This window comes from Phocaeicola dorei (assembly GCF_013009555.1).
GTDB classification, from domain to species: Bacteria; Bacteroidota; Bacteroidia; order Bacteroidales; family Bacteroidaceae; genus Phocaeicola; species Phocaeicola dorei.
In genome coordinates this window covers 1,506,606-1,564,276 of record NZ_CP046176.1, presented here as the reverse complement: position 1 = coordinate 1,564,276, position 57,671 = coordinate 1,506,606, and the positions used below count along the sequence as shown (strand labels likewise).

The 57,671-nt window shown below is 41.7% G+C and carries 42 protein-coding genes, 1 tRNA gene and 1 CRISPR repeat array (2 of these 44 cut by a window edge); of the genes, 21 read left to right on the top strand and 22 right to left on the bottom strand.

The features are described from left to right. The 6 genes from GKD17_RS06310 to GKD17_RS06285 all read left to right on the top strand — a co-directional run. A protein-coding gene (locus GKD17_RS06310; RefSeq protein WP_007837602.1) for a FecR family protein crosses the window boundary here: on the top strand, positions 1 to 1,036 show its 3' portion. It extends 134 nt beyond the left edge of the window; the window shows 1,036 of its 1,170 coding nt (coding positions 135–1,170); its start codon lies off the left edge, out of view; it ends in the stop codon at positions 1,034 to 1,036. A gap of 15 nt (positions 1,037 to 1,051) precedes the next feature. After that, positions 1,052 to 4,441, top strand: a complete 3,390-nt coding sequence (locus tag GKD17_RS06305; protein WP_007837601.1) for a TonB-dependent receptor — start codon at positions 1,052 to 1,054, stop codon at positions 4,439 to 4,441. 18 nt (positions 4,442 to 4,459) lie between these two features. Next, positions 4,460 to 5,974 carry a RagB/SusD family nutrient uptake outer membrane protein gene (locus GKD17_RS06300; protein ID WP_032936501.1) on the top strand — a complete coding sequence of 505 codons (1,515 nt, stop codon included), beginning with the start codon at positions 4,460 to 4,462 and terminating at the stop codon, positions 5,972 to 5,974. Between the two features lie 111 nt (positions 5,975 to 6,085). Then, positions 6,086 to 7,771 (top strand): hypothetical protein, encoded by a 1,686-nt coding sequence (locus GKD17_RS06295; protein WP_007842577.1) that lies wholly within the window; start codon positions 6,086 to 6,088, stop codon positions 7,769 to 7,771. 46 nt (positions 7,772 to 7,817) lie between these two features. Beyond that, positions 7,818 to 8,981 carry a metallophosphoesterase gene (locus GKD17_RS06290; RefSeq protein WP_007837594.1) on the top strand — a complete coding sequence of 388 codons (1,164 nt, stop codon included), beginning with the start codon at positions 7,818 to 7,820 and terminating at the stop codon, positions 8,979 to 8,981. 149 nt (positions 8,982 to 9,130) lie between these two features. Further along, positions 9,131 to 10,339: an L-serine ammonia-lyase gene (locus GKD17_RS06285; protein WP_007842574.1), complete on the top strand. Its 1,209-nt coding sequence runs from the start codon at positions 9,131 to 9,133 to the stop codon at positions 10,337 to 10,339. A gap of 179 nt (positions 10,340 to 10,518) precedes the next feature. Here GKD17_RS06285 and GKD17_RS06280 read toward each other — a convergent pair whose 3' ends face one another. From GKD17_RS06280 to GKD17_RS06265, 4 genes are all read right to left on the bottom strand, one after another. Next, a complete protein-coding gene (locus GKD17_RS06280) occupies positions 10,519 to 10,959 on the bottom strand; it encodes a PepSY-like domain-containing protein (RefSeq protein ID WP_007837589.1) in 441 nt (146 codons plus the stop codon). Positions 10,960 to 11,051: 92 nt separating this feature from the next. Continuing rightward, a complete protein-coding gene (locus GKD17_RS06275; RefSeq protein WP_007837585.1) occupies positions 11,052 to 11,621 on the bottom strand; it encodes a DUF4738 domain-containing protein in 570 nt (189 codons plus the stop codon). A gap of 215 nt (positions 11,622 to 11,836) precedes the next feature. Beyond that, positions 11,837 to 12,523, bottom strand: a complete 687-nt coding sequence (locus tag GKD17_RS06270) for a potassium channel family protein (RefSeq protein WP_007837583.1) — start codon at positions 12,521 to 12,523, stop codon at positions 11,837 to 11,839. Positions 12,524 to 12,525: 2 nt separating this feature from the next. Then, positions 12,526 to 14,355, bottom strand: coding sequence for a TrkH family potassium uptake protein (locus GKD17_RS06265; RefSeq protein WP_008652720.1), 1,830 nt, complete (start codon positions 14,353 to 14,355; stop codon positions 12,526 to 12,528). Positions 14,356 to 14,550: 195 nt separating this feature from the next. Here GKD17_RS06265 and GKD17_RS06260 point away from each other — a divergent pair, with 195 nt between their 5' ends. Beyond that, positions 14,551 to 15,915: a TrpB-like pyridoxal phosphate-dependent enzyme gene (locus tag GKD17_RS06260; protein WP_007837579.1), complete on the top strand. Its 1,365-nt coding sequence runs from the start codon at positions 14,551 to 14,553 to the stop codon at positions 15,913 to 15,915. 323 nt (positions 15,916 to 16,238) lie between these two features. Here the strand turns inward: GKD17_RS06260 and nfo are convergent, their stop codons facing one another. Together nfo and GKD17_RS06250 are read right to left on the bottom strand one after the other, a co-directional pair. Further along, a complete protein-coding gene (nfo, locus tag GKD17_RS06255; RefSeq protein ID WP_007837578.1) occupies positions 16,239 to 17,075 on the bottom strand; it encodes a deoxyribonuclease IV in 837 nt (278 codons plus the stop codon). A 42-nt stretch (positions 17,076 to 17,117) separates the two neighbouring features. Further along, the gene (locus GKD17_RS06250) at positions 17,118 to 18,407 is read right to left on the bottom strand and encodes a DcaP family trimeric outer membrane transporter (RefSeq protein WP_007837577.1); all 1,290 of its coding nucleotides are present in this window, start codon (positions 18,405 to 18,407) and stop codon (positions 17,118 to 17,120) included. A 142-nt stretch (positions 18,408 to 18,549) separates the two neighbouring features. Here GKD17_RS06250 and GKD17_RS06245 point away from each other — a divergent pair. After that, positions 18,550 to 18,624 (top strand) — tRNA-Glu (locus tag GKD17_RS06245). 346 nt (positions 18,625 to 18,970) lie between these two features. Here GKD17_RS06245 and GKD17_RS06240 read toward each other — a convergent pair. The 5 genes from GKD17_RS06240 to GKD17_RS06220 form a co-directional block, all read right to left on the bottom strand. After that, entirely contained in the window at positions 18,971 to 20,152 is a 1,182-nt protein-coding gene (locus GKD17_RS06240; protein WP_007837576.1) for a TlpA disulfide reductase family protein, read from the bottom strand. A gap of 18 nt (positions 20,153 to 20,170) precedes the next feature. Then, positions 20,171 to 21,592 (bottom strand): RagB/SusD family nutrient uptake outer membrane protein, encoded by a 1,422-nt coding sequence (locus GKD17_RS06235; protein WP_007837575.1) that lies wholly within the window; start codon positions 21,590 to 21,592, stop codon positions 20,171 to 20,173. A gap of 11 nt (positions 21,593 to 21,603) precedes the next feature. After that, the gene (locus GKD17_RS06230) at positions 21,604 to 24,855 is read right to left on the bottom strand and encodes a SusC/RagA family TonB-linked outer membrane protein (protein ID WP_032936679.1); all 3,252 of its coding nucleotides are present in this window, start codon (positions 24,853 to 24,855) and stop codon (positions 21,604 to 21,606) included. Between the two features lie 192 nt (positions 24,856 to 25,047). Further along, a complete protein-coding gene (locus GKD17_RS06225; protein WP_007837573.1) occupies positions 25,048 to 26,865 on the bottom strand; it encodes a helix-turn-helix domain-containing protein in 1,818 nt (605 codons plus the stop codon). Beyond that, the gene (locus GKD17_RS06220) at positions 26,862 to 27,452 is read right to left on the bottom strand and encodes an epoxyqueuosine reductase QueH (protein ID WP_007837572.1); all 591 of its coding nucleotides are present in this window, start codon (positions 27,450 to 27,452) and stop codon (positions 26,862 to 26,864) included. The genes GKD17_RS06225 and GKD17_RS06220 overlap by 4 nt, the downstream gene beginning before the upstream one ends. A gap of 415 nt (positions 27,453 to 27,867) precedes the next feature. Here GKD17_RS06220 and GKD17_RS06215 point away from each other — a divergent pair, with 415 nt between their 5' ends. Beyond that, the gene (locus GKD17_RS06215) at positions 27,868 to 28,053 is read left to right on the top strand and encodes a KTSC domain-containing protein (RefSeq protein ID WP_005848345.1); all 186 of its coding nucleotides are present in this window, start codon (positions 27,868 to 27,870) and stop codon (positions 28,051 to 28,053) included. A 64-nt stretch (positions 28,054 to 28,117) separates the two neighbouring features. Continuing rightward, positions 28,118 to 28,699 (top strand): hypothetical protein, encoded by a 582-nt coding sequence (locus tag GKD17_RS06210; protein ID WP_005848347.1) that lies wholly within the window; start codon positions 28,118 to 28,120, stop codon positions 28,697 to 28,699. Positions 28,700 to 28,716: 17 nt separating this feature from the next. Next, positions 28,717 to 29,913: a CRISPR direct-repeat array (repeat unit 47 nt; unit sequence GTTGTGATTTGCTTTCAAATTAGTATCTTTGAACCATTGGAAACAAC). Between the two features lie 108 nt (positions 29,914 to 30,021). Here GKD17_RS06210 and cas2 read toward each other — a convergent pair. From cas2 to GKD17_RS06175, 7 genes are all read right to left on the bottom strand, one after another. Then, complete coding sequence (gene cas2, locus GKD17_RS06205; protein ID WP_005848349.1) at positions 30,022 to 30,354, bottom strand: CRISPR-associated endonuclease Cas2; 333 nt, start codon at positions 30,352 to 30,354, stop codon at positions 30,022 to 30,024. Further along, positions 30,354 to 31,286: a type II CRISPR-associated endonuclease Cas1 gene (cas1, locus tag GKD17_RS06200; RefSeq protein ID WP_007837565.1), complete on the bottom strand. Its 933-nt coding sequence runs from the start codon at positions 31,284 to 31,286 to the stop codon at positions 30,354 to 30,356. Before cas1 ends, cas2 begins: the two co-directional genes overlap by 1 nt. Before the next feature lie 26 nt (positions 31,287 to 31,312). Further along, positions 31,313 to 32,311, bottom strand: coding sequence for a virulence RhuM family protein (locus GKD17_RS06195; RefSeq protein ID WP_007837562.1), 999 nt, complete (start codon positions 32,309 to 32,311; stop codon positions 31,313 to 31,315). 14 nt (positions 32,312 to 32,325) lie between these two features. Further along, the gene (gene cas9 / locus GKD17_RS06190) at positions 32,326 to 36,840 is read right to left on the bottom strand and encodes a type II CRISPR RNA-guided endonuclease Cas9 (protein WP_007837560.1); all 4,515 of its coding nucleotides are present in this window, start codon (positions 36,838 to 36,840) and stop codon (positions 32,326 to 32,328) included. A gap of 184 nt (positions 36,841 to 37,024) precedes the next feature. Further along, positions 37,025 to 38,623 (bottom strand): ClC family H(+)/Cl(-) exchange transporter, encoded by a 1,599-nt coding sequence (locus GKD17_RS06185; RefSeq protein WP_007837558.1) that lies wholly within the window; start codon positions 38,621 to 38,623, stop codon positions 37,025 to 37,027. A 32-nt stretch (positions 38,624 to 38,655) separates the two neighbouring features. Continuing rightward, positions 38,656 to 38,985, bottom strand: a complete 330-nt coding sequence (locus GKD17_RS06180; protein ID WP_007842555.1) for a helix-turn-helix domain-containing protein — start codon at positions 38,983 to 38,985, stop codon at positions 38,656 to 38,658. 33 nt (positions 38,986 to 39,018) lie between these two features. Continuing rightward, a complete protein-coding gene (locus GKD17_RS06175) occupies positions 39,019 to 41,520 on the bottom strand; it encodes an FAD-dependent oxidoreductase (protein ID WP_007837553.1) in 2,502 nt (833 codons plus the stop codon). Between the two features lie 236 nt (positions 41,521 to 41,756). Here GKD17_RS06175 and GKD17_RS06170 point away from each other — a divergent pair, with 236 nt between their 5' ends. Then, positions 41,757 to 43,112, top strand: a complete 1,356-nt coding sequence (locus GKD17_RS06170) for an MATE family efflux transporter (RefSeq protein WP_007837552.1) — start codon at positions 41,757 to 41,759, stop codon at positions 43,110 to 43,112. Here GKD17_RS06170 and GKD17_RS06165 read toward each other — a convergent pair. Then, positions 43,075 to 44,937 carry an SLC13 family permease gene (locus tag GKD17_RS06165; RefSeq protein WP_007837551.1) on the bottom strand — a complete coding sequence of 621 codons (1,863 nt, stop codon included), beginning with the start codon at positions 44,935 to 44,937 and terminating at the stop codon, positions 43,075 to 43,077. The two genes, GKD17_RS06170 and GKD17_RS06165, sit on opposite strands and share 38 nt — an antisense overlap. Positions 44,938 to 45,125: 188 nt before the next feature. Between GKD17_RS06165 and GKD17_RS06160 the strand changes: the two genes are divergently transcribed. The 8 genes from GKD17_RS06160 to GKD17_RS06125 all read left to right on the top strand — a co-directional run bounded on the left by GKD17_RS06160 (position 45,126) and on the right by GKD17_RS06125 (position 52,856). Further along, on the top strand, positions 45,126 to 45,533 hold the full coding sequence (locus GKD17_RS06160) for a PaaI family thioesterase (protein WP_007837550.1): 408 nt from the start codon (positions 45,126 to 45,128) through the stop codon (positions 45,531 to 45,533). After that, positions 45,530 to 46,699, top strand: coding sequence for an isochorismate synthase (locus GKD17_RS06155; RefSeq protein ID WP_007837549.1), 1,170 nt, complete (start codon positions 45,530 to 45,532; stop codon positions 46,697 to 46,699). Before GKD17_RS06160 ends, GKD17_RS06155 begins: the two co-directional genes overlap by 4 nt. Then, entirely contained in the window at positions 46,699 to 48,372 is a 1,674-nt protein-coding gene (gene menD, locus GKD17_RS06150) for a 2-succinyl-5-enolpyruvyl-6-hydroxy-3-cyclohexene-1-carboxylic-acid synthase (RefSeq protein WP_007837548.1), read from the top strand. The genes GKD17_RS06155 and menD overlap by 1 nt, the downstream gene beginning before the upstream one ends. Continuing rightward, complete coding sequence (menB, locus tag GKD17_RS06145; RefSeq protein WP_007837547.1) at positions 48,372 to 49,193, top strand: 1,4-dihydroxy-2-naphthoyl-CoA synthase; 822 nt, start codon at positions 48,372 to 48,374, stop codon at positions 49,191 to 49,193. The genes menD and menB overlap by 1 nt, the downstream gene beginning before the upstream one ends. A 20-nt stretch (positions 49,194 to 49,213) precedes the next feature. Next, complete coding sequence (locus tag GKD17_RS06140; protein ID WP_007837546.1) at positions 49,214 to 49,597, top strand: MmcQ/YjbR family DNA-binding protein; 384 nt, start codon at positions 49,214 to 49,216, stop codon at positions 49,595 to 49,597. Then, entirely contained in the window at positions 49,576 to 50,631 is a 1,056-nt protein-coding gene (locus tag GKD17_RS06135; protein WP_007837545.1) for an o-succinylbenzoate synthase, read from the top strand. The genes GKD17_RS06140 and GKD17_RS06135 overlap by 22 nt, the downstream gene beginning before the upstream one ends. Further along, positions 50,628 to 51,713 carry an AMP-binding protein gene (locus tag GKD17_RS06130; RefSeq protein ID WP_007837543.1) on the top strand — a complete coding sequence of 362 codons (1,086 nt, stop codon included), beginning with the start codon at positions 50,628 to 50,630 and terminating at the stop codon, positions 51,711 to 51,713. The genes GKD17_RS06135 and GKD17_RS06130 overlap by 4 nt, the downstream gene beginning before the upstream one ends. A gap of 255 nt (positions 51,714 to 51,968) precedes the next feature. Then, positions 51,969 to 52,856 (top strand): helix-turn-helix domain-containing protein, encoded by an 888-nt coding sequence (locus GKD17_RS06125; RefSeq protein ID WP_007837541.1) that lies wholly within the window; start codon positions 51,969 to 51,971, stop codon positions 52,854 to 52,856. A 62-nt stretch (positions 52,857 to 52,918) separates the two neighbouring features. Here the strand turns inward: GKD17_RS06125 and GKD17_RS06120 are convergent, their stop codons facing one another. The 3 genes from GKD17_RS06120 to GKD17_RS06110 all read right to left on the bottom strand — a co-directional run bounded on the left by GKD17_RS06120 (position 52,919) and on the right by GKD17_RS06110 (position 56,012). Next, entirely contained in the window at positions 52,919 to 53,095 is a 177-nt protein-coding gene (locus GKD17_RS06120; protein ID WP_005840500.1) for a DUF4250 domain-containing protein, read from the bottom strand. A 114-nt stretch (positions 53,096 to 53,209) separates the two neighbouring features. Next, positions 53,210 to 55,489 (bottom strand): DEAD/DEAH box helicase, encoded by a 2,280-nt coding sequence (locus tag GKD17_RS06115; protein ID WP_007837539.1) that lies wholly within the window; start codon positions 55,487 to 55,489, stop codon positions 53,210 to 53,212. A gap of 55 nt (positions 55,490 to 55,544) precedes the next feature. Then, positions 55,545 to 56,012, bottom strand: a complete 468-nt coding sequence (locus tag GKD17_RS06110) for a hypothetical protein (RefSeq protein ID WP_007837537.1) — start codon at positions 56,010 to 56,012, stop codon at positions 55,545 to 55,547. Positions 56,013 to 56,197: 185 nt separating this feature from the next. On the opposite strand from GKD17_RS06110, the gene GKD17_RS06105 reads away from it, so the two are divergent. Further along, positions 56,198 to 56,767: a BT4734/BF3469 family protein gene (locus GKD17_RS06105; protein ID WP_007837535.1), complete on the top strand. Its 570-nt coding sequence runs from the start codon at positions 56,198 to 56,200 to the stop codon at positions 56,765 to 56,767. Positions 56,768 to 56,770: 3 nt separating this feature from the next. Then, on the top strand, positions 56,771 to 57,671 hold the beginning of the coding sequence (locus tag GKD17_RS06100; RefSeq protein WP_007837533.1) for a DUF3987 domain-containing protein. It continues 1,043 nt past the right edge of the window; 901 of the gene's 1,944 nt are visible here — the first part of the coding sequence; the start codon lies at positions 56,771 to 56,773; the stop codon falls past the right edge of the window.

Here is a 57,671-nt window from a genome sequence, read left to right as displayed (position 1 = left end):
TTGTGATGAAGAAAACCAAAAGCAGCATTTCCGGCAAAAAACGGCATTCAATCCTTCATCCGGATGGAAAGAAGTGGAAAAACGAATCAAAAGAAATAATAACAGAAGCAGATATATCAAAATAGTAAGTTATGCCGCAATCATTCTGTTACCTGTCCTTTTTGTAAGTATTTCCATGAAATTCACCTCGCCCGTTTCTCTTTCGGACAAACAGTTCATCGCACAATCCATTCTACCTGGGGAATCCCAAGCTATTCTGACATTGGAGGACGGCCAGACAATCCATATAAATAAAGAAACAGAGAGTCTGCTTGAGAAAATAGACGGAGCCCGAGTCCACATGGACTCTACAATGCTGAATTACCAAGTAACATCAAAAACAGCTAAAAAAAACAAGCCTGTATATAATAAAGTGGAAACTCCACGAGGTGGAGAATATGCTCTATTGTTAAGTGATGGAACAAAAGTGCATCTGAACGCAATGACCAGTCTCCGCTTTCCTGTGACATTTGATAACGGTCCACGCAAAGTGGAACTGGAAGGCGAGGCCTATTTTGAAGTCTGCAAAACAGGGCAACCATTTATAGTATGCACTCAAGGCATGCAAGTAGAAGTGTTGGGAACCACATTCAACATCTCTGCTTATCCACAGGAAGAGTATCAGACAACTTTGGTAAACGGTTCTGTCAAAGTAAATACAGAAACAGGAGAAAGCTGTATTTTAAAGCCCTCCCAGCAAGCTACCATCAGCCTTGGAAACAGCAGCATACAGATACGCATGGTAGATGCCGGATTTTATACCTCATGGATAAAAGGAAAAATTCATTTCAAAGACCAGCGATTGGAAGATATCATGAAAATACTATCACGCTGGTATGACATGGAAGTAATTTTTGCCAATGAGAAAATAAAAGACCTACGCTTCGGATGCAATGTAGATCGGTATTCGGAAATCACTCCATTTGTACGTTTGTTGGAAGAGACTCAAAAAGTACACGTAAAAGTCAATAACAAAACAATCACATTCTATAACTAATAAAAATGATGTATTATGGACAAAAAACACAACTACACCAATCACGGTAAAAGTAGTAAACGTTTGTGGATTACGTTCCTATTTTTCTGTATCATTACCACAGGTTTTATGCAGGCAGCCAACAAAGTGTTTGCACAAGCCACTGTCACAGCCTCATTCAAGAATGCCACGTTGAGTGAAATTCTTTGGGAAATCCAAAGACAAACCGACTTTACTTTTGTGTACAGCACCAATGATGTAAAACAAATAAAAGTCCAAAACCTAAATGTAAATAACGAAAAAATAGCCAATGTGCTTGATAAATGTCTTATGAATAGCGGTTTGACCTATTCAGTTCACAACGGCGTTATTGCTATCAAGCAAATTGAAGAAAAAGAGTCTGCTGTTCCTCAACAGAAAACAACATTAACCGGTACAGTACTGGATGAGACGGGAGAACCTATTATTGGAGCGAATATCTTAGTCAAAGGTACTACGAATGGAACTACTACAGATTTGGACGGGTACTTCTCATTAGATGTAGACCGTATACCTGCCACTTTGATTATCTCCTATATAGGTTATGCCAAGCAGGAAATTAAAGCCACTGCCGGAAAGATACTGAAAGTAGTCATGGCTCCTGATAATAATATTATGGAAGAAGTGGTTGTTACCGGTTATGGTACTTTCAAGAAATCGGCATACGCAGGTTCTGCTTCTACTGTGAAGACAGGAGAATTAAAAGATTTACCCGTAGTTTCATTCTCCAGTTTGCTAGAAGGTAATGCTCCCGGAGTACAAGTCACTTCCAGTTCAGGTCAGCCTGGTGCCTCCACTTCTATCCGTATTCGTGGTATGGGTTCTTTCAATGCAAGCAATTCTCCACTATACGTAATCGATGGTGTTCCCGTCCAATCCGGTTCTGTTGCTGCTACCAGCTCCGACTCCGGATTTGACATAATGTCTACATTAAACAACTCGGATATTGAAAATATTACAGTAATAAAAGATGCTGCAGCAGCCTCCCTTTATGGTTCACGTGCTGCAAATGGAGTTATTTTAATCTCCACCAAGAAAGGAAAAAGCGGAAAAGCACAAATTTCATTAAAAGCAGACTGGGGTAGCAATGATTTCGCAATGGATTATCGCCCAGTTATGGGGGGAGAAGAACGACGTGAATATATTTACAATGGATTGATATTATATCAACAACGTAAACTAGCTGATAAAAATCCTAATATATCAGAGGAAGAGCTAATGTCACAAAGTAAAACTTATGCAGATGGGCAAATCGATAAATATGCTCCAATTCCATGGTGTGGTTTCACAGACTGGAATAAAGAGCTTTTCCAAAAGGGACATCATTCTACCTATGAAGCATCACTAGCCGGTGGCAGCGATAAATTTAAATATTACTCTTCTTTATCATATATGAAGCAGAACGGTATTGTACAAGGTTCCGGTTTGGAACGTGTAACAGGGCGTTTGAACGCAGATTTCAGTGCAACAGACAAATTGACTGTAGGCGCCAAGATACTTTTCTCAAATGTAAATCAGAGTGTTTATGACGAAGGATTCACTTATACATCTCCTTTCTATTCCTCACGTAATTGGGCTACTCCTTCAGATCCGGTCTACAATGAAGATGGCAGTTGGAATCGTAAATTTATTCGTAAAGCCAATGACCGCAACCCCAAATTATCAGCTGAATACGATTATAAACATGAAAAAATGCTACGCGCATTCAATACGCTTTATGCCGAATACGAAATCATAAAAAATCTGAAATTCAAAACAACATTCAGTTATGATTACACTACTGTAAAAGGTGAGAAATGGTATGACCCACGTACTTCCAACGGTGAAGATGAAAATGGAGAAGTAGTAAAACGCATAAGAGAATATAAAAAAATGGTATGGAGTAACACCTTAAGCTATTTAACTACTTTCAACAACATTCATCATTTGGACTTTCTTGCCGGATATGAAATTGATGATACCTACAATGACTATTTATCAGGGGAAGCTTACAATTTTACAACTCCCGACAAACATGCCATTAGTAATGGAATGAAAACAGTATCTGTAGGGGGAAGTGATTCAAGGTACAGACTGGTATCCTATTTAAGCCGTTTGAATTACGATTACAAAAATAAATATTATCTAGGAGCTAGTTTTCGTGTTGATGGCAGTTCACGTTTGCACCGTGACAATCGTTGGGGAACATTTTGGTCTGTATCCGGAGCATGGCGTACTATTGAAGAAGAATTTATGCAACCTGTAAAAGATTGGTTGACAGACTTGCGTATAAGAGCATCATACGGTGTAAACGGTACTCTTCCTTCTGATTATTTCGGCTATATGGGATTAAGCTCCATTAGTGGTGGTTACTTGGAGCAACCCGGTATTCAAATGTCCCAAATTGCAAATCCTAATCTGAAATGGGAAACCAATTATAATATGAATATTGGCTTGGATTTTGGTTTTTGGGATCGTCTGAACTTCACGATTGAATATTATACCCGTACAACTAAAAACTTATTAATGGACTGTCCTGTATCCATGACAACAGGATTTAGTAGTTATTTAATGAATATAGGTGAAGTGAAAAATAAAGGTATTGAATTAACTATTAATTCCACTAATATTAAAATAAAAGACTTTAGCTGGAATACAACTTTCAATTTAGGTCATAACTCCAATAAAGTTGTAAAATTAGATGGCGAACAGACACAAATTGTCAGTGGAACCCAAATACACAAAGTAGGAAGTTCTTATCGTACATTCTATGTACAAGAATTTGCGGGCATCAATCCTGAAACAGGAAATCCTCTATTCTATACCAATGAATTGGATGAGAACGGAAATTATATAAAAGAAATTACCGAGAACTCTAAAAATGCACAATTCATTCCTTATAAACATGCAGAACCAACTGTTAACGGAGGTATCTCTAATTCATTGCGTTATAAATGGCTTGATTTAAATTTCTTATTCTCCTATCAATTCGGAGGATATTCTTATGATACTTGGGCACAAAAGACAGAACATGGCGGTTACGATTCCTATGCAAACATTCCGACTTATTATCGTGATAGCTGGAAAAAGCCAGGTGATCAAACCAATATAGAAGTATATATGCCGGGTAAATCATCTTCTGTATCAATGCATAAAATAACAAGTAGCCGCCGTATCCACAGTACTGATTATTTCCGCTTAAAAAATATCACATTCGGCATTACGTTACCTAAAGAATGGACAAATAAAATCAATATAGGAAATGTTCGTTTTTATGCATCAGCAAGCAATTTATGGACATGGGCGGCCTATGACAATTATGATCCTGAAGCTGTTAGTGCCGGTAGTGCAACTCAAACCACACCGCCTTTAAAAACCGTTACTTTTGGTTTCAACATCAATTTTTAACCACTAAAAAACAACAATATGAGAACATTACATAATTTTTTATCAATAGTCTTATCCATCGGATTGTTTACTTCATGTGGAAACGATTGGTTGGATTTAGAACCGTCCACACAAATTCCAACAGAAACGAGTATCAAATCTCTCTCCGACATTGATTATTCACTAAACGCCATTTATGCGACAATGCGTAATGCCTATGCGTATTCCGGGCGTTTAATCTACTACGGAGATGTAACAGGAGATGACATGCAAGCTGTACAATCAACTTGTAGAACAGCTCACTATTACCAAATGGATTGGTTACCTGCAAATGGACCAAGTACACACTGGTCATATCTTTATTCCATCATTCAAAACTGTAATGTAATTTTAGACGGCATTGACAATATCGAAATTCTTCCAAACGATGAAGATGAGCATATCTTCCGCAATGATTTGGAAGGACAAGCATTAGCAATACGTGGTCTGGCCCTTTTTGACCTTACGCGCTTCTTCGGATATACTTATTTAAAAGATAACGGAGCCTCTTTAGGAGTACCTATCATCACTTCAGCATCAGCCACTGCCGACAGTAAGCCTTCACGTAACACTGTAGCTGAATGTTATGATCAAATAATCAAAGACTTAAAGAATGCGGCTAGTTTAATGATACCCACATATTCATGGTCAGGTACTAGTTTGAATCAAAAAGATTTATCCTTAAATAAGAAAGGTAAAATCAGTAAATGGGCCACATTAACTTTGTTAAGTCGGGCATATCTGTATATGGGGAAGAACAGTGAAGCTTTACAAGCTGCAGAAGAAGCAATAAAAGGATCGGAAGCCAATAAATACCAATTATGGAATACCGAAGAATATCCCACTGTATGGGGTACGGAAGCCTCCGAAGCAAATCCGGGAGAAATTCTCTTCGAAATAGTCAATACTACTACCGAAAGCCCCGGCAATGAAAGTATGGGATATCTAACTTCTCCAAAAGGATATCAAGATATGTGCATTACAGTCAGTTTTTATCACCATCTGTTAGAAACGCCTAATGATGTACGCATTAAGTTATTAGTTAATCAAGACAAAAAAGTAATGTATTTGAATAAGTATCAACCACAACCTGGAGAAAATATTATGGATGCCAATATTCCTATAGTACGTCTTTCCGAAACTTACTTAAATGCAGCCGAAGCAGCCGTGAAAAACGGAGATGCAACAAAAGCTGCAAAATACCTGAAAGCCATTGCACTCCGAGGAAATCCGGACTATACGATGCCCGCAAAGGTTACCCTTGATGATGTTCTAGAAGAACGCAGGAAAGAACTCATTGGTGAAGGGCACCGCATGTTTGACTTATTACGTAATAACTTACGAGTAACTCGTATTAACGAAACAGACGATATGATGAAAGAGGTAGTGCATTTCGCTGACGAAAAAACATCTATGGATTTCGACAGAAACTATTATCGTACAATATTACCTATTCCTCAAAAAGAAATTAATGCTAATTCTAATATTGTACAAACACCAGAATATCTGAAATAATAGTCAACATAAATTGATAAAATCCAAATCAATAAATCCTTCTCTTTAAGTTAGGGAGTATTATCACTCCCTAACTTAAAGAGAAATTAACTATATAAAATACATAAAGATATGAGAAAATCCTTATTATTATTCATCTTTGCTTCATGTTTATTTAATAGTTGTGATGACACCTTTACCAATGACATAATAACCACCCACCCCAATAATCCACCAAGTAATCGTTCTGCTTTTGATAATTACTTTGATTGGGACCGTATAAATGACATTGAAACTATAAACCCATTTACACATACCATAACTACCATGGGAATTCCATGGAAAAAAGGTAGCAGCAATAATCTAGGAATTCCTTCAACATGGTTAGACGAGAATGCTTCTGATCCAATATATGCAAATCGATATTATTCTAGAGAAAATGGCTGGGAACTCATTTATAGCAATATAACCGAAAGTACTCCTACAAAATATTTTGCTTTATACCACAAATATACAGGATTACTCCGTTTTTTCTTTTATGAAATAGCTTCATCAGCAGGCTTAGGTAGTTCAGAGGCCTTTTGGGGAATCCGTACAGACAAAACTACCAGTCTATTCAACTTTATGGAAGAAATTTCTATACCCATAAATCGTTCAGAAAAATCTTCATATATAGCAAGTACAGAAGGTACATTTTTAGGAAACGAGTTTGTTAGCTCTGGATATAAAGCAAACAATTGGTATGGATTAGAAATAGAGTGTGCTTATGATCCTAGTCTTAATACACAAAGCTTAGCTAATTTCGAAATTAGAGGTTGGGCTGTTAATAAAATAAAAACTACAGGTATGGCTCAAACAAGTGGAGATATCACAGGTACTATCGTAATGAACACCACTAATATTTCTAACTTCAATTTCAATCTTGCCAATACATTCAATAATTCAAAAACTTCTATTGCAGTTAATCAAGAAGGGTTTATTAATACAGTCAGTAAAGAAATTGAAAACGGAATAACTAAGAAAGATTCTTTTTGGAAAAGTATTGGAAACAGTATTAAAGGTGCAACTGTTAGTGGCATTAAAAACGGGTTAAAAGCATTAGTTACGTCAGGAGGCTCTGCAGCTGTAAGTGCTTTAAAAGGTCTAGCAGGTTCCATTATTGGCATCAACAAAAGTAAGCCTTCAATTGGACAAATTGATCTAAAAATCAATACAAATACACAAATGCAATTTGAAAGTGAACAAACAACAACTGGTTGGGGAAGTATTTCGTCATTTCCAGTAGCAGGAACCACAAACAACAATAATGATGTACCCATTTATAACTTTCCCCTTGGTGTGTGGAATCTAAAAAAATCTCCTCAAATAATCAGAAATGTCGAAGGAGAAATCGGAATGTATTATGATGCCGGATATTTTACTTATGAATATGAAGTAGGAGATTACGAAATTCTTGTTAATCCTGTTGTTTCTCAAGAATATAGGGTGTATTCCAAAGCTAATTTACTTTTCAAATCAAACAGTTATGCATCTGCCCCTCCTTTTGGCTATATAAATGAAATGAAGTATTATGGGGGAGGTTCCAGCTTTAGCACTGATATTCTAGAAGGGGATTCCAGTGATAAACATTTTCATGCACATTACCCAATAAAAAAGGATGATTTACTTATCCATCTTTATGTAGAACTAATAAATAAAAATAATCCAGATATAAAATTCAGCTTCTCAAAATATTTTGCAACTGGAGATATTATAGAAGGAACAAGCAATATAGAAGAAATAGATGATAGAGAAGGCCCCATTACTGAACATTATTAATAGATGTCCTATAATAAATTTATAATTTTAATATTAAATCAAATCGATGACAAGCAAGACTAATTTTATCAACTACTTTCTTCTTGCATTTACCCTCGCATTCATCAGTTCCGACCTTACTGCCGGAACTCTTGATTTCAAAGACAAAAAGAAAGACAAAGAGAAAAAAGAAGAGTTAACAGCCGATGGTCCATACGTACTGTATCAGCCTGACGGCCAAACCAGAGTAATCAATGTAGATAAGAAAGGGAATATCATTGATACCACTTATACCACATTACCTCAAAACTTTACCCTGCATGTGACAGACCACAAAGGCAGGTTTCCATTTGATGTAAAACTACACCCGGTAAAACGTCCCGGATGGAATTATCCTCAGGCAGACAAAGTTTTTGTCATGTCCGACCCTCATGGAAGGCTGGACTGTGTAATCAGCCTGTTACAAGGCAACCATATCATTGATAAAGACTACAAATGGAGCTTCGGGAAAAACCATCTGATGATTATCGGTGATATTTTTGACAGAGGAAAAGATGTACCGCAAATCTTCTGGCTATTCTACAAACTGGAAGAGGAAGCAGCCAAAGCCGGAGGACACGTATCGTTCATGCTGGGAAATCATGAACCGATGGTACTGGCCAATGACCTCCGATACACCAAAGAAAAATATAAAATATTGGCTGAAAAACTAAAGATGAAGTACCCCCGGCTATTCGGTCCTGATACCGAACTGGGCAGATGGTTGGGAACCCGTAACACCATGCAAATGATAGGTAACGACCTATATGTGCATGCCGGACTAGGCAAAGACTTCTATGACAAGAACTTGAGCATCCCCACTGTCAATGAAGAAATGAGCAAAGGACTATTTATGACGAAAAAAGAACGTAAAGCGCTTTCTCCACTCACAGCCTTCCTGTATGGAAACAGCGGGCCCATCTGGTATCGCGGACTGGTACGCACCGATGTCAAATACAATCCGCTGGTAAAAGACTCCCTAGAAATGCTTATGGACCGTTATAAGGCAAAACACATTATTGTGGGACATACCATTTTCAAAGATATTTCCACTTTCTATAACGGAAAGGTTATCGGAGTAAATGTAGACAATAAAGAAAACCGGGAAAAAAAGCGCGGACGTGCCATGCTGATTGAAAATAATCAGTATTTTGTCGTTGGTGACAAAGGTATACAAAGACAATTAGAATAAAGACAATACACCAAATCCTACCGGTGGTTTTCCAAACTCTCCTGACAACTTTCCTATTTGTCAAGAGAGTTTTTCTTTTCCTTTTTTGCTAGTTTCCTCCTTTTATTTTATACCTTTGTTCCTCATAATAACTAACCTTATAAAACGAAATGAAATCTATCCGAGAACTATACCGCATCGGCACCGGTCCGTCCAGCAGTCATACTATGGGACCGCGCAAGGCTGCTGAAATCTTCTTAGGAAAACATCCCGAAGCCAAAGCTTTTCAAGTTACTCTTTATGGAAGCCTCGCCGCTACCGGTAAAGGACACATGACCGATGTAGCCATTTTAGATACATTGCAACCGCATGCGCCTACAGAAATTATCTGGAAAGCCCATGTCTTCTATCCGTTTCATCCCAATGGGATGACTTTCAAATCTTTGAATGAAAAAGGAAAAGTGACAGATGAATGGACTGTTTTCAGTGTAGGCGGAGGTGCTCTAGCCGAAGAAGGGCACGACAAAGGCTCAACTCCGGAAATCTATGATATGAACCGTATGAGTGAAATCCTCTACTGGTGTGAACGTACCGGGCGCAATTACTGGGAATACGTCCAGCAATGTGAAGACAAAGACATTTGGGACTATCTGGCAGAAGTATGGAAAACCATGAGAGAAGCCATTGAGCGTGGTTTGGATCAAGAAGGCGTATTACCCGGCCCACTTAATCTGCGCAGAAAAGCCTCCACCTATTATATTAAGGCAAAAGGTTATAAGGACAATCTGCGTTCCCGCGGGTTAGTCTTCTCATACGCTCTGGCAGTCAGTGAAGAAAACGCCTCAGGTGGCAAAATCGTCACAGCCCCTACTTGCGGATCATGCGGAGTGGTTCCGGCTGTACTTTATCACTTGCAAAAAAGCCGTGACTTCAGCGATATGCGGATTTTAAGAGCACTGGCTACTGCCGGATTGATAGGAAATATAGTAAAACACAACGCCTCCATTTCCGGAGCCGAAGCCGGTTGCCAGGCAGAAGTAGGAGTGGCCTGTTCAATGGCATCCGCCGCTGCCAGCCAATTATTCGGAGGTAGCCCGGCCCAGATAGAGTATGCAGCCGAAATGGGCTTGGAGCATCACTTGGGAATGACTTGCGATCCGGTATGCGGATTGGTACAAATCCCTTGTATCGAAAGAAATGCCTATGCGGCAGCCCGAGCTCTTGACGCCAATATCTATTCTGCCTTTACAGACGGTAATCACCGTGTATCCTTTGACAAAGTGGTGGAAGTAATGAAACAGACCGGCCATGATCTTCCTTCCTTATATAAAGAAACCAGCGAAGGTGGTCTGGCAAAGGATTACGAGCCGATGGATTAATAACAGGGAAAAGACCGAGAACTGTATTTATAATACATAAAAGGGTGAATCAGAACTCGTTGCGACCATCATTTTCAATGCTGATAATAAAAAGATAGTTCAATTTGTTCCTGATACACCCTCTTATGGCATCATTACTATAATGAGAGATAGTTCCCCTATTACAGAAAAAATCTTTTTTAATCGCTCAACTTCAAGAATCCTCCAAACTGATCAAAGTCTACTTCCAACCCATTTTCCAATGTCAGTTCATATCCCTTGCGGTTACGTTCTATCTTCACCGTTTTATGCCCGTTATAATTAGCCTTCATATATTTAGAAATAGCCTGAGGGATAAAAGTAGAAGGAACCGCCTTGTTCTTGCAATCTATCTCAAGCCACTCTCCCTTTGAATTGAACTCCAATTCAATGCCATCGGCCAATTTTACATCATAGGAAGTGCTCTGAAACAAGTCCTTTTCAATCTTGATATACGCAACTTTAGTCTGAGAGAAATGTTTGCCAATCATTTCACGTGCGGCAACAGGAAGCTTATTCACATCGCGGGTCACGACATCGCCCGCCATGGCGAACTGAAGAGAGCATACCAGCATAGCCATTAAAAATAAAATCTTTCTCATAATCTAATTTATTCTTTAGTTAGTTAATGCCATACCAACAACTAACCGCCTAAAAAGATTATGACGCGAAAAATTATTCCTGTATTTTAGATTTAATTAAGGCTGTCTCCCAACATAGGAGGAAGCTCCTCCATATCCTCATTTTTAGATATGCTCATTTTTCCTTCAGGAGTAATAGTGATAGAGAAAGGAATATACAAATCTGTCTGAGGATAACTCACACTGGCAGCCAATATGATATTTTTTCCCTCACGGGTCTTCTCTTCATCAAATACCACGCCCTCCAATATAAAATGACGGAGATGATCAGCACTTACGAATCCTGAGAAACTTTGCTTGGTAAAAGTTTTGGCAAAGACCCGACTCCCATTTTCACGGGAAATTCTAACGACGATACGATTATCGGCAAAAATCCCCAAATCACTTTTGACTGAAGGCAGGGAATCACTGGGAGCACGCTCTATAAACAAATTATATTTTTTTCCGCCACTGACAATATGCTGGTCAATACGTGAAACCTGCATACGCTGCAAACCTGTCACATGATCCACACTGTCTATCTGGAACATCAATTGTTCTGCATCAACGGAAGTCTCTTTCTTACCTCCGCAAGCGGCCATTACAACCAGTAAAACGACAAATAAAAAATATATCTGTTTCATCTAAATCTCGATTTCTAGGTGACAAAGTAACAAAAAGTAACGGACACTCACAAGAAAACCTCTATAAAAAGCGAAAACCGGGCAATATCACATTGGCCGGCCTTCAGAGAAAACTAAAAACTAAACTAAATTATTTATTAAGTTAGACTAAATCCAAAAGAAAAGGTTTAATCTCACTTAGAAAAAAAATATTCTTTCTTTGAAAGGCATTCCTACTACAACGCCTTCCAAAAATCCATAAAATTCTTATAAAGCCCATAGCAGACCAACTGATCTTCTTCTTCCAACTCATAATTTTCCTCAAAATGATTCTCCACCTGATGCTCCAATATCGAGATACCCAAACCATTCAGCACTTGCTCCCCTTTTATCAATGCAATGATTTTCATATTGAATTCCGTTTCTAATGACAGATCACTCACCTTATAGCCTACAAAACAAGAAGGAAGTTTGAACTTCATCACATAATGTTCCTCGTCAATCTGAAAAGACTCCACATTGACGTGTAAATCCAATAACCGGACCAAACTGCGTGCCGCTTCTTTCTCCGGCGTCAGAATACTATCTAAATTAAAAGCCTCAAGCACGGTCTTATGCACATCATCTACCGCACGGGCATAGATATGTTTCACTCCTTTCTTTTTCAGCAGTGCCACCACACGCACAGAAGCACCAAAATTCTCGCCGATAGCAACAATAACCACATCCACATCTTTCAGTGGCAGCACACTGAGCGATTGTTCGTCCGTAGCATCAATAATAAAAGAAGTCGCGATTTTGTCCTTCAACACATCCACACGATGCTCGTTTGTATCCACTCCTATCACCTCATGTCCCAATACGGAAAGCTCTTCGGCCAACACACCGCCGTAATTTCCTAAACCAATAATAATGTATTTCATAACTAGTTGATTATGATGTTATCACTCGGATATTTATATTTCGTTATTTTTTTCTGTTTAATAAGGCTGGATATCAAAGTAAGCACCCCTACTCGTCCGATAAACATCAGAACAATGACAATCAGTTTGCTGTCACTTCCCAAAGTAGGTGTCAGATCCAGGCTTGAACCTACCGTACTGAGTGCCGAAGTACACTCAAAAACCAACGCCATCACTGAAGCCTGCGGCTCTAGAATGCTTAAACTAAAGATACCCGCAAAAACAATCAGCAGATAAAGAATCAATGTGGCATTAGAACGCCGGATGGAATCATGAGATAACTCCCTGTTGAAAATATTAACTTTATCGGCACCTATAAGAATAGCACGCAAGTTCAACATGACTACAGCAAACACATTCACCTTCACACCACCGGCCGTAGACTGCGTACCGCCGCCAATCATCATCAGCACCACCATCAGCAGCAACGTCTGCACACTGAAAGTAGTCATGCCCACACTTGAAAATCCTGCCGTACGGGGACAAGTCGCATTAAAGAAGCCCTGCACCCATTTCTCTGTAACCGTCATTCCCGCAAAAGCATGATTCCATTCGAAAATAACAATGGCCACAGTACCCGTCACTAGCAAGATAGCCGTCATAATCAATACAATACGAGTATTCAGGTTATATAAATGTATTTTACGGATTGTCCTCTTATTCTTTTTGACATAACGGTGATACAAGCGCTTGCTTTCATAAGAAACCGTCTCATACAGATTTACCAGTATCGGGAAACCTATACCTCCCAAAATAATCAGGAAAGAGATAGTGATATATAGCAAGTTATGATTATGAAGTACCAGTTCGTTACCTAAGTTTCCATACAAAGTAGAGAATCCAGCATTGCAAAAGGCAGAGATGGAATGGAAAGCAGAAAAAGCCAATTCCTCTTCAATATCCATACCCATAGTGCCATGTATACTTAAAAAAATAACCCCCATCCCTGCAGCCTCTATCGCCAATGTAAATCCTAATATATATAATAAGGTGGAAAGTAGCGAACTGAGTGACTGCGAGCTTACCATATCACGGACCACCAACTGATTGTAGAGCGAAGTATTCCCCATAAAAAACATAGCAAAGAAACTGGTCAGAGTCATGACTCCCAAACCGCCGATTTGTATCAACATGATAATGATGAACAACCCCTCGGGCGTGAATGTAGAAGAAACATCGACCGAGACCAACCCCGTGACACAAGTGGCACTGGTAGCGGTAAACAGAGCATCGATAAAAGAAATACCATGATAAGTGGCACGCGGAAGCATCAGTAACGCCGCCCCTATCAGAATAAATATGAGAAAACTAGATGCAAAGATCAAAGATGGATTGGTGCGCCTGCCCAGCAGCCGGACTATCCCATTAGACAATTGCAACAGTGAAAGCAAAGTGAGCAGCACCACATGATATAAACGGCTGTGGAAAAAAGACCAGAAATCATGAATTCCCCCTTGCACCTCCGGTTCATGGAAAATAACCGGAATCAAAGTCAGATAAAGCATCAGACTCAGTATCCACGCCAGTCCCCGGTACTTCCGCTTCGTGTCCGAGTAATTTAATAAAAGATGCAGGGAAATATCAACCAGAAAAACAATCCAGACAAAATGATACAGCATGTTTATCACCTCCATTTCTTCAAAAGAAATAAGAAATCCATGCTCATAAACCAATGTAAGGATTAACAAAGCCGACATCATATAAGTTATCCCGTCCATCCATTTCAGCAATCGCTCTATGTACGGTTTTACTAACTTCTTACGATAAATAAATAGTTTGTGTAAAGGTTCCATGTCGATATTATCTTGCATTAACAGAAAACAAACTTAATCAAAATATTCACATCTCTGTCTATAATAACAAATAACTTCGCATTTTTACTCTGACAGCCCCTTTTTTTATTGTTCCCGACAAAAAAGTAGTTGAAAATTAGTAAGGAATACTTTTTTTACCTAATTTTGACCGCAAAACTATTAAATTGAAAGATTATGAGCACAAAACAAAAACGTTTTATCTTACCAGAGGATGAAATTCCTAAATACTGGTACAACATACAGGCAGACATGAAGACCAAACCCATGCCGCCGTTGAATCCCAAAACCAAAGAAGCGCTGAAACCGGAAGACCTCTACCCCATTTTTGCTAAAGAACTTTGCAAACAGGAATTAAACCAGACAGACGCATGGATTGAAATCCCTGAAGCAGTGCGTGAAATGTACAAATACTATCGCAGCACACCATTGGTACGTGCCTACGGACTGGAAAAAGCACTAGGGACTCCCGCACATATTTATTTCAAAAATGAAAGTGTCAGCCCCATCGGCTCCCACAAACTGAACTCGGCTCTGGCCCAGGCATATTATTGCAAAGAAGAAGGTGTAACCAATGTCACGACAGAAACCGGTGCCGGACAATGGGGCGCTGCTCTATCGTATGCCGCAAAGGTATTCGGACTGGAAGCTGCCGTTTATCAAGTAAAAATCAGCTATAATCAAAAACCCTATCGCCGCAGCATCATGCAGACATTCGGAGCAACGGTCACCGCCTCTCCATCCATGTCTACCCGTGCCGGCAAGGATATCATTACCCGTAATCCCAATTATCAAGGTTCACTGGGAACGGCCATCTCCGAAGCTATCGAACTGGCAATGAGCACTCCCAACTGTAAATATACACTAGGGTCGGTATTAAGCCATGTCACACTGCATCAAACGGTTATCGGTCTGGAAGCCGAAAAGCAAATGGAAATGGCAGGCGAATATCCCGACATGATTATCGGTTGCTTTGGTGGTGGTTCCAATTTTGGAGGAATCTGTTTCCCCTTTATGCGCCACACTATCCTGAATGGAAAACAAACCCGATACATTGCTGCCGAACCGGCTTCGTGTCCGAAACTGACCCGTGGTAAATTCCAGTATGACTTTGGCGACGAAGCCGGATATACCCCGCTGCTGCCCATGTTTACACTGGGGCATAATTTCTCTCCGGCCAATATCCATGCGGGAGGTCTCCGTTATCACGGTGCAGGTGTCATCGTTTCACAATTATTGAAAGATAATTTGATGGAAGCTGTTGATATCCAGCAATTAGAATCCTTCCAGGCTGGTTGTTTGTTCGCACAAGCAGAAGGAATCATTCCGGCTCCCGAATCGTGCCATGCCATCGCTGCTGCCATACGCGAAGCGAATCAATGCAAAGAATCCGGCGAAGAAAAAGTGATCCTGTTCAACCTTTCAGGTCACGGACTGATTGATATGGCCTCATACGACCAATATCTGGCAGGTAACTTGATGAATTATGAGTTAAAAGACGAAGATATCCAGAAGAACCTGGATGAAATAAAAGACATGTAATCAGGGTATAAAATAACTGAAGGATACGGAAAGGATATATTATCCTATAAACTACGGCAAACTAAACAGTTGTATCCTTCAGGTTAAAGATTCTTTTACTGATAACTTCTATCTCCCAAGCTTGCGGAGTTAACTCCATAGCCTTTGGAGTTATCTCCATAAGCTTGGGAGTTAACTCCAAAGACTATGGAGATAGAAATAATGCGTTCAATCAGGTTTAGACATAAAATAAAAAAGGCTTAACCATACACATGAAAACACAAATCATTCCCACCTACAGGTTTACTATTAAAAGCATCACCACATCTCACTCAAAGCACAGGCTATAATTCAAAGCTGCGAAGCATTTTAATTTCATCCCTCCAAATGGTATCATCGGGAGTTTCAAGAATAACAGGCATATCGTTAAAACGGGAATCCTGCATGAAACGGCGAAAGAAATCAATACCAATCAGCCCCTTTCCGATACTGTCATGACGGTCTACCCGGCTGCCCAATGGTTTCTTTGAGTCATTCAAGTGAATGGCACACAAATAGTTTCCCCCCACGACTTCATCAAACTCGGTAAAGACCCAGTCATATTCATTCGCAATATCATAACCGGCGGTATAGGTATGGCAAGTATCCAGACAGACTCCCACACGAGATTTATCCTCCACCTTATCTATAATATATCTCAAATGCCAGAATTCATTTCCCACATTACTTCCCTGTCCGGCTGTATTCTCAATCACAGCAGTCACACCGGTCGTCTTATCCAAAGTCATATTGACAGACTCGGCAATCCTGTCCAGGCACTTCTCTATTGATATCTTGTTCAAATGACTTCCGGGATGAAAATTCAGCATTTTCAATCCTAACAACTCACAACGCCGCATTTCATCCAAGAATGCCGCACGACTCTTTTCCATCCCCTCCCTATCAGGATGTCCCAAGTTTATCAGATAACTGTCATGAGGAAGAATATACCGGATATCAAAACCTTCTTTCTCACAGTTTTCTTTAAACAGAGTAATACTCTCGACAGACAAAGGTTTTGCAACCCATTGCCGCTGATTCTTTGTAAAAAGAGCGAATGCGTCCGCTCCTATCCCTAATGCATTAACGGGGGCCATTTCTACGCCCCCGCTTACGGATACATGTGCACCTATTTTTTTCATTCTCTTTCCATTATTGACAGACACAAAGATACAGAGAATAAGTTAGAAATTATATTGTGCACTCAAGTTTATACGGTTTGCCTCACGGTTCACATCATTAAAATTCTCTCTCCAGCCATGCAGATATTCCACACCCACCTGCAGGTTATGGCTTATATTCCAAAACACATTAGCGACCAGATACTGACCTTTTTTATACTGGGTTTCATTAAAGTGAGCATAGCAATCTTCCGTAAACAGGCGTGACTGGCTATACGTAGCCGATGCGAATACCCGTTTCGAGAAATTATACTGTAATCCGACATACCATCCTTTCATGGGAAGTACCTGCATGCGCCCGGACTCGTCAGCCAAAGGAACGATATCTACATTCAAGTTACTGATATCATTCAAATATTGAGCAATACCTTTACCATAAGTATATTGTCCGTAAAGCTGGAAATTACCCAGTCTTGCTGTTCCCGATGCCTGTATCCCCCAACCGGTCAATGACTTTGCCTTATTATTCACTTGATCCTCATAAGTCATACTTCTCAAGATTCCTCCCACACGTATATGGCTCGCTTTCGCCCAGGAATACTGCACATAAGCAGGAATATCCGGCATCCGCTGCTTACCGATTCTCACATCTTTTGCCGGAGTTCCGTCTACTGAAGGCATTTCCACACCGACACCCACTTTCAAACCTTTAATCAAATTAGCTTCATAACGCAACTGGGTGGCCCGATAGAAAGTCATCCCGTCAGGTCCTTGAAAATCAATAGTCGGAGGAGCTGCGGCAAGATCCATAAACAATCCGGTATCATACCCCATGGTAAAACCCAAAAAAGATAAATAAGCATTCTGCAATTCAAAAGTCTTTCCACTTCCACGGAAGTTTCCGGCTGTATAAACGATGAAGTTGCCCAAATGCTTGGTTCTCCCCACCAATTTTAAAAAGATAGTGGAAGTGCTTGCATCCATCTGGAACTGATTACGGACAGCAGTGGATCCCGGTTGCGGAATGAGTGCAGGGATAAAGTCAACGTCATCCACTATCCCATTAAAATCATATTCCATTGTAGTTTTCAAATAACCACCGATACCCAATGCAAACTTTCCCTGTTGGTCAGTAAGTAAAAAACGAGGGGCACGGGGATCATGGAAATGCGGACGTTGCGTTTCTTCAAATACATTGATTAATTCCTCCTTGCCATTTTTATCTTTTGAGATAATAACAACAGGTCCCGGTCCTTCCAACTCCGGATAAAGATCTTTTTGTTGCGCAAACATCGGCGTAACAATCATTGCGCCCAGCATAAGGCAACTCATTGATTTAAAGATAGTTTTCATAAAAGTTAAGTTTAGGTAAATAGTCTATTCAATGGACTATGAACAAAAAGTTTAGAAAAAAGTTTGGGAAATGTTTGCAAATTCAAAAAAAGTCACTACCTTTGCACCCGCAATCGAGAGAGAAATCCTCGATAAAAAGGATGGCCCGTTCGTCTATCGGTTAGGACGCAAGATTTTCATTCTTGAAAGGGGGGTTCGATTCCCCCACGGGCTACCAAATAAAGAAGTTATCGAATATTCGATAGCTTCTTTATTTTTATCCTGCTTTGTGCAGGGTATGCCAACGGCTCAGTTAGAAAACGGCTCAGCCTTAAAATTTAGACCGTTGACCCGAAAATGACGGATTCATGAAGGATTGTGCTTTAAATTCTTCATAATAAACGACTGTAGGCAAGCGGATTAGACACTTATGAAGGATTTGAATCAAAATAAACCTGGATAGTCTTGTACAGGGGGGGCTGAATCAACAGAAGGGTCAGTCCGAAACATAAGACAACGGGACAGATCCAACTTATTCATCGACTCCGCCCCGTCCTATGTCAGAATGCCATAAAAGAATATGATTATTCAATCTCTCCAAAAAGCTCAGCCAGTTTATTTGCCAAAGCCTCACCACGAAGATTTTCTCCTACCATGACCCCTTGGGCATCTATCAAATACATAGTAGGAACAAATTTCACTTTATATATATCAGCAATACCTCCAGTATCCAAAAAATTAGGCCACTGAAGTTGTTCTTCTTTCAGCGCTTTTGTCCATTCCGCCTCTTTTTTGTCAATAGAGATACTTACAATCTGGAAACCCCTGTCTGCATATTGCGTATAGAGTTTTTTCAAATTAGGAATCTCCTTACGGCAAGGATTACACCATGATGCCCAAAAATCAATAAGGACATACTTCTTACCTTGGCACAAATCGGTTAAAGTTACCGATTTCCCATCTTGTGACTTGGCTGTAAAGACAGGCACTTTAGAACCGATCTGACTATCAGGAGCCACACTCTCTTTCACCATTTTTCCATAGCGGGAATGTTTAGCCTCTTCTGACAAGGCATCATACCACGGTTTCTGCTCTTCGGTAAGATAAGAAAACAAACTGATCATCATCAGAGGCCCCCAATAAGAATCTTTATTGTCCATAACTAATTTATAGTAAGTGGCATCTACCGTAGCAAAGAACAAACTATCGGCCACGGCAGATGCTTTGTAAGCTTCCGTAGCAACGACAGAATCCATCAAGATCTTATCTTTGGCAACTCTCGCTTTTCCATAGGCAGCACGGATATCCTTAAACTTCTCGTTATTCGTCACATAAATAGAATCCAAGGCATCACGTGTGCTCAATAATTTTACATATTTGTCCGTCAAAGGAGATCCCGTCACTGAAACCTGTGAGAAATTATAATTCACGGTTCCATTAAGGTTTTCAGAAGTCACCTTACCCTCCACGCTTATACTGCCATTCTCCAACATCAGAGGCATGGAACCGTATGCATCTTTCACCATCAGCCGTACAGCCAGAGGTTCATCCGCCACCCCTTTAAATATAAATTTTCCATCTACAACAGTAGTGTCCGCCACCGGTTTTTCATGACCATGACTTACAGGAAATAACTGTACATGGGATCCGTCAGGAATTCCATCAATTGCAGCTGTCAGTGTGTACCCCGTTACCGACTGCCGGGTACAAGATGCCATCATCACCAAAACAACGGCGGATGTTGCTAATAAATACATCAATTTCATAAAGTCTGTTTTTATAGGTTATTTAGATACATTTTGAGTGATAGTTCCATTACCCGGATTCTGAACGGCACCTGCCGGGAAAGGCATAATCCAAAGATGTGAAGCCGGGGTTAATGTATAAGTCTGCCCTTCCCATGTTTTGGATAGTGCACGTGCAAAAGTACCTTCGGCATTAAACCTCCGGGCATCAGCGAATGGCACAATAGTGAAAATCAATTCATTGTCTTTCGTACGTCGGATCAAGTCAATGGCTTCTGTCAAAGTTGAAGCCTGCAAGGGTTGATATATCTCCGGCAGAATACGGGTCTTACGTACCTTGTTCAACACATCCATAGCAGCAGAGAAATCATTACCTGTGACCTGACGTGCCAAACATTCGGCCTTGATGAGATATACCTCACAAGTGGTCAGACCAGCCCCGTTGAAATATCCTTTGGCCAAACCTTGATAGTAAGTATCCTGATTTACCGTGCGTAGTTTCCAGCGAGAGAGAAAACGTGCATCCCCTTCCTCGAAACTCTCCGCACGTTCCACCGGAATATTAAGTTCGCTGGTAGCATAGTTAGGATTACCCTCTCCACAACGGAAATAGTAATTCTCCACATAATCATACCCTGTCGCTGACGGTAACGACGGATAACTGTCTTCTTTTGTAATAGCTTCCTTATGACTGTTGTAATAAGATATCCAATCATACAGATTATCATTCTGTTCCAAAGCCATATCCGCGTATTTCAGCGCTTCTTCATAATTCGCCATTTGCAGATAAACCCGTGCCAAGAAGGCATAGGCTGCTCCCAAATTGGGATGGATAACAGTCCTTGACTGTTCGGGTAATCCTTGTTCTATGGCTTCTTTCACATCTTTAATCATGAAATCATAGATTTCTTGAATAGTGACCTGCTTGTGAGGAGCATTGATATCGGCACTGGTTATCAAAGGTACACTCAGTTTAGTACCGGCAGTTGCAGACACATAGGTATCAGCATAATAATTGGCCAGTATGTAATAGCTCATAGCACGAATCACTTTGGCATAAGCCATTACCTCATTGCGTTCGGAATCAGTCGCTTCGGTTGCAACGGGAACATGCTCCAGCAAGAGATTACAAGTGGAAATAGCCATATAACTACGGTAATAAGTCCCTTCGTCCTGATTGTTCAGTACAATTCTGTCCGCTGTTTCATTCCACAGATAATTGGCACTCGTAAGGGTAACGCTAGTCAGACTGCTTTGTCCTACAAATTTATCATTCAACAGATAAAGACTATTCGTTACAGGAATATAGCCAATGGTATATTCATCTCGCAGCAATGCTTCAAAATCAGCCAAGGTAGTAGGAATTTTGTTCCCTTTGGGAACAATATCCAAATAATCATTACAAGAAGTCAGATTTATCCACCCCAACACTGTCATTATCATAAATAGTATCTTTTTCATATTGCTCTCATTTAAAAGTTCAAATTGACATTACACAAATAATTTGGTTTACTATATCCCCCGAGCATCCATTTCACATCACGGCTTTTAGCCAAAGTGAACACATTTTCCATACCTAGCATGATACGTGCATTTTTTACATAAAACTTCTGACATACACTTGCAGGAACATGATAAGTAACAGAGAGATTCTTCAAGCGCCAGTTATCGGCATCAAGTACATGAATGGAAGCCTTGCTATAAAGGTCGGATGAGTAAGAATTATAATCCTTGCTTTCTGACGGAACATAGCGTGGTACATCGGTATATGCCTCATCACCAGGCTGACGCCAACGTTTACTCACATCCTTACTTGTCACTCCTAATCCCGGATAGGCTATATTGGTATTCCGCATTTTGTGCCCCCCTTCAAAAAGCAGTTGAGCAGCCAGTTCCCAATTCTTATAACGGAGATTGGTATTAACAGCCCCACTATAAACCGGAACAGAAGTTCCTAAATACACAGCATCCTCCACTTTTTGCGGTGAACTGCTTACATGGATATTTCCTTCCGAGTCATACACCTGAGGCTGCCCTTTACTATCCAGCCCTGCCCACAGATATCCATAAATGGCATTATAAGGCACTCCAACACGGGGATAGGCGGCAGGATAATCGAACTGAAGAAAAATAGCAGGTGCTTTTACATTGACATAAGTCACTTTATTCTTATTGTATCCCAGCACACCACCTACGTTCCAATTCCAATCTTTTCCCATAATGACATCACCGGAAAGAGTCAACTCGAATCCACGGTTTCTCATTTTACCATTATTCATGGTATAAGTAGAAAAACCAAAACCTTCGGTAGGTACTCCATTGGTATTGGCTAACAAATCCACGCCCGACTTATTATAATATTCAATAGAACCGTTCAATCGATTTCTAAACATAGAGAAATCTACACCAATATTAGCTGTAGTTGTCTTTTCCCACCGCAAATCAGGATTAGGACGGTTGCTGATAGTCCCTTGTATGCCGCCCACATGGGTATTATTATTATAATAAGCCGTCATATAAGGAGCAGAATTCTTGGCGATGTTACCACCGATACCATAACTGAAACGCAGTTTCATCATATTTATAAATGAAACTTTAAAAAAAGATTCTTTGTCCAGATTCCAACCAGCACCTACCGACCAGATAGGTTTCTTCTGATACTTGGAACCAGTAGCAAACAAATTGGTACGATCCCAACGAATGCTTCCTGTCACCATATATTTACCATCATACGTGTAAGCTGCATTCCCATAAAAAGAAACAAAACGATTTACCAGTTCATAGATGTTGGAGATATCATTTTTATTGAATGATACATAGTTTCCCAAAACTCCGGTATAAGTATTACTCAGCACCCGTTCATCAATAAGATCATAAGTTAGTAAAGCCGGATCATAATTATAATATTTCCGATTATTGTATTCCGTCTTATTTTCACGTACTTCCATACCAAACAAAGCGGTCACATCATGTTTTTCTGCAAATGTCTTGTTAAAATCCAATTGCTGACGGAAATTATAAGCACGAATACTATTAGTTCCCGTTGTATAAATATTGCCATAAGGAAGATTATAAGTAGCCTGGCCACTCCCACTTGCATCAGTAGCAAATGTATTTACTTTATTACGCACAGCATAGCTTTCCTTATCTTGCAATTGGCTTGTCTTATATTCCCCTACTTCATATTGGAACGAAGCAGTGTATCTCAACCAGTCTGTGAATTTAAAATTAAGTCTCGCAAAAGTACGATTACTAAAATTCTTACTCTTCGACAAGTTTCTTCCCAATTCGTCCAAAGGGGTAATATCCATACTATACAATCCGTAAGAAGAAATAATTTCCTGTTGTGACTTACTGTACCGGTCCGCAGCCGTGTTAGTATAGTAGCTTCCATCGCCATTCAACAACGAACTATAAGGAACATAATTATATCCGGGTGAGGTCAGATTATAACTCTGCGTTGTACCATCTCCATAATTCAGATACGTTCCCAAATCCAGACTCAGCCATGAAGTAAGCCGGGTAGTGTTCTGCAAATTCAATCCGAAACTCTCGCTGTCAGTATATTTATCTTCTTCCCGGTTATTCCTGTAAGACAGCGAAGCATTAAATGTATTTTTTTCCGTTCCACGCCCGATATTCAAGTTATATTGTTGCGAAAACGGATTTCGTTTACCATATTTCTTCACATCATCATAATAACGGAATCCCTGTGAAGCCAGTTCATGTAGCGTCTGCTCCATTTGTGCTTCGCTGATCGCACCTGTATGATGTTTTAAAATAGCCTGTACCCCCAAACAGGAATACATGGATGCATTGTCCAACAAATTCTGTGCATATTGGGATGCTCCCTCTCCTTGAAGATTAGGATTCATGGCCGCCCACTCCTTTTCCATCTCTATCATGTCAGCCGTACCGGCCAAGTGACCGGTATAAAAATTATAAGGGCGTACTGTCAATGTCGCTGAAAATGATACATTCAGCTGATTCTTTCCGGCTTTTTTAGTAGTGATGACTACTACACCATTAGCAGCACGAGCACCATAGATAGACGTAGCCGCGGCATCTTTTAATACCGTAATATTCTCTATATCCTCTATATTCAAATCAGGCACATTTTCGACCCAGTTGCCCAGTCCGTCAGAAATAGTTTTCTCTACCGGAAACCCATCAATCACATACAGAGGAGTAGTAAGTCCGTTCATCGAAGTCACACCACGTATCTTACCGTCACTATAACCTGCTATTCTTCCCTCCATCAATGAGCTGACACTACTTAACCGTTGAGTTTCCAACTTTTTCGAATCTACTTTCGCAAATGAACCGGTAGCCCGTTCCCTGGAGATAGTCTGATATCCGGTTACCACCACCTCGTCCAGCAGTTCGGAGGCCGGCTCCAAAACAATTCTGTAACTGTTCGCACTTGTCAATCTTACTTTCTTTGATTCATAGCCCAAGTAAGAGATTTCTATCTCTTTCGCTGTGCGGAGCAGGGTCAGCCGGAAGTGCCCGTTCATATCGGTTATGACAGCAGCTAGTTCCTCCCCTTTCGTCTGGCTCACCTGACGGATGTGAGCGGCAGGCAGGGGATCTCCATTCTCATCTACAACTATACCGCTGATCATCCGGTCTGTTTGTGCATATGCCATTGTTCCACACAAAAACAATGCAACGAAAACCATCGCCAGTCGAAGTAGCTTTCCGTGGTAATCTGAATGTTTCATACTCTTCATAGATTTAATATTAATACTGTTTATAATCACTTTTTAAGTCCCGTTTTATTGTTAAAACAGTTTTGCAGCTTATATCGCGCCGATAGCAAATTAATGCATAAAGTTTTAAATTATAGCAAAAATAGGTTATCCAAATACAGCAATTGCCGCATTTGGATAAATTTATGATAGCAAATTAATAGATTATCTATTTTTATGCAATTCCTGCACTTTGTTTCTATACTGAGCGGGAGTCATACCAGTAGCCGCCTGAAACTGGCTATAAAAAGTAGTCATGGAATTAAAGCCCAATTCAGCTGAAATCGCCTTTAGCGGAGTTTGGTTATCAGGATCGGAAAGTAAACGGACTGCCTCTTTTGTGCGGAAACCATTTACAAATTGAGTAAAAGTCTGCTTGGTCTGCTCATTAATAATTTGAGAGAGATAAGTACGATTAGTTCCCAACATTTCCGCTACTTTCTCTTTGGTCAGCAAATTGTCTGTAAATACCTTCTCCTCCCGCAACAGCGTTTCCAAACGCAGAAATAAATCCTGCTTCTTTTCATCTGTCAACGAGGATGAAGCATATTTCTCAGGTTGCGGCAAAGAAGTTTTCGTCGAGTCCGTAAGATATTCTTGTAAAAGAGCGGACTGGCGGCCTATCTCTGCAAACTGCTCGTCTATTTTATTCTGCAATTGCTGTTCACGCCGGATAGCGTCCTGATTTTGCTTCACAATGGTAAGGTACAGCTTATTTTTTCTGTAATATAAGTAATATAGTAAAGAGGCAGCTATGAAGATACAAATAAATCCGGCTATAAGCAATTGCATCTTATTTTCCTTTTCCAATAATTCCAGACGGTTTTGTTTTATCTCGTTTTCCTGCCGTTCCATATCGTATTTTGCACGTATCTCCCCCACGGCACGTTCCTTTTCCGCATTATATAAGCTATCTGTTTCCAGCTGATAGAGCTTATGATACTTCAACGCCTCTACCAGCATACCATCTTCTTCATAACATCGGGATAAAGCCTGCAACAGGTCACTTCGATAAATGGCATTAGCCTGTTGGTAAGACAGTTCTATTCCGGCTTTCAGCATCCAGACAGCCCGGTCATACTGATGATGCTCCATTAAAATTTCGGCATAGCCCAAATAGGAATTCATCACTGAAGAAATATTTCCCTGTTCTTTCAAATCCAAAGCCTTCCGGAAAAAGCCCAGCGCTTCATCATCTTTATTCAATTTATGCAGAATATATCCATAAAGATTGTAAACGTTTGATTGGTCATAAAAGTCATTCTGCACCATGGTGAACTCCGCCTCCTGAATATATTTCAATGCTGTATTATAGTCACTCTTCAAATAATACATATAAGCGGTATTGGTTGAACCACTATAAATCAGATAAGGATCTTTCCGTTCATGTCCCAGTTCATAACATTCAAGGGCATATTTCAATCCTGTGCTATCATTTTTTAAATAATAAATACCGGCAATATTAGAAAGTAAAATGGAATAGAGTCTGTCATAATGACAACGTCTTGCAGCTTCAACTCCTTTGAAGAAATAAGTAAGTGAACGATAATAGTCTTTTTGGACATTCGATGCATAAAGTCCCAGACCATTATATACGGAACATAAGGCGGAATCATTTTTATTACTTTCACCTATCAGCCTGGCCTGCCCTAAATGACTATAAGCCTCCTTTACATTTCCCTTCATCATATGGGCCTGCCCCAGACAAATATGAGAATAAATTACAGCGCCATTGTAATCCCGTTCATTATAACCCATCTCAAACAATTGTCGACCATAAAAGATAGCCTGATCATAATCTGCTTTATTCAGATAGAGAAAACTAACTTTCCGAAGCGCTTCTTTATCTTTAGGATACTTTTTCAGATACTCCAACTGTACATTAATGGCATTATTTATTTCTTCTTGCGCCTCTGAAACAACGGGCAAGAGTCCCAATAACATTACAACCACCCACAGTTTAAGCATCCTCATTCCTGTCATTCTTCCTTTTCTTCTTTCCGCATACTGAACTCACAGCCACAATATTGCTGATTATAAAAATTATATTCCTTAATGATAGCAATGCGACGCTCGCTCAATCCACCTTTACGCCAGTTCTGTTCCCAATAAGTGACATCCGGATAAGGGGCCGTAGCATATCGGCCCGCTTCCTCTATCTGCTCTAAACTTTTCCAACGGCTGGAAGCAAGCGTAGTAGTGATAACCGGGAATCCATGTTCGTGAGCATAACGTGCGGTTTCCTGCAGTCGCATCTTGAAACAACGCAAGCAACGGCCTCCTCTTTCAGGCTCTTGCTCCATTCCTGCCATTCGACAACGCCAGGCATCATGATCATAATCGGCATCTATAATTTCCAATCCCAAGGATTGGGCGTACCGCGTACATTCGTCCTTGCGGATAATGTATTCCTCCAACGGATAAATATTGGGATTACAATAATAGATAACCGGAGTGACACCATGCTGCATCAAGCACTCTATGATGGCTGATGAACAAGGAGCACAACAAGTATGAAGCAACACCTTGTCGGCTCCTCCCGGAACTTCAAGCTGGAATTTCTTTTTCATACGGCAAATTTAATAGATATTTGCCATACTGACCAACGGTTCGTATAATTTTTCTATATACACATTATATGCTGCAAAGTTTTACCTCCAACCCACTTTAAACTCTTTGATATAATAAGAATTAATAATTAAAGATAATTCATATCTAAATTGGTATATTTGAATCAATGAAAACAACATAATTGAGAGGATACAGATCACTATCTTTTTAAAAAACTTCTTCAGATTGAAGAGGGAGAAATAAGAGGGGTATTAGATAACATAATAAAACTCTTACAAAGTATCAGTTATATGTTTGCTCTCATATCCTATGAAAAATGAAAGAAGAATGGATAACATCTGAGAGCATGGGCAATTATTCAAAAATATACCAACGCATTACATCCGGAGTTAAGACTTCTAAAATTTTAATAGAATGGACAGAGAAGAATATCTTGAATTAGTTAAAATGAATACTGGAATAGAAATAACATCAGTAGAATCTTCTAATATAGAAGGTATTGGTTACAACGTAAAGAAACATCATCTATGGGTATCTTTTAAAAATAACAAAGTATACCGATATGATAAAGTTCTAAAGAGCAACTCAAAAGATTATTAAAAAGTGAATCTAAGAGGTAGGTACTTAAATTCTCATATTAAAGATCAATACAAAACTAGTGGGTATGAACTCAAAAACGAATCATCTTTTACTTCCATTTTCTATATTTGGAGTTTCTCTTCTGGGTCTTGTTCTATTAAACAATGAACCTAGGAGGGTAACTCCTCCTTATATAAAGGAGAGCAGAGAGGATTCTATCAAAAGGGTAAAACGATATAAAGAAGAACTTAGAAGAGATTCTATATTCTTTGCTAAAGTAGATTCAATTAAATTACTAAGGGATTCACTTAGAAATCAAAGAATCTATACCTATATCTTGAAAACTACTATCACACCAGAAAACGTAATAGTTACTGCAAGGAAATCTGGTTATCAACAAGTAACTTTAGATACTCATTATACCAAGCCACAATTATATTACTTGGTATTTACTTCTACCAAACAAATGTCAATAGAAGAGGCATCTGCTTATGCCGATAGGAATCCTGATAAAGTTACTAAACTATCACAACAACAGTATGATCAGAGATTTGGTAATCAATCATCAGAATATGATTTCTATCTTGATAACCTAGATTCTTATTATGATGACCCAGAAAACCTAGATGAGAACCCAGATGAAATTTTTGATTTCTTACTCGACTAGGGATTCTCAGCTAATATGTTATGATTTGCTTTCAAATTAGTATCTTTGAACCATTGGAAACAACATTTTTTATCACAATCAAATGGGTATTCAGTTGTGATTTGCTTTCAAATTAGTATCTTTGAACCATTGGAAACAACCCAAAAGCAGTAAGCAAACGGCACTGATGGTTGTGATTTGCTTTCAAATTAGTATCTTTGAACCATTGGAAACAACTGCCTTCACCAACGTCGAAGCAGCGTATGCGTTGTGATTTGCTTTCAAATTAGTATCTTTGAACCATTGGAAACAACAAAAAGATATCTTTTCATTGGTATACTTGTGTTGTGATTTGCTTTCAAATTAGTATCTTTGAACCATTGGAAACAACGTTTACCTTATTAATTGTGTGTCGTTATGGTTGTGATTTGCTTTCAAATTAGTATCTTTGAACCATTGGAAACAACTCACGCTGTTCCTTTGCTTGATTGGGCTTGTTGTGATTTGCTTTCAAATTAGTATCTTTGAACCATTGGAAACAACGTTTCTCCCATTGAGAGTTACTGTAAAAGTGTTGTGATTTGCTTTCAAATTAGTATCTTTGAACCATTGGAAACAACTATTAGGCTGGTCATTGGCGTTCGCCGTCTGTTGTGATTTGCTTTCAAATTAGTATCTTTGAACCATTGGAAACAACAATAACAACCCGTGATGCGCTTAACGAGCAGTTGTGATTTGCTTTCAAATTAGTATCTTTGAACCATTGGAAACAACTCCATATGTTCAATTTGTTATTGTTTGTTTGTTGTGATTTGCTTTCAAATTAGTATCTTTGAACCATTGGAAACAACGATAGAACCTGCCTTTGCGCACCTACGTGCGTTGTGATTTGCTTTCAAATTAGTATCTTTGAACCATTGGAAACAACTTCGTCTTCATTGGTTAGGTGATGATTCAAGTTGTGATTTGCTTTCAAATTAGTATCTTTGAACCATTGGAAACAACTCTTTTCATATTCTATTCCAGTTTTGATGAGTTGTGATTTGCTTTCAAATTAGTATCTTTGAACCATTGGAAACAACGTTCAGGGGTGCGACGTGCGCTGGTCACTGGTTGTGATTTGCTTTCAAATTAGTATCTTTGAACCATTGGAAACAACGCGATGTTGACAATGATCAGCAGCCTTAAGTTGTGATTTGCTTTCAAATTAGTATCTTTGAACCATTGGAAACAACAGAATATATGTTACAAACTAATTACCAATTAGTTACACACATATTCAGGAATTAAAAACAAAGTTGTTATCTAATAAGAAATCCCGTTTCAGACGGGATTTCTTATTTTTAAAATAATTCCAATTGCTGTCCTGGAGTAGTTACACCTTGTAGTTTCTTTCCATAAAAAAGTTCAATAGCAGCAAATTGTTTATCAGTGATACACATTATTCCCACTTGTCCATATTCAGGCAAAAAAGATTTAACTCTATTTATATGAACAGTTGCATTCTCGCTACTAGCACAATGACGGACGTAAATTGAAAACTGAAACATTGTAAAGCCATCCTTTTGTAGATTTTTTCTAAAATCAGTATAAGCTTTCTTGTCCTTCTTAGTTTCCGTTGGCAAATCAAATAATACTAGTACCCACATAATCCGATATTCACTAAAACGGTCCATTATCGTTCAGGATAACTAATACGACGAATTTCTCCACAAAAACATTTATATAGAGAAGCTGTAGTCTGAGCGACAGCCACCATCAACGGACTACGTTTACCATTAATACGTACATCCAATGTGGGAATAACAAGCAAACGTGATTTTATTTCTTTTGTTAATTCCAAATTTGCACCATACAATTTCACTAAACTAAATACTAATTCATCAACATAAGGTCGATATGGCTCCATCACATCGTCAGCTAAACAATATGCATTATAACGATTATGATGATGGATCCCTAAAGTAGGAAGCAACCCACTTGCCACTAAAGCACGAGCAACGATAGCACGAAGTATAGCATAACCATAATTCAATAAATTATTAGGAGAAATCCCTTCTCTGTCACGAGTAAAGCCAATAATATCTGCAAATAAATTTTTCCAAAAAAAAGCAGCCGCACGTGCTTCCAAATTCTCTGGATCACCACTCTTCACTTCATTCGCCCAAATTCGCATACATTTCATTTCTTCACCTACACAAACTCTCAATACAGATGCTTGGTTATCTATTTTTGCCTTAATTGTTTGCTGCCAAAGTTGCTTTTTCAATGGCAATGATGCATCCAACTGTTGACGGAAACGCTCATTCTGAGTTGTATTTCCATACAAAGGGAGCATTAAACCCACTGGCATACTTTTACTATCACAAGTGATAACGGCACAATTATTCTCTAATAGAGATTCTAATACACCGAAAGTGATAGTAATTTGCTTATGATCTAGTACTACGACACCTATATCTTCAATCGGCTTCGTTATTTCCGATTGTTCTTTAAAGATATCCGGCAATGAATCACTTTTCTCAACTTCCGGAAGTTTTATGACTAATTGGTTATTTCGTAATGACAAATAAGCCGGATTACCAAAATAAAGTGTTTTCTTTATCATAGTATCATATTTTAAAGGTTAATATATTACTTACCTCGCAATTTCTTCTGCTCTTTTTCGAAATTTTCAATGAAATCTATTTCTACAGGAGATAACTGATTACTAATGCGTTTCTTAAATTCATCATATTCAAGATTTGCTTTTTTCTTTGCTAATTCAGCCGAAATAGTACCAGCATGTTGTAACAATTCTTTTCCTGACAATCTAAGAAAATCATCCAATTTTTGAATCCAGTCTTTCATATACATAGGAGTATGACTTTTAGCCTGCAATTCTGCAAAGTCAAGATACAAACTTACAATACGATTTAATGTATCCAACTCATCATCTGTCAAATAATTTTTAGCATATTCTATATCATTCCGCTTTGGCACTGCTCCTGTCCAATTAGTTAATCCCATAAAATCTTTCCCTGCATCTGCACGACCGTAAATAACCTCAGCAGCCGTATGTCCATGTACTGAAAAATGCATTTTATTTTGAACCGTGGCAAAAAACAATCGAGTAGACTCAGTACTTGGGTCATAATCTATGCTCAAAGCATAAATTTCAAGAATTTTACGATAGAATATCTTTTCTGAGGAACGAATATCACGTATGCGTGATAATAACTCATCAAAATAATTTCCACCACCTGCACGCTTCAACAGCTCATCATTCATTACAAATCCCTTTATTAAATACTCTTTTAGTATTTGTGTTGCCCATATTCGAAACTGCACACCACGGTAAGATTTAACCCGATAGCCTATGCTTATAATCATATCCAAATTATAATAAGCCACTTGATATATTTTACCATCAGAAGCAGTTGTTGCAAAAAATGCAACAACTGAACTTTCCTGTAATTCCCCACTCTCAAAAACATTCTTTATATGGCGTGAAATCGTTGATTTGTTCCGTTGAAATAATTCTGCCATTTGATCTAATGTCAGCCAAACTGTATTATTGCATAGTGTTACTTCAATTCTTGACTCACCATCTACCGTTTGATATAAAAGAATTTGTCCTTTGTTTTCTTCCATAAAATAAGAATATATTATTTTTTATATGAACTACTTGATTCTAAGACATTTCCTAAACGATCAACTTTTATAGGTATACATATCATTTTTATCATTTCACCAGTTAAAGCCCGCTCCATCTTATTTAAAGGAGAAAATTCAAATTTGTCAACTAGTACATTCGCAACAATATGTTTTATGAAAAAGCATTGTTCACCTGAGGAACTTACCATCTTATAAATCCTTCCCCTATCCAAAGGCTGGGCAATAATACCATTAGCTAATTCATCATCAGTAGGAAGATAAACCAAATCATTAGGTGACAATACAAAAATAGGGTCATTACCATTCTCATCTTCCGGTGCAACAGGTAAACCTTGTTTTTGCCGTTCAATTGCAACATTCAATGGAATGGTAGCATAATTTCTTTTCTTTATTATAGTATTCGTCTTTTTATCTAGAATATTCGACTCGTATACAGCAAAAAATAAATTTGTTCCTTTCGCAGCCTCTACAAATTTAGAAGATTTATTACCTGTTTGACCTACTGCAAACTTATCAGCCTGTTCATACCAACGAATTTTAATGATAGGCTGATGATACTTTCCATTATTCAGCTGAATAATATTACGATTCATTTCATCAATGCCATCCGGCGAAAAAGCAATATCCGGATTATTATCTTTCAGTTCCAAATGACGTAACAATATTTTTTGGATACCCGTATCAGTAATATTATTTTCTATTTTCTTTCTATCAAAACTAGTATCCAGCGGTTTTCTAGTAGCAAAGAATCGATCTTTAGTATCTTTACTAAAATAGTAAACCTCTATTTTAGACAGATTTATATCACTCCAAGTTTCTCTATTATCTTCAAAGTACTTCTTTATTCTCTTCGCGTCAAATCCTAAATTCCAAAGTTCCAATAATTTTCTCTTGAAGTCTTTCACAACGATGCTTTGAGGATTTTTCATCGCTTCATTTAAAGCTACAGTCTTTATCCTACGCAAATTAACTTCTCCAAATACCGTATCTTTATGCATGGATTTACGTATAGCCCAATTGTCCCCTTTTCCCTGTTTCACAAAGATCTTTTTGCCTTCTTCATTATAATGCAAGAAGCGATTGGTAGCTTTATTTATAACACGCAAATTTTGCTTAAAACTGACTATTATATTTTCCAAAGCCAAATATGTATCCTGTGTAAACGATGCCCACGGTTTTCTGATCACCCATTTATAGTTACCGTTATTATCAGTCTTAGCTTTATCACACAGCATTTTCTGCAAATCATATCGGGATAATTCAGCCTTAGCTGTTGCCGACTTATTATTTAAATAATTAATAATATTCCTATTTGCACACGCTATTATTATGGCATCCATTGCATGATGACGATGATCTATTCTTTTCTTATTAAAACCTTTTTGCAATTCCAAAGGCATTGTCGGAATTTCTTGAATCCCAACATTTTTAGTTGTAAATTTATTTGTGCCGGTCAACTCATTGAGTCGTTGAAAACGAGGAAGTATAATTTTATTCCAAACCTCATTTATTCCCCAATCTTTCTTCAAACGATCCGTAACTCCTCCGGTACAAGGAATTACATTCTTTGAAATTGCTTCTTCCTCTCCTTTTTCTCTAACGATGTTGGAAAGAAGGGACTTTACAACTTTGCTGATGTACCTACTATCATTCAGCTGACGAGTAACAAACTCCTCCGGAATATCATCCATCAAAAGTTTTTTCATTTTACTACGAGTACGCGAATAGTTATCTTTCACAAATTGCTCATATTCATCCACAGTGAAGATCCTTACTTTTTTTCCAAAAGGAAGTTCCACTATCTCCCCATGATGCTTCACTATAAACTCATGTCCCAATAAATTGCTTTTAAGCTTATTGACTTCCGCTTCACAAATCACCTTGTTACTAAAAGAATCATCAAAATAATATGATTGGGGAATAACATGCTCTATTTCGTATGCAGGCGTAAACAACTTACCTAATGGAATCACTTCACCGGTATAAGGAGAACGATACTTCTGTTCCAGCCAAAGCTTGTAACGCAAAACTTCTGACCTTGAAGGACGCTTCTTCAAGTCTGTTTCTGTAAACTTTTTCAATATATCCGATATTTCCTCCGGTAAATCGGAAACACTATTTAAAACACCCTCTTCATAAATACGCAAAATATCCTGCTGACTTGGCGAATAAGGACGAACATTTTCAACCTCATATTCAGGATTCAAAAATTCCGTGAGCAAATATTTGATACGCAAGTTGGTATTCTCATTTTCAGACATTTGCTGTGTCATTTTCTTCCGCTTGTCAGCCGGATTCTTCATCTCACGCCCCAACTCCACATGTATCTCATCAATATTTCCCACTTGTTTCCAAATATCACGAACAACACGTAGTGTTTCAATAATAATCTGCTCAACAATTGGATTACGCAATGAATGTTGCTTAAAAGATCTTAAATACGAATCAATATCAGCAGGAGATTTCCACTGGATTATTTCTTTTGCTTCAGAGTGACGACCATAAACAATGTAACACACTAACCAAAGAGGCAAACCTTTGAAATCAGAAACATCAGCAAGATGAATTGCTTTCTCCCTCACTCTATTTTCTATTTTCTCATCATATTCTCCTGTTATTATCTTATCAATCCGTTCACGCGTTCCTTTATCTATTGAATTCTCACTCCAATATTTTCCCATACGCATTAAAGGCAATAATTTTTTAATTGCTTTTGCCGAATAGGAACCATATTCTTTCTTAAAAGGTGGGAATTTCTGAAACACATCAACAAAAGAAGCATTCAGGTCGTGTTTATCCGCAAATTTCTGCAAAGCTTTTACTATTTCATTCTTGTCTTCAACCGAATATAATATATGCCATAAAGCTTCCTCATTCTCTTTTGTCAGGAATTCAATAGAAATATCACATTTCTCCAGCCTCGCCAACATCAATGAACGGGTTTCATTACATGGATAAGGTTTGTCTTGCACATAATTCCAACGATAATTCTCTATCTCTTTTTTCAGTCCAAAAACCGGATATTTCAAAAAAGCCTTTTGATCAATTTCTTTTTTACCATTCAACCAGTCAAATAAAGCAACATAATCTTCTTCTGTCTTCAATAACTCATTTGTAACATCCACATCTTGTGCCAGGTCTTTCCTATAAATACGCAGATTTATTATAAATTGCCACAAGCGGAATTCTTGAAACAACGGATGTGATTTAGCAATACATTTTACAGGAAAAGATTTTATCTCTCCCGTTTCCTTATCAAGACCCTGATTCTCCTCATAAGGACAATTGTCTATTAATGATTTTTTGCTTTTAAGAGGACGCTGATAAAAGAGTATATCCTCTAAAAACAAATAAGTAAAATCCCGATTACCAACATTATTCCGATGTGCTTCATTTATTGGATATAGTTCTTCAATACAAGCAGCATACAATGCTCTGTCTTGCAATTCCAGGTGAAACTCCTTCTGCTTCTCCAAAATCAGTTTCAGCTCCTCCTTATAATATTTGCGTTCAATGGTTCTCACCAGTCTTCCACGAATTTTCTGACTAGGATTTCCTAAAAGCGTATCATAAATATAGGCACCTACTGTCTTATGAGTTTGATCAATATCCGCTTCTGTTTTCTTCTTGACCAATGACCAATCATCTTCCTTAGGAGCACGAAAAGAGCGTTTTACATTCCCTTCCTTATCTTTTTTAGGCGTTCCGTCCTTCTCTAAATCCGTAGTTACAATGAATTCTTTAGTTTTTCCAACCCAATCAAGAGACATATTACTTGTTCTTCGATACACCCATCCATTTTCCAAATGCACATTATACCAAATATCCTTTCCCTTTTTTTCTCCGGAATCCTCTACTGCAACTACTTTAAGAGCATAGAATTCAACCAATTTATCCTTATTTTCCTCCTCTTCCTCACCACGTAATTGATAATATCCACGCTTTTGATTAAAATTCAATAATATCCACGCCAATTCTTCTTTTGAAATTTTAGAAGTCAATCCCTTTTTACGGAGATAGTAGATAGTCCAATCATAAGGTACTTTTTTATCATCTGTTATCAGATTCGGATAATTTAGCTTAAAATCCTCCAGCATTTCCTTAAATGAATCTTGGAATATAAATTCAAACTGACCAGCTTCATTCTTACGCCAAGCCAATTTAGGTTCCTTGCCCTTAACTATCTTACCATGCCTATCTAAATCTTGAGCAAAATGAAAAGGCAAAAATCCTAAAATATCAAGAATTCTATGCAACCGTTCTCTGCGAAGCAGATATCGTTCGCTTAAACGACGAACTCCACGCAATCTGGTTCTTTCAGCAGTTTGAGATATGGAATTACCTTTATTAAAATCTCCTATCATAGCTGCATCCATAGGTATGATGCGACTTCCTGAAGCTTGTATCTTAACCAATTGTTCACTTCCATCGTCATTGACACTTCCATTTACTACTGCCCAACCTATGCTATTGGTACCCAAATCAAGACCCACTATATTTTTCATAAGACAACTATTTTATCAAAACTTTTCAAAGTTATCAAATTATTCTAATAATCACTTGTCCTTTACATATTTATTTCATAGTTTTGCAATACTAATTTGAAGCAAGTCACAATAAGGATTATTCCGTTGTGAAAACATTTAGGTTGCCCTCGTCCTTTAACGGGGGCTTTTTTAGACTCATCTTTTAATAGATATTTGCCATACTGACCAACGGTTCGTATAATTTTTCTATATCCTGCGCATCCATTTCTATCTCCACTTGATCACCGGGAACCAGGGTTTGCCCCTGAGGAAGTAAGTTTTTACGATTCCGATGTATACTACGAATGATACAATGATTAGGTAAAGCCAATGTATCCACTTCCTTTCCGTCAAAATAAGACCCATCCATTATCTCGACAAAAAGATGATAGCGAGCACCAGCCTCTTCGGAAGACTCCGGATTATGGCTACGGAACATCCTGTCATACAGCAATACATTGTAAGGTTTTATCTGTAACAATTCGGTGAAATAATAAGTCAATCCACCTACCACAATGGAAGGATAGAACACCTCGAAATGACCGGTAATCTCCGTTATCAGGACAATAGCAGTCAAAGGAGTACGCACCACAGCCACCAAAAAAGCCACCATCCCGATCAGCATCATATAACTCACATTCTCATACCCTATCCATCCGCGCTGTACCAATACCAACCCGAAGATTTGTCCCAATAATCCTCCCGTAACCAAGGTAGGAATGAAACTTCCTCCCGGCAAACCTGAAGAAAGAGAAAACAGCGTAAAAACAAAATGAATAAGCATCATGATAGTAAGCCACCGGATATCATGAGTTCCATTCATTCCCTGCATCATCAAAAACTGCTCTCCGCCACCTGTCAGATTCGTCTCTGTTAACGATATGGCATAAGCTATGGTTAATAAATACAACATCTTGACAGGAATGGAGAGTTTCATGGCAGGTATCCTTTCTTGAAAGAAAGGAACGATGAGCGAATAAAACTTTGCAATGACAGCCATAAGGGCGGCAAAGATAATATAAAGCTCCGCCTGACGGATAAAAGATAAACCAGGAACGACCGCACTAATCAGATGATAAGGAGTCGTGGGGAACATCCAACTAGCCACTCCTCCGGCTACCACGCCGGCCAACAAGGTAGTAATAGCGGTTTTAGGTGCATCAAAACGCTCGATGGATTCTATCACCAACAAAGAAGAAGACAACGGAGCAGCAAAAGCGGCAGACAAGCCCGCACCAGCTCCGGCAGCCAGCAATTGTTTCCGTTCCCCTTTCAGAATATGTCCCCAACGAGAGATAAGTGTTCCTATATAAGACCCTATCTGAACAGACGGCCCCTCGCGTCCCAAAGACAGCCCCGCACTGAGAGCCAACACCCCTCCGCAGAATTTAGCTACCAGTTCTTTAAAAGGATGCTCATAACGGATACGACCGTTATTGGCCGCACGTGTCTGAGGAATCCCACCTCCGGCTATCAATGGCATACGTTTTACCAAAGAAGCGACAAAGATCAGAATCCCCCATAAGATAAAAAACAACAATACATGCCAATACCACGGATAATGTGCCGTAAAAAAAGTTTTCCGCACATCAAAGAAATACCAAAGAAGATAGTGATAAGGCACAGCAACCAGTCCCGTAAGCAGCCCCACGAATATGCTCACGAAATACAGACGGGCATCAATCAGCTTCAGTTTCCATATTTGCCATTTGCGCAGATTGCTCCACTTCTTCCATTTGTTTTTCCATTTCTCCAGTTTCATATCCGGAATAAACAAATGGAAAAGAGAAGGGTTTATTTAAACAATGGCTTTAATAGTTCCGGTATTTCTATTTCATTTGCTTTCAGCGCTTCCAAACATTCATGCCCTTTATCGGATAAAGTAAAATGCATCTGCCGTTTATCCTTATCCCCCAAATTACGGACGATTAATTCTTTCTCTTCAATGGAACGGATGACCTTAGAGGTATGCGAAGCAGACAGACCTGTGTTTTCCGATATCACACTAGCCGTCAGCGTATCTCCACCAATGCAACAAAGTGCCATTGCCTCATTCAATGACACTCCATATTGTTCCATTAAGCGGGTTTCAAGTTCAGAGAGAGCCTTGAACAGCTCTCTCATGACACATATTGATTTTATTTTCTCCATGAAAATTTAAATAAACAAGTTTACATTCGCCTGTTCGGCACGGTTCATATAAGTTGCCACTCCACCAATAGTCACATGATCCAGCAATTCCTCACGTTTCACACCCATTACATCCATTGACATCTGGCAGGCAATAAACTCCACTCCGTTCTGAATAGCCTGAGCACGCAGAGATTCCAATGAATCGATATTTTTCTTATTCATAATATATCGCATCATCCTAGCTCCCATTCCGCCCATATTCATTTTAGACAACTTCAACTTTAAAGAACTGGAAGGCAGCATCATGCCGAACATCTTCCCCCAGATATCTTTCTTCACCACAGGTTTGTCCAGCTTCTTGATGGCATTCAGCCCCCAGAAAGTAAAAAAGATGGTTACCTTCTTTCCCGTAGCCGCCGCACCGTTTGCGAGTACAAAAGTAGCTAAAACTTTGTCCAGGTCATCACTGAACAGAATAAAAGTTTTCCCTTTATCCTCCCGGCAAACTTCCGAGGAAGAAGATTGCGGAGTATTTTTCTCAACAATTACCTGATACTTTCCTGCTCCTGAATTTACTGAAACAAAACGGTTTCCGGTAGTTTGACACCATGCCTCGGCATCGCGGGGAAAACCGGCATCTGTAGCGACAATTTCCAAACGTTCGCCGTCCGCCAGTTCTTCCATACTCTTCTTCAGTTTCATGATAGGACCGGGACAAGATATGCCACAAGCATCCACTTTTATTGCTTTCATAGAAGGAATGACGGAAGAGGCAATAGTATAAGCTCCAGCAGAATCTTTACTGTGTTCAGAATGATCAACTTTTGAAGAATCAGAACTTGAAGAGCCAGAATTTGAAAACTCCTCCGGCTCGGGCAGAGGAGCCGTTGCCGCTTTATACAGTTTTAAACCTCCTATCAAATTCTTTACTTCCCCAAAACCATTCTGTAACAATATATTAGAAGCCAAATACCCTCTCAACCCTACTCCACAATACAAATAGACCGGCTTATCCTGAGGAATCTCTTCCATCCTTTCGCGCATATCATCCAAAGGAATATTGACAGCCCCTTTCAAAGCACCGAGTGCAAATTCATCGGGAGTACGGACATCAACCAACGTAACTTTACTCAAATCGGCAGCCTGTAATTCGCGCCAATAAAGAGGCTTCATCTTTCCGCTCAGTATATTTCCGGCTACATATCCGGCTACTGCTACAGGATCTTTAGCCGAAGAGAAAGGAGGAGCATATGCCTGCTCCAAAGCCATCAAGTCATAAACAGCTCCGTTATGCTTAATCACTTGCGAGAATTCGTCAATACGTTTGTCCACTCCGTTATACCCCACAATCTGCGCTCCGAGTAATTTCCCATTCACGGGAGAGAAAGTTATTTTAATGGACATCTGTAAAGCATCAGGATAATATCCCGCATGGGAACCGGAATGGATGGTTGCCGACAAATAATCAATGCCTGCCTGTTTCAACCGTTTTGCCGGAAGGCCCGAAGCAGCGACAGTCATATCAAAAACTTTGGCAATGGAAGTACCGACAGCCCCTTCGTATGTAACCTTATTTCCAAAGACCATGTTATCTGCCACAATACGCGCCTGACGGTTGGCCGGACCTGCCAGATAATTCAACCACGGTCTATCAGTCAGTGGATGACGGAACTCGATAGCATCGCCCACCGCATAAATATGCTCGTTGGAAGTCTGCAAGTAATCATTAACCTTAATACCGCGCATCTCCCCTATCTCCAGTCCGGCCTCTGTCGCCAATGAGGTATTGGGACGTACCCCGATGGATAACAACACCATATCGGCAGGCAGCCTTTCGCCCGATTTGAAAACAACCTCCAGTCCGTTGACCGTGCGTTCGAAAGAAGCCACCGCCTTTTCCAGATAGAGATGTACTCCTTTCTGCAACAAGTGCTCGTGCACCAAAGAAGCCATAGAGAAATCAATAGGAGCCATGACCTGATTTGCCATCTCTACAACCGCCACTTCCGCACCGGCTTCCTGCAGATTCTCCGCCATCTCCAACCCGATGAATCCGGCCCCGATGATTACCGCCCGTTTCACCTTATGCTGCTGCAAGTAACTCTTGATAGCATCGGTATCATTCACATTACGTAGGGTAAAAATCCCTTCATTGTCAATGCCCGGCAAGGGAGGACGAACAGGCGACGCACCCGGAGAAAGCAATAATTTGTCATAACTCTCCGTATAAGTTTTCCCGTCGGAAGTACGAATATCCACTGTTTTCTCGGCAGAATGGATGGCTATTACCTCGGACCGGGTACGCACATCTATGTTAAAACGTTTCCCAAAAGCCTCCGGAGTCTGTACAAACAATTTTTCCCGCTCCGCAATCACACCTCCTATATAATAAGGTAGACCACAATTGGCATACGAAATGTATTCTCCCTTCTCGAACAAAATGATTTCCGCCTGTTCCGTGTTTCTTCTGATACGTGCGGCAGCAGTTGCACCTCCTGCTACGCCTCCTATTACTATATACTTCATAATTAAACTATTTTATTTGATTTAATATTTTCCAATGGAAACTTTATGCAAACATACATGATATTTCTTATAATAAAAAGTTTCCTATGGAAAATATTATCAAGTTAACTCTTTTTAAGGAGAAAGAACATTCCGGGTATTAAATAGACAATCTTTATTGTTGTTTGATATTTTATTCCCTACCTTCGCAATAAATTTCAAAATAAATAAGAAATTGAATCGAACAGACACGCATCATGTTATCTAAAATAGACTTGACGCAGGGAGGTATCACCGGCACTCTGCTACGTTTTACCTTACCTATGATTATAGGCTCACTGCTACAACAGTGTTACAATATAGCCGACACGCTGATTGTAGGACAATGTATAGGTTCCGGCGCATTGGCTGCCGTCGGTTCCGCCTATACGCTGATGGTTTTCCTCATTTCCATCCTGCTGGGATTGTCCATGGGAAGCGGAACCGTTTTTTCCTTGCAATATGGAGCCGGACGAACGGATTCCCTACGCCGTAACATCTATGTATCCGCCCTGCTGATCGGTACAGTAACATTGATTCTAAATATAGCGGCTTTCGTCTGGATTCATCCCATTCTCAGGTTATTGCAGATTCCCAAAGATATTTATGGCATGATGTATGATTACTTGTGGATTATCTTTTGGGGAATCGGCTTTACCTTTATCTATAATTTCTATGCGGCATTACTGCGTGCCATAGGAGATGCCGTTACTCCTCTTTGGTTTCTGGCGGTTTCCGTTGTACTGAACATCGGGCTGGATTTATTCTTTATCTTGCAGTTGGATTGGGGAATCAAGGGAGCAGCCATCGCCACGGTGGCCGCACAGGGAGTATCCGCTTTGGGAATTATGGGATATGCCTACGTGAAATACCCCGAACTGAGATTACACCGCAACGACCTGCATTTCGACCGTCACTGCCTGAAAGAGATCACTTCGTTCTCCGCACTGACCTGTGTACAACAGTCGGTGATGAATCTGGGCATTCTGATGGTACAAGGATTGGTCAATAGTTTTGGCACTGTAGTCATGGCCGCCTTTGCGGCAGCAATAAAAATAGACTCGTTTGCCTATATGCCGGTACAGGAATTCGGAAATGCCTTTTCCACCTTTATTGCCCAGAACTTCGGAGCGAGAAAAGAGGAACGGATCCGCAAAGGAGTGAAAAGTGCCTTGATTACCACCGTTCTCTTCTCTCTGGTCATTTCCATTCTGGTCTTTTTATTCGCCAAACTATTGATGCTGATTTTTGTCCGCCCCCACGAAACGGAAATTCTGAACATCGGTATCAGTTATTTACGCATCGAGGGAGCGTTTTATTGCGGAATCGGGATTTTGTTCCTGTTATACGGATATTATCGGGCCATCCGTATGCCGGGAATGTCCGTAGTGCTCACAGTGGTATCGTTGGGAACCCGTGTAGCCCTTTCCTATTGGCTTGCCGGCATTCCTGCCATCGGGGTCATCGGAATCTGGTGGTCTATTCCTATCGGATGGTTTATAGCGGACGTCATCGGCATCATATATTATAAACAACTTAAAAAGGAAACAGCAAAGGAAGTACCAGCACCATGACAATGCCCATAATAATCTGCAACGGCAGCCCTACCTTTACATAATCCATAAAGGTATATTGTCCGGCGGGCATCACCAGCGCATTGGGCGGAGTGGAGAATGGAGAAGCGAAACACATACTTGCCCCCAGTGTCACCGCAAAGAGAAAAGGTACGGGACTTACCCCTATCTGTGTTGCACTTTGCATCGCGATAGGAGCCAGAAGCACTGCGGTAGCCGTGTTGCTGATAAACATCGTCATCAGGGAAGTAGTGAAATAAATACCCGCCATCAGCGCCAACGGTCCGTATGTTCCCAGTTCACTGACCAGACTGTTCGAAATGTATTCGGAAGCCCCTGTCTTTTCCAATGCCAGCGACATAGGCAGCATGGCCGCAATGAGTACGATGCTTTCCCAGTTAATGGTTTTGTAAGCCGCCTCCACATTGCGGAAACATCCTGTCAGTACCATCAGGATACCCGCAATCATCACCGCCGTCACCGGAGCTACCGGAATGAAGTCGAACACCATCATTGCCACCATCAGCACCATGATAACCGCAGCTACCGGTGCTTTGTAATCCAGCGTGACCTTCGCAGCCTCGGCCAGCGGTTGTCCCAGTACCACCCAGTCGGCATCTTCCTTGCTCAGCCGGGCGATATTGTTCCATGTACCCTGCACCAGCAACACATCCCCGCTATGAATCCGCTCATTGCCCAAGTCCTGCAACAAATATTCCTTCTTCCGGCGGATACCCAGTACATTCACATTAAACTTATCACGAAAGCCCGCCCCCTTTATCGTCTGGTTTATCAGATTGGAGGAAGGCATCAAAACGATTTCAGCAATACCTATGTCATAAAAATCCAATGAATTGGCTGAGTTTTTCGCTTCTTCGGTAGTATGCTCGTCCAGCATCTCCAGCAGATAATCTTCGGCAAACAACTTTATTTTCTCAAAATCCCCCGTCACATACAGAATATCCTCTTTCTGAAGAACCGTACCGGGATCGGCCAGCTTCTGAGTAATTGTTTTCAGGAAGCGGTGTTGTGACATATCCCCACGACGCACCTCCAGTATATTCAATCCATACTTGCGCCGGATATCCAACTCTATAATCGTCTTTCCATGCAGCCGGGAGTCACCGACCACCCTCAACCGGAACAAATTACTGGATAGCCCATATTCCTTCACCAACTGTTTCAGGGATTTGCCCGAATGAACATTGTCGTCTCCGTTTTTCCCCCGTTTCGAAAGAAACCATTTACTGAGCGGAAGCAACACCAAAGTACCCACTGCCACACAAATAATCCCTACCGGAAAAAAAGAGAAGAACGAAAGCGGAGGAAAACCGGCCGAAGTCAACGCATTTTGAATAACAAGGTTGGGCGGCGTACCAATCAGTGTCATCATACCTCCCATACTGCTGGCAAACGCCAACGGCATAAGCAAACGACTGGGATTCATGTTGGCACTGACTGCCAGACTGACCACGATAGGCAACATCAGAGCCACCGTACCTGTGTTGCTCACAAAAGCCCCGATAGCAGAAGTCACCAACATTACAAGCAAGAATAATTTCAATTCACTCTTACCCGCTAATTTCAGAATGTGTGAACTGATCATTTTGGCAAGTCCCGTCTGAAAAATCGCTCCGCCAACCACAAACAGCCCCACCATCATAATGACGACCGAATTGGAGAATCCGGACAAAGCCTCGTCAGGCGTCAATATCTGAAAAATCAACAAAGCCACTAAAGCACAAAGAGCCACAAGATCCGACCGTATCTTGCCATTTACAAAAAATACTGCGGACAGTACAAGGATAATAATCGTAATGAGCATAGGTATTAAATTATTGTTTTATTCATTCGTTGTTGCATTTGTACGAATTCTTTTTGCAAAATAAAAAATATATTCCGAAAATAGAAACAAACCCCGAATGTTTTTGTTCTTAAAAGAACAACATTAGCGACATTTTCATCTAAAATTTATGTATTTTTGTAGCCCTATAGAAAAGAACAGACATACAAATGATGGAAGAAATAACCTGCAAACCTGATTATTCGAATTCGATGGCGGAACATCTGGGTATCCGGTTTCTACCCCCCACCGAGAATGCGGTACATGCCGAAATGCCTGTAGACCATCGTACTTCACAACCCTTTGGTATGTTGAACGGCGGCGCGTCACTGGCTCTGGCCGAGATTGTGGCAGGACATGGCTCCATGTCGCTATGCCGGGAAGGCGAATATGCCTGCGGAGTACAAGTAAGTGGAAATCATCTGTCGGCCGTACCCGTCGGAGGCAAAGTATTCGCCACCGGCAAACTGATTCACCGCGGCAGATCCTCGCATATATGGAATATAGATATCACCACTCCACAGGGAGAACTGGTTTCTACTGTTCGTGTCGTTAATTTCATACTGAAAAAGAAATGAATCTACCAGATATACATACGCAAAAATTATTGGATTGCCTGACACATAGCCACCTCGGTTTCGCCCTCTACCGGTTACCTTGGACAGACGAATGCTACCTGGTATTGCAAACCTCGGGCGATGTGGAACAATTAGCGGACATTCAAGAACTGAATGAAAAAAAGGGATTTGTCGTGGCTCCTTTCCGGATATCGGAGGAACATCCCTTGGTACTTATCCGTCCGGATGTCACGGCATACGACTGGAACGAAATCAGCGAAGCACTGTCTTCACTGGAATGTGTGGATACCCTGCTCACCTGCAAAAGCCGGCAGAATGAACTCTCTCCTTTTGTTTCCGAAGAAACGGATAAAGAACAATATACCCGCGCATTCGGGCGTTTCATCACTCCCTTACAAGAGAAGCAGTTTCAAAAATTGGTTCTGTCACGTTCTTCCGCCAGACATATCGGAGATGATTTTTCACCACTTGGCGCTTTTGTCCGGGCCTGTAACAATTATCCGCGCATGATGATTTACCTATGCCACACCCCCGCTTCCGGAACCTGGCTGGGCAGCACACCGGAAATCTTATTAAGCGGACAAGGCAAAGAATGGCACACCGTGGCCCTGGCTGGTACAATGCCGATGCAGGACGAAGTGATGCCGACAAACTGGGACAAGAAGAACCAAGAAGAACAGGGCTATGTGGCTGATTATATCCGCCGGATCGCCAAAAAATTCGGCAACAAGATGACGGAGAAAGGTCCCTATACCGCCCGTGCCGGACAATTGGTACACCTCAAGACTGATTTTTATTTCTTGTTGAAAAATACAGACCATATAGGCGATTTATTGCAAGAACTCCATCCCACTCCCGCCGTCTGCGGCCTGCCCAAAGAGGAGGCTTTCCGGTTTATTCTGAACAACGAAGGGTACGACCGCAGTTATTATTCCGGATTCACCGGATGGCTGGACACAGAGGGACATACCGATATCTACGTCAATCTGCGCTGCATGGAAATAAAGCCGGGTGAAGCCATCCTGTATGCAGGAGGAGGAATACTGGCTTCCTCGGAAGTAGAATCGGAATGGGTGGAAACGGGAGACAAGATGAATACGATGCGGAGCATCCTTCATCCTGACTTTATAAGTAAACAAATGGAAACAATTAAAGTAGAAGAATAATGTATTCAGACAAAAAGAACATACTTCAGTTGGTGGCACTTCTCAAAGCGCACGGTGTGCGGAAAATAGTGCTTTGTCCCGGCAGCCGTAATGCTGCCATCGTACACACTCTGGCCAATATAGAGGACTTCACTTGTTATTCTGTAACCGATGAACGCAGTGCCGGTTTTTTTGCTATCGGCCTATCTTTACAAGGGGGAGGTCCTGCCGCAGTATGCTGCACCTCCGGTTCGGCCCTGCTGAACCTGCACCCTGCCGTAGCCGAAGCTTTTTACCAACAAGTACCTCTGATTGTCATTTCTGCCGACCGCCCCGCCGCCTGGATAGGACAAATGGACGGACAAACCCTGCCCCAGCCCCATGTGTTCGGAACGTTAGTCAAGATGTCTGTCAACCTGCCCGAAGTACATACAGAGGAAGACGAATGGTTTTGCAACCGCCTCATCAACGAAGCCATACTGGAAACCACCCACCACGGCAAAGGACCCGTACATATCAATGTACCCATTTCCGAACCCATCTACCGCTTCACCGCCAAAACACTTCCCGAGGCACGTGTCATCACCCGTTATCAGGGACTGAGCGTGTACGACCGTGACTATAAGGAACTGATCGAACGGCTGAACAAGTACAACAAGCGCATGGTCGTGGTAGGCCAGATGAATCTGATTTACCTGTTCGAGAAAAAATATGTGAAACCGCTTTATAAACATTTCGCCTGGTTGACGGAACATCTGGGCAACCAGACCATCCCCGGCATTCCTATCAAGAATTTCGACGCCGCCGTTTATTCCATGACGCCGGAGCGCCAGGAAGACATGGCCCCCGAAATACTGATTACCTACGGCGGACATATCGTATCCAAGCAATTGAAGAAATACCTGCGCAATCATCCCCCGCGCGAACATTGGCATGTTGCCGCCGACGGGAAGATAGCCGATTTATACGGTTGCCTGACCACCGTCATCGAGATGGATCCGTTTGAGTTCTTGGAAAAAATAGCTTTCCTGCTGGACAACAAACCGACCCATTATCCGCTGATGTGGGAAAACTATTGCAAAACCATTCCGATGCCGGATCTTGCTTATTCCGAAATCTCCGTTATCGGAAAACTCATTCAGGCATTACCCGAACCCTGTGCCCTGCATCTGGCAAACAGCTCCACCGTGCGCTATGCACAGTTATTTACAGTTCCTCCCCGGGTGGAAATCTGTTGCAACCGGGGCGTGAACGGCATAGAAGGCTCCCTGTCCACCGCCATCGGTTATGCCGCCGCTTCCAGCAAGCTGAATTTCATCATCATAGGCGACTTGAGCTTCTTCTATGATATGAACGCACTGTGGAATCAAAATTACGGTGCCAACATCCGCATCCTGTTACTGAATAACGAAGGAGGAGAAATATTCCATACCCTGCCTGGAATGGACAAATCAAGCCGTTCCCGGGAGTTTATCACAGCCGAGCATTACACCACCGCCAAAGGCTGGGCGGAAGAACGTGGCTTTATTTACATGAAAGTGACCGGAGAAGAAGAGCTGGAAGAAGCGATGCAGCCATTCACCTCACCCGAGACAAGGATGCAACCCATGCTGCTGGAGGTGTTTACCGACAAGGAAAAAGACACCACCCTATTAAGAGAATATTATCACGGACTTAAAAATAAAAATGAATAATGGAAACAAGAAAATGGAAAACCATCAAAGAATATCAAGATATTCTGTTTGACTTTTACAACGGAATAGCGAAAATCACCATCAACCGTCCGCGTTACCGCAACGCGTTCACCCCCACCACTACTTCGGAAATCAGCGACGCCCTGTATTACTGCCGCGAGTGCCAGGATATCAATGTAGTGGTTCTGACCGGAGCAGGTGACAAAGCCTTCTGCAGCGGGGGAGATATGCACGTAAAAGGTCATGGCGGTTATATCGGCACAGATGGAGTTCCCCGTCTGAATGTGCTGGACGTACAAAAGCAAATCCGGTCACTGCCAAAACCGGTCATCGCCATGGTAAACGGTTACGCCATCGGCGGCGGCCATGTGCTGCATGTGGTATGCGATCTGACCATTGCCTCAGAAAATGCCATTTTCGGACAGACAGGTCCCAAGGTAGGCAGCTTCGACGCCGGATTCGGCTCTTCCTATCTGGCACGCATCGTAGGGCAGAAGAAAGCCCGTGAAATATGGTTCCTTTGCCGTCAATACTCCGCACAGGAAGCACTGGAAATGGGATTAGTCAATACAGTCGTTCCTTTCGACCGCCTGGAAGACGAAACCGTGGCATGGGCAGAAAAGATGATGGAGCACAGCCCGCTCGCTCTTCGTATGATCAAAGCCGGACTGAATGCCGAACTGGACGGACAAGCCGGCATACAAGAACTTGCCGGAGATGCCACCATGCTGTATTACATGACAGAGGAAGCGCAGGAAGGAGGGAAGGCATTTTTGGAAAAACGCAAGCCACGGTTCCAGGATTATCCGAAGTTCCCATAAACAAACTACAAATTCAAAGCATGGACATTGAAGAATTCAGAAAATATTGTCTTTCGTTAGGTGACGTTTCCGAAAAGATGCCATTTGGCAAATTTGCTGCAAGATATGATTCTATCCTTGCCTTTTATGTTTATGGACACATGTTCTGTTTTATAGACATTGACAATTTCACTTTTGTCAATGTCAAATCTACTTCGGACGAAATTGAGTATATAAAAGAGAGACATGTTTCAGTCGGCAATCCCATCAACCAAAGTCTGAAACATTGGCTTCAACTTAATTTTGATGGTGATATTCCCGACACGAGCATATACACATGGGTCCAACGCGCCTTTGAGATTGTCAGGGATAAATATACCAAACCAACTACACATAAAAAAAAATGTTCCAAACCCAAATTATAAAAAAACAATTACACTTCAAGCAACCTGCCGGTACTTCCAGAGGAGTATATACTACCCGGGATGTATGGTACATCCTCCTCACCGACACCGGCAGCCGCCACTATGGCGTGGGTGAATGCGCCCCTCTCCCTGCCCTGAGCTGTGATGATATCCCCTCATACGACGAGGTGTTGGCCACTGCCTGCAAGAACCTGGAAAAGAATGGGGAAATAGACCGGGAAGCCTTGCTTCCCTATCCGTCCATCCTGTTCGGTATGGAAACCGCCCTGCTGCATTTCCGGGCACGCAGCCTGCAATTCTGGCACACCCCGTTCAGCAAAGGCAAAGAGGGTATCCCCATCAACGGACTCATCTGGATGGGAAACTTTGACGAGATGTACCGGCGCATCGGGGAAAAGATGCAGCAAGGTTTCCGCTGCATCAAACTCAAAATAGGCGCTATCGACTTTGAAAAGGAACTGGAGCTGCTGGCGCACATCCGCCAGCATTTCACCCCAGCCCAAATCGAACTGCGTGTAGATGCCAACGGTGCTTTCTCTCCTACCGATGCCCTCGAAAAGTTACATCGTCTTTCCGAATTCCAGCTCCATTCCATCGAACAGCCCATCCGTGCGGGACAATGGGATGAAATGGCCCGACTCTGTGCCGCCACCCCCTTTCCCATTGCACTGGATGAAGAGCTGATAGGCATCAACCGGCGCGACCGGAAAATAGAATTGCTGGAAACCATCCGTCCTCAGTACATTATCCTGAAACCTTCTCTGCACGGAGGAATCAGCGGCTCCGAAGAATGGATGGAACTGGCGGCTGAAAGAGGCATCGGCTCATGGGTCACTTCCGCTCTGGAGTCCAATATCGGACTGAATGCCATCGCACAATGGTGTGCCACCTTGCAGCCCGCCCTCCCCCAAGGACTAGGTACCGGCTTGCTGTTTACCGACAATATAGACTATCCGCTTCACATCGAAGGGGACTGCCTTTGGTTCCACCCCGAAGAACAAGAACCCGATTTACTAAACTGGCTGAAACAATGACAAAATTCTGCACCAATAGAAACAAACAAACCATTCTGATAGAAAGCATCCCCTACTCCAATTGGGAAATTGAAATGGTAAGAATGAATATCCCTGCCGACAACCGAAGTTTCCGGCAGGAACTTTTCTCCTTTCTTTCCGAATGGTTTGACCCGGCAGACACCCTGCTGGTACATACTTCAGGCTCCACTGGCAAACCCAAGGAACTGTATGTAGAAAAAGAACGCATGATGGAAAGCGCCTGCCTCACCTGTTCCTTCCTCGGACTACAAAAAGAAGATTCCGCCCTGCTCTGTATGCCCTTGCAATACATTGCCGGAAAAATGGTGGTAGTACGTGCCTTGGTAGCGGGACTGGACTTGCTGCCTGTCACTCCATCCGGGCATCCTTTAAAAGACCTGACAAAAGCCCCCGTCTTTGCCGCCATGATCCCCATGCAAGTCTATAACTCACTGCAAGTTCCCGAAGAGAGAGCGATATTGCAACAAATCAGGCACCTCATTATCGGAGGTGGTCCTATCGACTCCCAATTGAACGCTGCGTTAAAAGATTTCCCCCATGCCGTATGGTCTACTTACGGCATGACCGAAACCTTATCACACATTGCCCTACGCAGACTGAACGGTCCTGAAGCTTCAGACTGGTACACCCCTTTCGAGAGCATACAGATCCGTCTGAGTAAAGAAAACACCTTGGTGATATACGCTCCCGAAATTTGCGGAAAAGAACTGGTGACCAATGACATAGCCGAGATAAACGGACAGAACCAATTCCGCATTCTAGGCAGAAAAGACAATACGATCAATACCGGAGGAGTGAAAGTGCAGATAGAACAAGTAGAGGCCGCATTGAAAGAACACCTGTCCGTTCCTTTCTTGATCACCTCCGCTCCCGACGAAAAATTCGGAGAAATCATTGTGCTGCTTGCCGAAGGGCAACTGCCCGACGACATAGAACAGACCTGCACACATCAATTACCTCCCTACTGGCGTCCCAAACGTTTTGTTCCGGTATTCAAACTTCCCCTGACAGAAACCGGGAAACCCGACCGTGCCATAGCCAAATTACTGGCGCAAAAATAACTCCGCTCCATTCATAAAGGGTGAATTCAAAAACAAATCAAACGATCTTTTTGAATTCACCCTTCTTTCTGTAAAAAAGAATAATTTTCCGTGTTCTCCTACAACTTACGGGAAGCTAAAATTGTTCTCCTATCATTATATTAAAAAAATCAAATACACGTAGTTTTTTTCCGTTTTATTTTCCCTTATGTCCACTACTTCCGGCGGAATGTATCATTAAATTCTAATTTTGTGAACCTAGAGCTGATACAAAGTATGTTATATAATACCCCAAAACCACAGGATACCAAAGAAGGACTGTCCGATCAAGATTTCAGTATTTATATGGATGCGCACACAGTGCCTTTCAGCAAATACCCCTCTTATCTGCCGGAAGGAGTTTTGGGTATGTGTACTGAAGGGAATGCCGAGATCCAGATTGGTCTCCGGAAATATGTTATTTGTGCAAACGACATTCTTATTTTCATGCCGGGATTCTTGGTTTCATTTATAAAATCCAGTCTGACTTTCACCATCGATTATTGTACTTTTTCAAATGCCCTTTTTTATGACGTGATCAATGGAAGTATCAAACGTTTTCCGACCGGTTTTCATACCTACACCCAAACCCACTGCATCTATTCGCTATCCCAAGAGAAAGCGGAACAGTTCTCCCTCTATTTCCGGTTACTATACAACAGAGCTACTTCTCCAACTTATTTATTTACAAAAGAATCTATTACCAATCTGCTGAAATTACCTTTTCTGGAACTTTATGCAGACTATTACAGCACAGTAAAAGAACATAAAGTCACCACCTTGCATAAAGAAGAAATCGGATACTTTTTTCTGGATTTGCTGTTAAAGCATTACAAAGAAAACAAAGAAGTGGCGTTCTATGCCGAAAAGTTGCATGTTTCCTCCAAATACCTGACTGAAGCCTTGACTCTGGTAAGTGGAAAATCCCCCAAAGAATGGATTATACATTATACCCTGCAAGAGATTTACGCATTATTGGAGAATCCATCCATCAGCATACAGGAAATCGTTCAAAGAACCCGGTTTGCCAATCTTGCCACCTTAAGACGTTTCTTCAAGCGGCATACCGGAACATCCCTGTTGCAATACCGGAAACAGGACTTATACAAAAATAATCAACAATAGGTATCTCAATAAAAAAATCAGCCCGTCCCAAGCATTCTTCCGGAACGGGCTGATCCCTCTATCTACCAAAACTTGTTGTTTTCCTTACTATACTCAAATCCGGCCGCCTTCAATTTTTTCACCAACAGCTCCTTGTCTACATTCATATCATCACAAAGCTCGTCCAGCGAATGATAGCAGTCACGAAGTTTCATATTCACCATGCTGAAAAGCATCATCGGGTCATCAGGTAATTCCATATCAATATCTCCTTTTTTAAAATCGGATGCAAAGTTACAAAACTTTTCATAATGATCCGTATTCCATCGCTAAATATCGGTCTGACAAAAAGTTATCCCCTGCTTTTTATCCTATTAATCCGTCAGCTTCACCGTTTCCATCTTCCCCGGAACCAAAGTAAGACGCGCCGTTCCATCCCTGTCTATCTCCACCTCCATATACCGGGCCCGGATAATGATCCTTCCGTCTACAGTCAGCACCCCCCACTGGCAGGAGCTGTCCTGATAGGCGCAATAACCACCCACCGGACGCAATATTCTCCGATAGACAGGTGGAATCAAAATCTGCTCCGCTGTCCTCAACCCCCATTTCACTCCTATCTGAAAAGGTACGGCCTCCACACTCCTGCTGATTATACGCTGCCGTTTCCGTTCAGTCTCGCACTTTTCCTCCTGCAAATGTTTCTCCACACGCTCATCCGCCTGCCTTCGGAGCAATGCCACCGCCTCATCAAAATCCTCACTCCGGTCCGACGGACGGTTACAAGCCACATAACGCTTTCCATGTCCTTTCTCCACATGATAATACCGTCCCTCCTCATCCATCACCACAATACTTTGATCCGACAACCGTCCGCTCAGGTAATAAGCACGCTCCTCATCCCCCTCCAACAGACAAACCTGCGGTTCACAACAAAAGCCTCCATCTTCCATGCGGCGGCATCGGAAAGGCACTCTGCCATCGTACATCTTCACATAAAACCCCATCCACACAATGGACGAAGAAGGCAACCCGCATGTATTGGCATACACCTGCCTTGTCCTGCTGTAATAAGTACGGTTCACCTGTAACAATTCTATGCTCCCGTATCTGAGGACACGCGGGCGGACAGCATAACACCGGCCGTTCCGTAAATCCACATAAGACACCGAATTCCCGGCATGACGGACTTGCAACAAATCATCTTTCAGCAATCTCACCTCACAGCAATGCCCCAGTTCGGCCACCAAAGCCCCCGTATCATTCAGTACCCGGACACACCCGTTCCGAAGCCTCCCCACGGCAAAACGTCCTTTGATACTCAAAATCTCTTTAAACGAAACGTCCGGCAGCATCTCATCTCCCTTTTCCAATCCCCAAAGACCTGTTTCCTTATCTACAAATGCCCTCAGCCTGCATGACGGTGACTGCTCCTTCTCATCCGGCAAAGCCTGCTCTCTGATGGAAGAAAGCAAACGCCCGTGCTCCATAACCATCACCAAGTCCCCACCGGCTTCAGCCGGCCTTTCCACCACCGGAAAAGCGGTAACGGAAGCATCACAATTCATCCGTCCGGGCAAACTCCCCTTTCCCGCCATCCGTCCCCGGAACATAGCATCCCAGTTCCATCGCTGTGTAGGAAGCCCGAAAATGCGGTACAGCCCCACATTGTCTATCAGCATACACGCCTCCTTGCCCTCCGATCTCCGCAATCCGCGTCCTACCTGCTGCAAATATTTAGCCAGTGACAAAGTAGGACGGGCCAGTTGTACAAACTCCACATCGGGACAGTCGAACCCCTCGCTAAATACATCCACATTCACCAGCACCTCGATTTTTCCATGTCTGAACTCCTCCACCATCCGCTTGCGTTCCATAGCAGGAGTCTTGCTGTCCACAGCCACCGCATTCACTCCCCACCTGCTGTAATACTCCGCTATCCGCCGGGCATGTTCAATGCTGATGGCATACACCATCCCCTTCTTGCCGGAAGCAAACTGCCTGACACTGCGGTACAGGCGCTCGATACCGGGACGCCTGTTCAGTACCGCATCCATCTCTTTCACCTGATAATCCCCATCGGCCCCCCGTTTCTCCAGACCGTCAATGAGCCGCTGCTCCTCGCTGCCGGGACGGATGGATACATAATCGAACACAGACAACACGCCTTTTTCAATAAACTCGGCAATACTCCACGAAGTAACCAGCACCTCGAACAGTTCCGTGAACCCCCTACGGTTCAAGCGGCAAGGTGTGGCAGTCACACCCAGTTTCTTTGCGGCAGGATAACGCTTCCACATCTCCGTGTAAGAAGCGGCTAAGGCATGATGAGCCTCGTCTATCACAATCAGTCCCGGAGCATCACCCGCCTCATTCCAGTGCCGGGATAGCCATTGGACAGACATTACCCTGACCGGAGTATCCTCCCTCCGGATACCATATTTAGCCAGCGTTTCCTCCATTTGCGCCACCAGTTCCCTACGATGGGCAATAAGCCATACCCCGCTGCCTGCAGAAGACACAAACTCACTGACCACAGATGCCAGCAGATGTGTCTTGCCCGTACCGGTAGGCATCTGCACCATCACACTCCGGTGAGCTTTCCACGCTTCCATCAGACGTGTTTTCATCTCTATCTGATAATCCCGCAACATAAATAATTTGTCGATTTGCTAACGTGCCAATGGAGTAAGAGGATAATCGAAAAAATTATTTACTAGCCAGCATATTATTAATCTGCGCCCGTATATTGGCTATCGTACCGCCCGACACGAGTCGTTTGGCAAAAGGTAGCAACGACTTGATGAAAGCCGCTTTCACCACCGTGTGTTTGTCTACATTCCTACAGTTCTCATCGGCCAGCATCTTTCCTACCACCACCGCCAGTTCGCGTGCCGTGGTACACTCTCCCAAAAGTATCTTGTAAGCCCTCATCACCTTTATATCGGGTATATAGACCGATACGTAAAATTCATCATCCGACAGTTCCGCCGGTTCCTGTGCCGGCTTCTCATCCGCCACACTTTCTGTATTCTCCGTTTTCTCAGAATCTTCCGGTTGGTCGGCGGCCTCATCACCCCGGTCGCCATAAAAGTTCTGAATGGCGGAAGATGCCACAGGAGCAATCAGATTATTTCCGCCATAAATATTTATCATCATATCAGGTTTTTCATTCATATACTATTTCTTTTCTCTATTCTTTAATTATTATCAACAGATCGTTAATCAAAATCCATATTTCATCAATATATAATCAATAGCATGCACCAATAGTAAACAGATAGTAAACGGTTATGAATCGATTTCCATACGTCATTCCCTACCCGTATATTTGTGCAGATAAATCAAAATCAATTTCTTTTATGAAAGAATACATCATGTCATTTTTCAATGCACCCGTCACCAATAAAATACCCACATGTATATGCAGTGTGGCAGGGCTTCATACCTACATCAGCACCAATCCGCAACTGGAAGAACTGACGCATAAAGTCAGAGCCGGACTCGGAGACAAGCAAGCGTTCCGAAAGAATAAACAGACCCTTTTACCGTATGTCACTCCGGCAGGTATCTTCTCTTACTGCAAAGAACAATGCATGCAAGTTCCTTCGGGCCTCTTTGTCATAGATATTGACGAACTGGCTTCCACCGAAGAAGCGGCAATGTGGCGCGACCGCCTCTTTGCCGATGAAGTGCTGCACCCCGTACTTTCCTTTGTCAGCCCCGGAAACCAGGGAGTAAAACTGTTTATCCCTTACCGCATAAACCCTTTCCTGAGCGTGGAAGAATCCTTCGACAATGCCCTGCACACCGCATGGGAGTATCTGGAATGGAAATACGAGCTGAAAGTGGACAGGGCCAATGCCGACTTGTCCAGAGCCTGTTTTCTGTCGCACGACGGAGAAGCGAAAATCAATAACCATAAATATTAAAAAATGAACGATTCTATTTCTATCTTGGAACAGCTGGTAACAGCCATCGAACAAGCGGGAGTCAATGTGGCCCCCACCTATCAGGAATATATGCCGCTGGCCTTTGCCATAGCCAACAGTTGCGGAGAAGAAGGACGCACCCGGTTCCACCGCATCTGCCGCATATCCGAAAAGTACCACCACGATGAAGCAGACAAACTGTACGGACATGCCCTGACCAAAGGAACAGGCAGAAATTCCCTGGGAACCGTCTTCCATCTGGCAGAGGTGGCCGGGGTGAAAATGGACCCGAAACTTGCAAACTTGCAGAACTTGCAGTCTCTCCACACCCACACACGTGCACGCGTATCCTATAATGCCCATCCGGATGCCTCCGACGGGACTCCGCCCGACGCTGTTTTCACGGACACAGCCTCCCCCCTGTCCGACGGCGTGCCCAAAGCCATCCTCCCTGCCCGACTTCCCTCTTTCCCCGACTACCGCTGGCCCGCCTTCCTGCAAGGGATCATAGACTGCGGTAACTCTCCCGCCCAACGGGATATCCTGCTGCTGGGTGCAGCAACCGTGCTGGGAAGCACCCTCAACAAACTGGTAAGTTTTGTGTACGGACGAAAACACAAGTATCCCTGTCTGCAAGTGTTCGTCACCGCGCCTCCCGCTTCCGGCAAGGGTGCACTGACCTGGGTACGCCGTCTGGCAGAACCCATACACAACGCGCTGCTGGACACCTACCGGGAAAAAATAAAGACCTACCGCATGGAAAAGACAAAATGGGACACTTTGGGGAAGGAAAAGGTAAATACCCCTGAACCCGAACAGCCCCAGCTGAAAATGCTCCTCATAGCCGGTGACAATACCGGTACAGGCATACAGGAAAACCTGATGGACTCCGGAGGCGTAGGAC

Coding starts and splice junctions, on each gene's coding strand:
- GKD17_RS06305 (WP_007837601.1), top strand. CDS start 1,052: ATGGACAAAAAACACAACTACACCAATCACGGTAAAAGTAGTAAACGT.
- GKD17_RS06300 (WP_032936501.1), top strand. CDS start 4,460: ATGAGAACATTACATAATTTTTTATCAATAGTCTTATCCATCGGATTG.
- GKD17_RS06295 (WP_007842577.1), top strand. CDS start 6,086: ATGAGAAAATCCTTATTATTATTCATCTTTGCTTCATGTTTATTTAAT.
- GKD17_RS06290 (WP_007837594.1), top strand. CDS start 7,818: ATGACAAGCAAGACTAATTTTATCAACTACTTTCTTCTTGCATTTACC.
- GKD17_RS06285 (WP_007842574.1), top strand. CDS start 9,131: ATGAAATCTATCCGAGAACTATACCGCATCGGCACCGGTCCGTCCAGC.
- GKD17_RS06280 (WP_007837589.1), bottom strand. CDS start 10,959: ATGAGAAAGATTTTATTTTTAATGGCTATGCTGGTATGCTCTCTTCAG.
- GKD17_RS06275 (WP_007837585.1), bottom strand. CDS start 11,621: ATGAAACAGATATATTTTTTATTTGTCGTTTTACTGGTTGTAATGGCC.
- GKD17_RS06270 (WP_007837583.1), bottom strand. CDS start 12,523: ATGAAATACATTATTATTGGTTTAGGAAATTACGGCGGTGTGTTGGCC.
- GKD17_RS06265 (WP_008652720.1), bottom strand. CDS start 14,355: ATGGAACCTTTACACAAACTATTTATTTATCGTAAGAAGTTAGTAAAA.
- GKD17_RS06260 (WP_007837579.1), top strand. CDS start 14,551: ATGAGCACAAAACAAAAACGTTTTATCTTACCAGAGGATGAAATTCCT.
- nfo (WP_007837578.1), bottom strand. CDS start 17,075: ATGAAAAAAATAGGTGCACATGTATCCGTAAGCGGGGGCGTAGAAATG.
- GKD17_RS06250 (WP_007837577.1), bottom strand. CDS start 18,407: ATGAAAACTATCTTTAAATCAATGAGTTGCCTTATGCTGGGCGCAATG.
- GKD17_RS06240 (WP_007837576.1), bottom strand. CDS start 20,152: ATGAAATTGATGTATTTATTAGCAACATCCGCCGTTGTTTTGGTGATG.
- GKD17_RS06235 (WP_007837575.1), bottom strand. CDS start 21,592: ATGAAAAAGATACTATTTATGATAATGACAGTGTTGGGGTGGATAAAT.
- GKD17_RS06230 (WP_032936679.1), bottom strand. CDS start 24,855: ATGAAACATTCAGATTACCACGGAAAGCTACTTCGACTGGCGATGGTT.
- GKD17_RS06225 (WP_007837573.1), bottom strand. CDS start 26,865: ATGACAGGAATGAGGATGCTTAAACTGTGGGTGGTTGTAATGTTATTG.
- GKD17_RS06220 (WP_007837572.1), bottom strand. CDS start 27,452: ATGAAAAAGAAATTCCAGCTTGAAGTTCCGGGAGGAGCCGACAAGGTG.
- GKD17_RS06215 (WP_005848345.1), top strand. CDS start 27,868: ATGGACAGAGAAGAATATCTTGAATTAGTTAAAATGAATACTGGAATA.
- GKD17_RS06210 (WP_005848347.1), top strand. CDS start 28,118: ATGAACTCAAAAACGAATCATCTTTTACTTCCATTTTCTATATTTGGA.
- cas2 (WP_005848349.1), bottom strand. CDS start 30,354: ATGGACCGTTTTAGTGAATATCGGATTATGTGGGTACTAGTATTATTT.
- cas1 (WP_007837565.1), bottom strand. CDS start 31,286: ATGATAAAGAAAACACTTTATTTTGGTAATCCGGCTTATTTGTCATTA.
- GKD17_RS06195 (WP_007837562.1), bottom strand. CDS start 32,311: ATGGAAGAAAACAAAGGACAAATTCTTTTATATCAAACGGTAGATGGT.
- cas9 (WP_007837560.1), bottom strand. CDS start 36,840: ATGAAAAATATAGTGGGTCTTGATTTGGGTACCAATAGCATAGGTTGG.
- GKD17_RS06185 (WP_007837558.1), bottom strand. CDS start 38,623: ATGAAACTGGAGAAATGGAAAAACAAATGGAAGAAGTGGAGCAATCTG.
- GKD17_RS06180 (WP_007842555.1), bottom strand. CDS start 38,985: ATGAGAGAGCTGTTCAAGGCTCTCTCTGAACTTGAAACCCGCTTAATG.
- GKD17_RS06175 (WP_007837553.1), bottom strand. CDS start 41,520: ATGAAGTATATAGTAATAGGAGGCGTAGCAGGAGGTGCAACTGCTGCC.
- GKD17_RS06170 (WP_007837552.1), top strand. CDS start 41,757: ATGTTATCTAAAATAGACTTGACGCAGGGAGGTATCACCGGCACTCTG.
- GKD17_RS06165 (WP_007837551.1), bottom strand. CDS start 44,937: ATGCTCATTACGATTATTATCCTTGTACTGTCCGCAGTATTTTTTGTA.
- GKD17_RS06160 (WP_007837550.1), top strand. CDS start 45,126: ATGATGGAAGAAATAACCTGCAAACCTGATTATTCGAATTCGATGGCG.
- GKD17_RS06155 (WP_007837549.1), top strand. CDS start 45,530: ATGAATCTACCAGATATACATACGCAAAAATTATTGGATTGCCTGACA.
- menD (WP_007837548.1), top strand. CDS start 46,699: ATGTATTCAGACAAAAAGAACATACTTCAGTTGGTGGCACTTCTCAAA.
- menB (WP_007837547.1), top strand. CDS start 48,372: ATGGAAACAAGAAAATGGAAAACCATCAAAGAATATCAAGATATTCTG.
- GKD17_RS06140 (WP_007837546.1), top strand. CDS start 49,214: ATGGACATTGAAGAATTCAGAAAATATTGTCTTTCGTTAGGTGACGTT.
- GKD17_RS06135 (WP_007837545.1), top strand. CDS start 49,576: ATGTTCCAAACCCAAATTATAAAAAAACAATTACACTTCAAGCAACCT.
- GKD17_RS06130 (WP_007837543.1), top strand. CDS start 50,628: ATGACAAAATTCTGCACCAATAGAAACAAACAAACCATTCTGATAGAA.
- GKD17_RS06125 (WP_007837541.1), top strand. CDS start 51,969: ATGTTATATAATACCCCAAAACCACAGGATACCAAAGAAGGACTGTCC.
- GKD17_RS06120 (WP_005840500.1), bottom strand. CDS start 53,095: ATGGAATTACCTGATGACCCGATGATGCTTTTCAGCATGGTGAATATG.
- GKD17_RS06115 (WP_007837539.1), bottom strand. CDS start 55,489: ATGTTGCGGGATTATCAGATAGAGATGAAAACACGTCTGATGGAAGCG.
- GKD17_RS06110 (WP_007837537.1), bottom strand. CDS start 56,012: ATGAATGAAAAACCTGATATGATGATAAATATTTATGGCGGAAATAAT.
- GKD17_RS06105 (WP_007837535.1), top strand. CDS start 56,198: ATGAAAGAATACATCATGTCATTTTTCAATGCACCCGTCACCAATAAA.